Raw genomic sequence first — 55969 nt, 5'->3', positions numbered from 1 at the left:
CGCGGCAGTGCGCTCATTGTTCCTCCAGGTACCGGTGTACCAGCGTCACGGCCATCGCGCCCTCGCCCACCGCGGACGCCACCCGCTTGACCGACTGCGACCGCACGTCACCGGCCACGAACACGCCCGGGATCGACGACTCGAGGTAGTGCGGATCACGGTCGAGCGGCCAGCCCGCCGGCCGCTGCCCGGCGCTCAGCAGGTCCGGGCCGGTGCACACGAAGCCGTGCTCGTCGCGGTGGATGGCGTCGCCGAGCCAGTCGGTGCGCGGGGCGGCGCCGATGAAGATGAACAGGTGCCCGCTCTCGACCGTCTCGGTGACGCCGTTCTCGCACAGCGTGATCCGCTCGAGGTGGTCGCTGCCGTGCACCTGCTTGACCGTGGTCCGCGTGCGGACGTGGATGTTCTCGATGCCGGCGATCTGCTCGATCAGGTAGTGCGACATCGACGCCTCCAGCGACTCGCCGCGCACCAGGATCGTGACGTCGCTGGCGTGCCGGGAGAAGAACACCGCGGCCTGCCCGGCGGAGTTGGCGCCGCCGACGATGTAGACGTGCTCGCCCTTGCACTCGGGCGCCTCGGTCGCGGCCGAGCCGTAGTAGACACCGCGGCCGGTGAGCTCTTCGACGCCGCCGGCCTCGAGGGCGCGGTAGGTGACGCCGCTGGCGAGGATCACCGAGTGCGCGGCGATCTCACTGCCGTCACCGAAGGTGATCACCCGCTGCGAGCCGCGGGCCTCCAGGCCGACGACGTCACGCGCGGTCAGCACCTCGGCGCCGAACTTCTGCGCCTGGCGCCGGGCCCGGTCGGTCAGCTGCGCGCCGGAGACGCCGTCGGGGAAGCCGAGGTAGTTCTCGATGCGCGAGCTCGTGCCCGCCTGGCCGCCGGTGGCCTTCTTCTCGACGAGCACCGTGCGCAGGCCTTCGGAAGCGCCGTACACCGCCGCGCCGAGGCCGGCCGGGCCGCCGCCGATCACGACGAGGTCGTAGAACTCCTGCGCCGGCCGGGTCGACAAACCGACCGCGTCGGCGATCTCGCCGCCGGTCGGGTTCTTGAGGACGGTGCCGTCCGGGGTGACGACCACGGGGATGTCCTTGTCGGTCGCCTCCGCGGCCTGCAGGATCCGGCAGCCTTCGTCGTCCTCGACCGAGTACCAGCGGTACGGGACGGCGTTGCGCGCGAGGAAGTCCCGCAGGTGGAACGACGGCGAGTTGTAGCGGTGGCCGATGAGCTTGACCTCTTCGACCGGCTTGTCGCCGACGGCTTTCCAGGTCTCGACCAGGGCGTCGATGACCGGGTAGAGCTTCTCCTCCGGCGGGTCCCACGGCTTGAGCAGGTAGTGGTCGACGTCGACGACGTTGATCGCCTGGATCGCGGCGTCGGTGTCGGCGTAGGCGGTCAGCAGGGCGCGGCGGGCGTGCGGGAACAGGTCCATCGCCTTCTCGAGGAAGGCGATCCCGTCCATCTGCGGCATCCGGTAGTCGGCGAGGATCGCCGCGACGGCGTCGCCGCGCAGCTTGATCTCGCGCAGCGCGTCGAGGGCGTCCGGGCCGGAGTCGGCGCGGATGACGCGGTAGTCCTTCCCGTAGCGCCGGCGCAGGTCACGGGCGACCGAGCGGGACACGGCGGGATCGTCGTCGACGGTCATCAGGATCGGCTGGCTCACGAGATGCAGCCTACGGCGCTTCTTACGCCGTTGGGAAAGTACGCCGTTTCGGCACCTGGACCCGCTCCAGGTCCGAGGCCACGACGATCTCGCCGTCGAACTCGGCCCGCGCCTCCGCCGCGAAGCGCTCCGGATCGGCGTAGCGCTGCGAGAAGTGGGTCAGGACGAGCTGCCGGACGCCGCACTCGGCGGCGACGCGCGCGGCCTGCCGCGCGGTCAGGTGGCCGAAGTCCTCCGCCAGGGAGGTGTCCTCGGCGAGGAACGTCGCTTCGATCACGAGCGTGTCGGCGTTTTCGCTGAGGGCGTAGACCGCGTCGCAGAGGCGGGTGTCCATCACGAACGCGAACCGCTGGCCGGGCCGCGGTGTGCTGACGTCTTCGAGTTTCGTGGTCCCCAGCCGCCCCTCCCGCTGCAGCCGGCCGACGTCCGGGCCGGTGATCCCGCGTTCCCGCAGTTTTTCCGGGAGCATGGTGCGGCCGTCGGGCTCGGTCAGCCGGTAGCCGAACGCCTCGACGGGGTGGCTCAGCCGCCTCGCCTCGAGGGCGATCTTCCCGGTCGCGATCGGGCCGTCCTCGGCGATCGGGTGTTCCCGCAGGTCGGCCTGCTCGTAGAAGGCCGTGGCGTGCCGCATGCGCGCGAAGTAGTGCGCGCCGGACGCCGGGAAGTGGGCGTGGACCGGGTGGGCGACCTTGTCCAGCGACAGCCGCTGGATCACCCCGGGCAGGCCGAGGCTGTGGTCGCCGTGGAAGTGGGTGACGCAGATCCGCGTGATGTCCGTGGCGGCCACGCCCGCGCGCAGCATCTGGCGCTGGGTGCCTTCGCCGGGGTCGAAGAGGATGCCCTCGCCGTCCCAGCGCAGGAGGTAGCCGTTCTGGTTGCGGTGGCGCGTGGGCACCTGGCTCGCGGTGCCCAGCACCACCAGTTCGCGGGTCGACACCCCCGCACGCTACTCAGGCGGCGAGCTTGCGGAGGCGGAACGCCAGAACGAGCAGCACGATCCCGTACAGCAGCGCGTAGATCCCGACGAGCAACGCGATGCCGTACGCGCCCGCGATCGGGTTGATCACGATGAGGACGCCCGCGAGCACGGAGATCGCGCCGGCCGCGACGAGGAACGCCTCGCCGCGGATCTGCTTGCGCAGCCGGATCGCCGCGGCGATCTCGGCGATGCCGGTGATGATCGCCCAGAAGCCGACCAGCAGGGCCAGCAGCAGGACCGTGATGCCCGGCCAGACGAGGACGAGGATCCCGGCGACGATGCCGAGCGCGCCGAGGACGCCGTAGGCCACCCGGTGGGCGGTGTCACCTGGACGGAACGCCTGCATCAGGCCGCCGATGCCGTCGATGATCGCGTACACGCCGTACAGGATCGCCAGGACGAGCACGGTGGCGCCGGGCCAGATCAGGGCGAAGAGCCCGAAGAGCACGGCGAACACGCCGCGGACGGCGGCGATCGGCCAGGCCCGGCGGGGGTCGACGACGGTGAACGCTGCGAAGGAGGTCATCTGCCGCTCCCGGATCGATGGGGACCCCAGCTTTTGGAGACCCCAGTATCGCGACGACTACCCCCGTCCGGCTCCCGGAACACCCCGTTCGGGTGTATCTACAAAGGACCGGCGTGCGCCGCGGCCGCCACCACGGCGCACGCCGGTGCTCAGGGGTAACTCACCAGGTTGACGGCCTTGGTCCCGGTCGGCGTCGCCGGACCGGTGTTGTTGATCACATGCGTGATGGTGCCCTGGTAGTTGAGCGACACGGTCACCATGTCGTGGAACCGGACACCCGGCGTGTTCGGCGCCTCGTACGCGTGCGCGCTGGCGACCGACGGGTTGGTGCTGAAGAAGCAGTAGCTGCCCAGGCCCCACGCCTCGTGGCTGGTGACGTTCGGGCCGACCTTGTAGGCGGAGAAGCCCGGCGTCGAGCCGTTCATCCAGCTCGCCTGGTCCGGCACGTCGTAGGGCATCTCGTTCTGGAAGAAGTAGGTGCGGCCGCCGTTGCCGTTCCAGACCACCTGCGTCTTCTGGTAGTGCTCGACGAAGAGGCCGTACATGGTGACGTCGTTGCCGTTGACGACCAGCCCGGTGTCGGCGGTGTTGGTGGTCCAGCCGACGTACTCGTTGCGCTCGGCGTGGTCGGCGCGCCAGATCCACATGTGGTCGCCGATCACGTTGCCGCTGTTGACGACCAGGCTGGTCGTCGCCTTGCCGACGGCGGCGCCGCCGATCCGGAAGAAGACGTCGTGCAGCGACGTCGGGTTCGCCGCGTGGTTCGCGGCCGAGCCGGCCGGGCCGACCTGCATGAGCGTGTTCGAGTTGGTCGTGCCGGCGTCGATCAGCAGGCCGGCGACCTTGACGCCGTCGACGTCGTCGACGGTCATCGCGGTGATCCCGTTGTCCGGGACGAGCGTGGCGATGCCGAGGCCGAGCACGACGGTGTCCGGACGGGTGACGCGCAGCGTCTGGTTCAGGTGGTAGACACCCGGCGTGACCAACAGGTTTTTGCCGGCGGCGAGCGCGGCGTTCAGGTCGGCGGCGGTGGCGCCGGGCTTGGCGATGTAAAACTGGTCGATCGAGATCGAGGTGCCCGGCGCGGCGCCGTTCGCCCAGCTCGTGCCGGACGCGTTGGTCTTGAGGCCGGGGACGAAGACCTGGTACTTGCCGGCGCCGTCGACGTAGAGGAACGGCTTCTCGCGCACGACCGGCGTCTGGGCGACCGTGGTGTAGGGCGGCGTCGGGAAGGAGTTGGCGGGCGCGCCCTGGACGCCGGCGAAGACCATGTTCCAGTTCGAGCCGTTCCAGCTGCCGAACTGCGAGTTGCGGGAGATCCACTGCTGCTGCGAGCCGGAGCGGACCTGGCCGTCGATCTTCGTGTCGGAGATCCAGCCGCCGCTGGCCCAGCCACCGTCGTCGAGCTGCAGGTCACCGCGGACGTGCATGCGCCGGTAGGGCGCGGCCTGGCTGACGGCCCAGCGGTCGGCCCCTCCGTTCGGGGTCACGGACAGGTTCTCGGCGCCGCGCCAGAAGTTCTGGGTGGCGTTTTGCGGCGGGAACCAGTCGGCCTCGACGTGCACGGCGCCGTTGATGTTCACGGCGTCGGGGCTCAGGCCGAGGCCCAGCACCTGCGTGTAGAAGCCGACGTTGACGTCGTTGGCGTAAGTGCCGGGCTTGAACATCACGGCGTAGCGCTGGCTGCCGAACTGGTTGCGTTCCTGCTGGGAGAAGATGCTGTTGAGCCGGCTCTGGATGGTCGAGCTCGGCATGGACGGGTCGAAGATCACGACGTTCGGCCCGAAGTCGGGCTGGCTCGTGTTCGCGGGGGTCAGCATGAAGGACTGGGCGGCGGTGCCGTTGCAGGTGTACTGCTGCAGCTGGACATCGCTGGTGGAAGCACCGGGGACGTCGAGGCACTTCCCGCTGTTGCGGCTGACGAAGTGGTACCGGCCGTTCCCCTCGTCGACGGCCTGCCACTGCTGGTTGGCCCCGCCTCCGTAGGTCCAGAGCTGCAGCAGGCCCCCATCGGCGGCGGAGACATCCTTGACGTCCCAGGCGGCGGCCGGGTTGGACCGGGCGTTGACCCGGAAGTAGCCGTCCTCGGTGGACTGGAACTGCCACTGCTGCGAGGCGGTCTGGTTGCAGGCGTACTGCTGGACAACGGTCCCATCGGCGGTCCCGGCCGCCCGGGCGTCAACGCACTTCCCGCTGTTCACGGCCGCGACGGTGTACCACCCGTCCGGGGTAACGGCGGCGTCCGCCGCCGTCGCTGTCATGCTTCCGACCAGGACCGACGCTGCCGCGAGCAGCGTCATCACCCGCCGTCTCGTCATCGAAGCCTCCTCTGCCGCACAAGCGGCGTCATCGAGAGGTGTGCCCGGTCTTGAAGACGCGGCGTAACGGGCGGGGACCTCGGCGTCACAACCGCGCAAAATGTAACGGCGGCCACAGCGGGGCGTCAATACAGGACTAAAAATAAGGTGTGAATGTGCTGGTCAGCGGCTTGTAGGGCGCTCCGACGTCTTGTGGGTACCCCCGTGCGGACGGGGTCTGAGGCGGGTGTACTGTATGGGCATACGAGATGCGGAGTTCACCTTCGCCTCGGGGCTATGGCGCAGCTGGTAGCGCACCTCACTGGCAGTGAGGGGGTCAGGGGTTCGAGTCCCCTTAGCTCCACTCTCTTACAGAACCCCTTCGATCAGGTCTTTGCGGCTGGTCGAAGGGGTTTTTTCGCCCCCGGGGCCGAGCTTGGGTGATCCACTGCGGCCGGCGCACCGGTGACCCTGCTGGGGCATTTCTGGAGCACCATGCTCCTGCCCGCCGGGCCTCTGGCGCCCTGTCGGCGCCGCTCTCGGCCGGTATCGCTGACGCTGTCCCTCCCGCCAGCGGCGAGAGGGACACTCGCACCTACTCGACCTCGTTTGACTGGCGTGCCCGTCCGCGGCCGGCTTTCCGCTGCTGGCGTCCGCCGCGGCCCCATCGGATACAGACGACGCGTCGCCTTCTGCCAGCGACGCTGCAGATCAGCCAGCAACCGCGTCTCCACCTCCGGCGCCACGTGCGAATACACCTCCACCACCCGGTTCGGCAGGTGATGACCCAGTCGGCGGGCCTGCGCGATCTCCGGCGCTCCACCAGCGCCACCCACGCATCGACATCCAACGCCGTGATCTTCTCCAACGGCGTCGCACCGAACCGCGCAAGGACATGACACCGCAGGTAACTCTCGTGGTTGTCGAGCGTCCGCGGATCCAGATCCTGCACCGGGAACCACCGGTCAACCCATGACCGCAACAAGAGCTGGCCACCGGACGGGTCTATCCACACTTGCCGACGCTGATCAGGCTCCATATCACCGGCATACGCATCCGCGCTCCGGCGACTCGAGAACCCCGGCACCGACCCCACAGCTTCGATCCCGCCGTCCGCGCGCGCTACCCGGACTGGTCGTCGACATCATCCAAGGTCGGTGAGCTGGAACTGACCAGGCACGCGCTCGCCGTCTCCGGCTCGGACGAGCGAACAATGCTGCTCTAACGCACCTTCCCGGCAGCCCGGCCGCGAAGCGACTCGCCAAGCTGTGACGACGGGAACCGCATGGTCGGGAAAGATCGTGGTCGTGATAGGCCTGCGGGATTCAGTCCGTCTCCACTGAACCCGCCTCTGCTGCTCCCGGATTCGGGGGCTCCGAGCTGATCAGTGCTTCAATGATCGCCATGTCGCTCGACGAGTTGCGTGCCTTGCTGGCCCGGCATGCCCGGCCCGATCTGAGCACGGACATCGATGCCGTGCGCATCTTCCGCGCCGATCGACCCAGCCCGCCGACGCCGACCACCTACGGCCAGGTGCTGGCACTCGTCGCCCAAGGCACCAAACGGTTCGCGCTGGGCGACCGCCTGTACGAGTACCACGCTGGCCAGTACGTCGTCGCCTCGGTTGATCTGCCGGTGACCGCGCAGTTCATCCGAGCCGACCCGAGGGAACCCGCGCTCGGCTTCGGTCTGGACCTGCCGCCGGCCGCCGTCGCCGAAGTGCTGCTGGCTGCGGATCCCGGGGACCTGCCGGAACTCGACCCCGGCGCGCCGGCCGGCCTGGCCGTCAGCGCCGCCTCCGCCGAACTGCTCGATGCCGTTGTTCGCCTCCTGCGGCTGCTCGACTCGCCCCGCGACATCCCGATGCTCGCGCCCCTGATCAAGCGGGAAATCATCTGGCGGTTGCTGACCGGTGAGCAGAGCAGCATCCTGCGCCAATTCGGCCTGCCCGACAGCAGTCTCAGCCACATCGCCAGGGCCGTCCAGTGGATCCGTGACCACTACGCGCTGCCCTTCCGCGTCGAGGAGGTGGCGCAGCGGGCAGGCATGAGCGTTTCCGCGTTCCACCGCAATTTCCAGGCCGTCACCTCGATGAGCCCCATCCAATACCAGAAGCAAATCCGCCTGCAGCACGCCAGACTGCTGCTCGCCGCGCATCCCGGCGACATCGCCGGGATCAGCCGTCAGGTCGGCTACGAGAGCCCCGCCCAGTTCAGCCGCGACTACCGCAGGCAGTTCGGTCACCCGCCACGCCGGGACGCGGTCCGCCTGGGCGCGAACGTCCGAACCGGCGCCTCTCGCGACGGTTGATCAGAACTCGCGACTTCTTGCCCCATCCTGCCCACTTGCGTTGCGGACGAGTTTTCGCCGCGGCGACTCGCATAGCCTCCCCGGACAGAGACACCTGAAACCGTTCACGGTCGGCTCGTGACCGACAAGCAACGACGGTCGAGCGGGTCCTGACCCCGGAACGAGGACGCTGATGACCCAGCACACCCGCAGCGAGATATCGCTGCGAGTCAACGAAACGACCCACCGGCTATCCGTGGACAACCGCCGGACGCTGCTCGACGCGTTACGGGAGGACCTCGGCCTCACCGGACCCAAGAAAGGGTGCGACCAGGGGCAGTGCGGCGCCTGCACGGTGCTGTGCGACGGCCGCCGGGTGGTCTCCTGCCTCACCCTCGCGGTCGCCGCCGACAACACTTCGGTCACGACCGTCGAAGGACTGGCCACCGAGGGCGAGCTGCGGCCGATCCAGGAGGCGTTCGTGCGCTTGGACGGCTTCCAGTGCGGCTTCTGCACGCCCGGGCAGCTCTGCTCGGCGGTCGGGATGCTCGCCGAACACGCCGCGGGCTGGCCCAGCGCCGTCACCGCCGGCGACGCACCGGACCCCGCGCCGGAACTGGACGAGGCCGAGGTGCGCGAGCGGATGAGCGGCAACCTGTGCCGCTGCGGGGCGTACCCGCCGATCGTGCGCGCGGTGCTCGAGACCGCGGCACGCGAGGGCGGTGCGCTGTGAGGGAGTTCGCTTACCAACGTGCGGCACAGGTCCGCGACGCGCTCACCGCCGTCGCCGGCGATGCCGGCGCCCGGTACCTGGGTGGGGGCACGAACCTCGTCGACCTGATGAAGTGCGGAGTCGAGGAGCCCACCCGGCTGGTGGACGTCCGGCGGCTGCCGCTCGACGGTGTCCGCGACGCACCGGACGGCGGCTTGGTCATCGGTGCGACCACGACGAACAGTGACACGGCCGCGCATCCCGAGGTGCGCCGCCGGTTCCCGGCGCTGACCCAGGCCGTCCTGGCGGGCGCGTCCGGCCAGCTGCGGAACATGGCCACGGTGGGCGGCAACCTGGTGCAGCGGACCCGGTGTGGTTACTTCGCCGATCTCACCCAGCCGTGCAACAAACGGATGCCCGGCAGCGGCTGCGCCGCGATCGAGGGAGTGCACCACAACCACGCAGTGCTCGGCCACTCCGAGCACTGCGTGGCGACCCACCCCTCGGACATGGCGGTGGCGCTCGCCGCGTTGGACGCGGTCGTGTGCTACGAGACGCTCGACGGCCCCGGTGAGATCCCCCTGTCACGGTTCTACCGGCCGGTCGGTGACCGGCCGGACCGCGAAACCGCCATGCCGCCCGGCGCGCTGATCACCGCCGTCGTCCTGCCGGGGTCCGCGGCGGGGCTGCGGTCGCGGTACCGGAAGGTCCGTGAGCGCGCGTCCTACGCCTTCGCCACCGTCTCCGTCGCCGCTGCGGTCGACATCCGCGACGGCGTGGTGCGCGACGTGCGTATCGCGCTGGGCGGTGTGGCGTCGCGCCCCTGGCGGGCCGGCTCCGCCGAGGCCCTGCTCCGCGGCACCCAGCCCACCGCCAATCGGCTTCGGACCTGCGCCGAGGAGGCGCTGAGCGACGCAAATCCCTTGCGCGACAACGGGTACAAGGTGACCTTGGCACGGAACCTGATCGAGGCCGTGCTCGGTGAACTCGCTGAAACGGAGATGGATCGATGAACGCGGATGCCGTCGGCACCCCACGCCCCCGGATCGAGGGCCGGTTCAAGGTCACCGGCGCCGCCCACTACGCCGCGGACATCCCGGTGCCGGACTTGGCCCACGGCTGGATGATGACTGCTCCCCTCTCGCGAGGCCGGATCCGCGACATCGACGCCTCGACCGCGCTCGCCATGCCGGGTGTGCTCGGAGTACTCGACCACCGCAACGCACCCCGGCTCAACCCCAAGGCCGGCAACTACTTCGGCCCGGACGGCAGCCTCCGGCTCTTGCAGGACGACGTGATTCCCTACGCGGGCTGGCCGCTCGCGCTGGTCGTGGCCGAAACACCCGAGCAGGCCAGAGCGGCCGCATCGGCGATGCGGGTCACCTGTGACGGCGAGCCGCACGACCTCGACTTCACCCTTGAGCACCCGGCCGCGCGGCCGGCGTCGACCGCCTTCGGCCCGGAGGCGGACATCGGCGACCTGAAGGCCGAACTGGCGGCGTCCGCGGTCGTGCTCGAGGAGCGCTACCGCACTCCGGAGGAGAGCCACTGCGCGATGGAGCCGCACGCCGCGACCGTGTGGTGGGACTCCGACCACCTGTACGCCGTGGACTCCAACCAAGGAGCGTTCAGCGTGTCCGAGGTCCTCGCCGCGTTGTGGTCCATCGACCGGGAGCAGGTGCACGTTCGTTCCGAGCATGTGGGCGGGGGTTTCGGCGGCAAAGGCGCCTGCGGCCCGCAGGTGGTGCTCGCCTCGATGGCCAGCCGGCGGTTCGGACGCCCGGTGCGGATCACCATGACCCGGGCGCAGGTCTTCGAGACGACCTCGTCACGGCCTCGAACGGACCAGGTGATGACCGTCGGCGCGGACGCCGACGGCCGCCTGCGGGCCATTCACCACCGGGCGGCCTACGCCCTCTCGCCGCTTTCGGAGTACATCGAGGCCTGCACCGAGCAGGCCAAGATCCTGTACTCGGCGCCGGCGATCCGCACCCGGCTCACCGCCGTGCCGCTCGACGTCCTGCCGCCCGCCTCGATGCGCGGCCCCGGCGCGACGCCCGGCTCGTTCGCCCTGGAGTCGGCGATCGACGAGGTCGCCGAGCGGCTGGACGTGGACCCCCTGGATCTGCGCCTGCGCAACCAACCCACGGTCACGCCCGCCTCGGGAAAGCCCTTCAGCACCCGCCGCCTGGTCTCCTGCATGCGGGAGGGCGCACGACGGTTCGGCTGGGCGGCGCGCGACCGGCGCCCCCGCTCCCGGTGGGACGGCCCGCTGCTGATCGGCAGCGGCATGGCCACCACGTCGTTCAGCGCCGGGGTGTTCCCGTCGAAGGCCTCGATCACCGCGGAGCCGGACGGGAGTTTCACGGTGTCGATCGGGGCGAGTGACATCGGTACCGGCGCCCGGACCGCGCTGACCGCGGTCGCCGCCGACGCGCTGGGGGCCGGCACCGAGCGGATCCGCATCCGGATCGGCGACAGCGACCTTGGCATGGCGTGGGGCGCGGGCGGTTCCCGCGGCACGACGTCCTGGTCCTTCGCCATCACCGAGGCCGCCAAGAAACTCCGTGAGAACCTGCACGATCCGGTTCGGCCGATGACCGCGACAGTGGACACCACCACGATGATCGACTTCCAGCCGGACCGGGAACGGCAGACCTACAGCGCCGTCTTCGCGGAGGTCACCGTCGACCCGGCCACCGGCGAGGTACGGGTCCGCCGGCTGCTCGGCATGTTCGCCGTCGGCCGCGTGATCAACCCGCTGCTGGCCCGCAGCCAGGTCGTCGGCGGGATGATCATGGGGCTGTCCATGGCCCTGCACGAAGAGAGCGTGCGAGACCCCCGCACCGGCCGGCTGGCGAACGGCGACTGGGCGGGCTACCACATCGCCGCGCACGCCGACGTCCCCGACATCGAGGCCGGCTTCGTGCCGGACTACGAGCCCCAGGACCCATCGGGGTTCAACGGCCTCGGCGAGATCGGCACAGCAGGCACCGCGGCGGCGATCGCCAACGCCGTGTGGCACGCCACCGGCACTCGCCAGCGGATCCTCCCGATCCGCCTCGACCGCGTGCTGGAGCAGACCACCGCCGTCGCAGGCGAACCTCGTGGTGCGCGGAGCTACCACTGACCCCCGTCGGGCCGGACGGGATCAGTGCGGCTGCCGGCAGCGATGCGGCGATCTCCCGGGCGGTGGCGGCCAATCCGTCCGCGTCGACGTCACCGGCCCACGCGACCCGGGCGCCGAAGAGGCCGTCGAGGACGAGGTTGCCGGAGGTGGATTCCTCGGGGCCGCCCGGGAAGACCAGGACTGCGGACAGTCCGGTCTTCGCCGCGGCGGCCGCGGTGAGGCGGGCGTGGTTGCTCTGGGGCGCACCAGTGGTCACCAGGTGTCCGCCCCGGCGGCGACCGCGTCACCGACGGTCCATTCGAGCTTGCGGACCTTGTTGCCGCCGCCGCCCAGGCCGAGCAGGTCGTCGCGCTTGACCCAGAGATCGTCCGGTCCCAGCCCGAGTGCCTTGGCGAGGCCGGGGTGCGGGTTCGATCGGCGTCGGCTTGGTCGACAGCGGCAAGCGGATCACGCGTCGACCTTCTCGCTGACCGCGGCCCAGGTGTCGAGGTCGGCCAGCCGGGCGGTGAGGGCCTCACGCATCGCGTTGGCGCTGACGACCCCGAGCGCTAGGCGCCGTGGCGGGTTGGGGTCGGCGACGGCCGCGCGGATGCCTTCGGCCACCTTGGCCGCGCTGGACGCGGGGGTGTCGGCCTGCGGCGCGCGGACGGTGGCGTCGTAGTCGGTGTGTGCGCCCTGCGCCGGGTCGACGTTGGCGCCGAAGGCGGTGGCGGTCGGGCCGGGCTGAACCAGGGTCACCTTGATGCCCAGCGGCGCGACTTCGAGGGCGAGCGCGTCGGAGAGGCCTTCGACGGCGTACTTGCTCGCAGCGAGCATGCCGAAGCCGGGTGCGGCGGTCTGCCCGAAGATCGAGGAGCCCTGCAGGATGTGCCCGGACCGCTGGGCGCGCAGCACCGGCAGCGCCGCGCGCAGCACGTTGAGCACACCGAAGACGTTCGTGTCGAACAGAGCGCGGGCCTGGATGTCGGCGGCTTCCTCGACGGCGCCGAAGACGCCGTAGCCGGCGTTGTTGGCGAGGACGTCGATCCGGCCGAACCGCGCGACCGCTTGCTCGACCGCCTGCCGCACCGCGCTTTCGTCGCGGACGTCGGCGCTGATGGTCAGCAGCCGTTCGGCGGGGCCGAGGTCGGCGAGCTTGGCGGCGTCGCGGGCGACGGCGACGACCGACTCACCGGCGGCGAGTGCCTGGCCGGCCAGTTCGCGGCCGATGCCGGAGGAGGCGCCGGTGATCAACCAGACGCGGGTTGAGGGGGTCGCGGTGGTGTTCGTTGCGTTCGTCATGGTTATGACCTTAAGATTTTAGCTCACAACTATTCAAGAGCGAGCAGGATAACAGTTGCCATTGTAAAGAGATAGTTGAAACGTCAGGCAGCGACGAAGTGCTGCCGCAGGGAGCCGATGCGCTCGATGCGCGTGATGAGGGTGTCGCCGGGTGAGAGGTAGCGGGACGGTGTGCGGCCCATGCCGACACCCGAGGGAGTCCCGGTCAGGATGACGTCGCCGGGGTACAGCGTCGCCACGCGGGAGATCCCGGCGATCAGGGCCGGGACCGGAACCAGGAGGTCCCGCGTGGAGCAGTCCTGGACCGGTTCGCCGTTGACCAGGGTGCTCAGCCGCAGATTCGCCGGATCGGGGATCTCGTCCGGGGTGACCAGCCACGGGCCGAGCGGGGTGAACCCGGGATGGGACTTGGCCAGGCCGAACTGGGGCGCCGGGCCGGCCATCTGCAGGATCCGCTCGGACAGGTCCTGGGCGACGGTGTAGCCGGCGATGACCCCGGCCGCATCGGACTCACCGATCCGATCCGCGGGGGCACCGATGACGACGGCGAGCTCGACCTCCCAGTCGACGTCGCCCTCGGGCAAGTGCACCGTCGTGTACGGACCGGACAGCGACGACCGGAACTTCAGGAACACCGGCGGCAGCCCCTCGGGAGCCGGCACGCCGGTTTCCGAGGCGTGCTCGCGGTAGTTGAGGCCGATCGCGACGAGCTGCGACGGCTCCGGGGTCGGCGGCCCGAGCTCGGCCGGATCGAACGCCCTTCCCCGCGGCAGCGCCGCTTCCCGCTCCCACGCCACGAATTCCCGCCACCGGCCGTAGATGCGGGCCGGGTCCGGGTCGAACCGGCCGGCGCTGGCGTCGGCGACGTCGACGGCTCCGGTCCCGGTGATCAGGTGCAGCCGGCCGGCGAGGTTGGCCACTTTCATCAGGTTTCCTTCCTTCGGGCGATGACGTCGGCCGGCTCGAGGGCTTCGGCCGTGGTCGACAGGTGGCGGTACAGGCAGGTCGCGGCCCGCTCGGCGTCGCGGGCCAGCGCCGCTTCCTCCAGTTCGCGGTGTTCGGCGACGTGGTCGCGGCCGGGGGTGGCCCGCCCGGACCACCGCCGCGCCAGCTCGGTCGCGGTCCACATCCGGTCGAAGGTGTCCAGCAGCGGCGCGTTGCCGCAGCCGTCCAGCAAGGTGCGGTGGAACTGCCGGTGCGCCTCGGACCAGGCGCTGCTCATGTAGTCGCCTTCTGCGGGATCCAGCACCGGAGTCCGTTCGAGCCGGTGGTGCGCGGCGCGGACCCGGGCTTCCCAGTCCAGGTCGCCGTTCGCCACGGCCAGGCGCAGCATCGCCGGCTCGACCACGCAGCGGGCCTGGGCGAGCTCCTGCCACCGGCGGTCGGAGAACTCCGGCACGGCGAACCCCCGGTTGGGCAGCCGGTCCGCGAGCCCCTCCCCGACCAGGCGCACCAGCGCCTCGCGGACGACGACCAGGCTGACGCCGTGCGCCTTCGCCAGCTCCTGCGGCTTGAGCGGCGCGCCCGGCGCGTGTTCCCCGCGCATGATCGCGTCGCGCAGCCGCGTGTGGACCTGCTCCGACAGCATCCGCTTCCCCTCGCTCCCCGGCACCACTTGACTTCCTGCCATGTCGGCACCATAGACTATCCATACGATAATCGATTATCAATACGATAGTCGATTGAACTCTCAGAAGAGGACCAGCATGACGCTCAACGACCCGTTCGCGCGCCTCCCCGAGGCGGCGTCGTTCGCCGTGACCAGCACGACCGTCACCGACGGCAAGCCGCTGCCCGTCGCGCAGCTGTCCGGCATCGCCGGGATCCCGGGCGGCGAAGACCGCTCGCCCCAGCTGTCCTGGCACGGGGCCCCGGCCGGGACCCGCAGCTACGCGATCACCGTGTACGACCCGGACGCCCCCACCGGCTGCGGCTTCACCCACTGGGCCGTCGCCGACATCCCGGCCGGGGTCACCAGCATCGACGAAGGCGCCGGCGACGACACCGGATCGGGTCTCCCCGAAGGCGCGTTCCAGCTGCCCAACGACGCCCGGGCGCCCCGCTTCCTCGGCGCGGCCCCGCCCGCCGGACACGGCGAACACCGCTACTTCATCGTCGTGCACGCCCTCGACGTCGAGCACATCGAAGTCGACCCCCAGGGCACGCCGGCCTACCTCGGCTTCCAGATGGCGAGCCACATCCTCGGCCGCGCCGTCCTGGTCGCCACGGCCGAGACGGCGGCCTGAGACGCAGCGACCCCGGGGCACCAGGCCGCCCCGGGGCCGCCCGGTCAACCGGCCCGCGACCGGCTCCGCTACACGCCGGGAGACACCGCGAGCTGCCGGCGGAACGTCCGCCGCGCGGTCTTGGACGAACCGAACTCGACGCGACGCGCCACCGTCTCCTGGCTGGCGTCGGTGGTCGGCAACAGCCTTTTCGCCGCTTCGAGCCGGGTCAGTTCCACGAACGTGGCGGGCGTGATCCCTCGTTCTTCGCGGAACATCCGCACCAGGTGCCGCTCGCTCGCGGCCGCCCGCACCGCCAAGGCGGCGTTCGAATGGTGCCCCGACGGATCGAGCGTCACCGCGTCCACCACGGCGTGGACGCCGCCGGAGGGCTCGTCGCGCAGGCCGAACACGGCCTCCTCGCGCGCCTAAGCCATCTCGGCGTCCTTGCGGCGCTTGCGCATGGCGCGCATGGAGACCTGGGAACTGCACCCGGGGCTGCAGAAGCGGCCGGACCGGTTGCGCGTGCGGTCGAAGAACCCGAAGTGGCACGGCGGATTGCAGCAGGCCTTGAGCCGTCCCCAAACGTCACCCTGGGCCGCCTCGGCGACCGCGCCGAGCACCCCGGCCAGCACGCCCGGCACCCCGCCGGCCGCCGGCCGCAGTCGCGCCCCCTCACGGCCGATCACCGCGACCAGCGGGTAACGCGCGCCCGCCTGCTCCAGATACTTTTCCGCGTCCGGCAGCCCCGGCGCCGGGGCTGCCGCGTGCGCGAGCAGCACGGTGACCAGCGCGTCCCGCAGCTCGCGCGCCGCGACGGCGTCGGACTCGGTGACCACGACATCCGGCGGCAGCAGCTCGTGACCGGCGGCCCAGTCCGCGAAGCCCCTCGCGGTCCCGAACAGCTCCGGACGCCCTCCGCCGTCGGCGTGCGTGTTCACGAACCGCAGCACCGCCTCGCCGGCTTCACTCTCGACCATGAGGACAGCATAGCTCGAAATCCGGACCGTTCTCGTAACGAGCCCAACTCATGCGTCCCTAAGCGCCCCCTCGATATCACCTAGGGACTTGAAGTCACAACCCGTCCGCGAAACACCGGCCGATGTCTCCAATGACCTTCAGGAAGAACGTCCTCATCACCGGCGCCGGTTCCGGTCCGGAAGAAGCGATGGCGCGCAAGCACGCCGCACTCGGCAGCAACCTCGCGCTGTGCGCCCGCCGGACCGAGCGGCTCCTGCCCCTGCAGGACGCGCTCTCCCCCGCCCACCCGGCGATCAAAGTCGCGGTCCATCACCTCCACGTCCGTCATCGCCAACGCGGGCGTCTGCCACGGGAAGCCAATCGGTACCGGCGGGTTCAGGGCCAACGCGCGGATCCTGCGGACGAACCTCGTCGGCTGCTGCCTCGTCCAGGCCGAAGTGGCGGTCGAGTTCTTCCGCGAGCAAGGTGCCGGTCACCTGGTGGCGATCTCCTCCGTCAGCGCGGTGCGCGCACTGCCCCGCCTCACCGCGTACGGCGCCAGCAAAGCCGGCGTCGCCGTGCTCGCCGAGGGCATCCGCGCATCCCTGCTCGACATCCCGATCAAGGTGACCACGCTGTTCCCGGGCTACATCGAATCGGAGCTGACCACCACCGGCGACGAGCCGACGCCGATGATCGTCTCCACGGAAAAAGGCGTGACCGCCATGATGAAGCCATCGAAGTCGAGCAGCCGGAAGCCACGGTCCCGGCATGGCCCTGGGTCCTGATGAGCCTCCTCATGCGCCACGCACCCCTGCGCGTCGTGGCCAAGTCATGACCGGCGAAGCATTCAACGACCCCAGGCAACACCCGAACGCCATTGGCGAGTCCTGACGCCCTGGACGCCACGCCGCCAGCAGAACCGTGCCGTAGCGAACGCACTCTCATGCCGCGAGGCGAGCACCTGACGCGCGCTAATGCCGATGACAGCGCCTACCGCGTTCGCACGCCCTTCTCAAGTCGCGTGGAGAGTGTCTCCCGTCCGAGCCGTACAGGCGGTTGTGCAGATGGTCGGCAGCCAATGATCTTACCGCGCGGCGCCCAGGCGTATGCGGGCCTTATAAATGATCCTGGCCGCGTCGACGTTCGTGGCGAGGACGAGCGCTTCCCGCCAGAGCCGGACCGCCCGCGGGTGATCGCCGGCGGCTTCGGCGACATCGCCCAAGCCCAGCGTCGCGTCGGCGACGCCGCTGAAATCGCTGAGTTCCTCACTCCGGGCCCGGGCCCGCTCGAAGTCGGCCGCTGCGTCGGTCAGGCGCCCGGCCAAACGCTTGGCGTCGGCCAGTCCGAGCACTGCGTTGGCCAGGCCGAGAGGTTCCTCGCGTTGCTCCTGCACGCGCAGGACTCGCTCGAACAAGGCAATGGCGTCGACCGGATCGCCGATTTCCTTCTCAACCTGGCCCAGCTGCCACCACGCCGCGGCTTGGGCGTCAGCGGACAACCCCTGTTCCCGCAGGAGCAGGTCGAGGTTGTGTCGCGCGCTGTCGAAGTCCCCAAGGCACTGCTGTACTTCGGCGAACCGGATCGCAAGCGACTGCCGGCCCCGCTCGTCACCGGCGCGGACGAGGCTCAGCCGGGCCCGTTCCAACAGCTCAAGTGCGGACAGGTGGTTGCCCCGGGCGTGCTCGACCTCGCCGAGTGCGGCCAGTGTCTTCCCGTGGTCCCGCACCGCGATGGGGTGTCCTTCACGCGTTCGTGGGTGGTCGGCGAGCAGCGAGGCCGCTCGGTGCAGGTGTTCTTCGGCCGCGTCGAGGTCGTCAACGAGGAACTCGAGGCTCCCGAGACCACGCAACGCCAGTGCGATCCCCATGGTGTCGCCTGCCCGGCGGCTGATCTTCCTGGCCCGCTGGTACTCCCTGCGCGCGGCGGCGGCGTCGCCCCTCCTTGCGGCGGTCTCCGCACATCCGCGAACCGCGAGCGCGCGTCCCTCTTCGGATCCGATCGCCGCCGAGGAACGCTCAGCGGATCGGTAGCAGCGCTCGGCGTCGGCGAGCATCCCGAGGTCCCGCAGCTGCGCGGCCAGCATTACCGCTCCGAAGAACGGCCGGTCCCCGAGAGCATCGATGAACGCCATCAGGTTTTCGCGCTCCCGGAGCACCCAGGCGTCGCCGGCGTCCACGTCGGGGATCGGGACGAGCGGCGTGTCTCCTTCGGGTGCTGTCAGGGTTCCGCTGAGCGGCCGGCCGCCGTACCGCCACAGTTCGACCTGCTGGACGGTGGCCCAGTACGCCCGGTGGAGGTGCTTGAGCACGTGCTCGCGGTCGTACCCCGTGCCGTCGTCGGCCAGCAGCCGGCCCGACGCGCGGACCAGGTCGTGGAGGCCGAATCGGTGGGTGTTCGAGTGCGGTCGCAGCAGGTTGCGGTCGGCAAGGGCGAGCAGGCGTCGGCGGGCGTCGGCGATCGTGCGCTCGGAGACCCGGACCGGGTGGTCGTGGTCCGTCGGCTCGATGAGCATCGCGGCCAGCGCGGGCTCGGTGACCTCGGGACCGGGGTGCCAGGCGCACAGCCGGAACGCCGTCATGAGGCTCTTCGGCAGGCCCCGGTACGAAAGGCGTAGCGAGGCGTGCACCGCGATGTGCAGCGAGCCGTCGTTCTCGGCCAGGTCGTCCAGGAAGGCGCGTTCGCGCCGCAGGTCCTCGGCCAGCTCGCCGGGGCTGTATCCGGGCCGGTGGACGAGCATGGACCCGGCGATGACGATCGCCAGCGGCAGCCTGCCGCATTGGCGGACCACCTCGGCGACTTCGGTTTCGTGCCGGCCGGTCGGCAGATCCGCGATCGACCGCAACAGCCCTTCCGCCTCCTGGGCCGGAAGCTCCTCCAGCTTCCAAGGAGTGCCGGCCCACAGCCCGATCAACGCGGTCCGGCTGGTGACCAGCACGAGGCAGTCCTGGGCGTCGGGCAGCAGCGATGCCACCTGGTCCTGGTCCCGGGCATTGTCGAGGATGACCAGCATTCGCCGGCCGGCGCACGCATCGCGCCACAGGGTGCGCAGGAAGGGCTCAGCCTGCTGTGTCTCCTCGGGCACGACGCCGCATTGCGCCAGCAGGAGGCGCAGCGCCTGCGCCGGCGGGATCGGCTCCATGTCCGGCCGGTACCCGGCCAGGTCCAGGAACAGCACGCCGTCCGGGAAACCGTCCGCGATCCGATGGCCGATCTGCACGACCAGCTCGGTCTTGCCGACCCCGGCCATGCCGTCGAACACGTGGACACCCAAGGGGACGCCAGCCGCTCTCCGCCGCTCCAGCAGGTTCACGACTGCGTCGGCGACGTCGTCACGGCCGGTGAAGTGACTGGAGGGAAGGGGCAACGCGGACCGGCGAGCCGAGTTCTCGCCCGCCGGCTGTTTCTCCGCGACCGCGTCGAGGATCCGCGCGGCGAACTGCTTGACCTGCCCGTACACCAGCGAATCGCGATCGGCCGGCTTGCAGATCTCGAGGTGGTCGGCATCGACGGGGATGGGCTGGACGTGCGGGAGACCGGGATTGGCCGAAGCCGACTCCATCGCCGGCACGCCCGAACCATCAGGACCGCCGATGCTGCGTAGGTCGTCCTTGACCGGCACCGGCTGGGCGGCCCCGGGGTACGCAGGGGACGTTGTGTTGGCCGGGCTGGCTCGATGCCACAACTGTTCGGCCTCGTGCAGCTTCGTCAACCGGCCTGCAATGTCGCCGGCACCGTATGCCAGATCCACCACGTTCCGCACGAAGTCCCAGTCCGGTCGCTTCAGCGCGTTGACCCGGTTCGACAGGGTCTGAGCGGACACGTTCAGGCGCCGGCCGAGTTCCCCAAGCGGTTCGGGGCTGCGATCCAGGAGTTCCCGCAGGAACTGCGCCAAGGCGCGGGTCTCAGCGGTGCCGCCGGTGAAGCGAGACCATCGCCTCGGCTGCCCGGGGAGACGCTTGGCCACCGGGCCTCCGTCCTGGATGTCGCTTGATGTACCGACTTGCATCCGCATGACCTGCGTGGATGTCCTCACGACCAGGCCGGATGACGAGCAGCGATCGTACCGTCTCGGGGTCTGGATCACACGGGTCGGACACGGGTCACGGCCTGAGGCCGGGAACGGGAGTCGTGATGTGGGGGTTCCTCACGGGATCGTCGCCGTATGTCGCGGTGGCCGTGCTGATCGTCATGATGGGAACGGTGCTGATCATCACGCGGATGGTGAAGACCTCCGCGCGCCCCATGTGGGTCCGACTGCGGTTCCTCGGATTCGAGGTCTCCCGGGAAGCAGACAAGGTCGATGACGACCCGCTCGACTCCGCCAAGAATGACTAACGCACTCATCTGCCGCAGGTGGCGCGCACTCCTCTTGGCCTTGCGCATGGAGCTTCCTCTCCCAGCATCGGAGGTCATGAAGCCCTCAGACCTCGACGAAACGGTGTTACGACTGGCGGCTACGGCGTACCTCGGACGCTATACCGGCGTCTCGCGAACGCATTCAGCGTCGGACTTGCGGATCTTCTTCACCTGGTGCGGCGAACGCGACCTCGCTCCGCTGGCAGCGCGCCGGGCGCAGATTGAGCTCTACGTGCGCTGAATGCAGGGAGGTGCGACGGTTCAAGCCCTCCACGGTTTCGCGCAGGATGTCCGTGGTCGCCGGCTTCTACCGCACCTGCGTCATCGACACCGTGCTCGAGCACTCGCCAGCGGAGTACGTCCGACGTCCGATGGTGCCCAACGAGTCACCGACCCTCGGCCTGTCACACCTGCAATTCGAGGCCCTACCGACCGCGGCGCGGGAATCGGTGAACCCGTTCGACTTCGCGCTGGTGGCGATGCTCGGCCTACTCGGCCTCCGCGTATTCGAGGCCTGCAGCGCAGACATCACCGACATCGGCGAGGAACACGGACACCGAGTACTGCGTGTGGTCGGCAAGGGCGGCAAAGTCGTGCTGGTGCCCTTGCCGCCAGCACTGCGCCACCGTCGGTTACGTCGGCTGGCCGAGGCCTCGGTCATGCGACTGCCTCGGTTGCACCCGCACATGCTTCGCCACACATTCGTCACCACAATGCTCGACGCGGGCGTCGACCTGCGCGACGTCCAGATCGCCGCTCGACACGCCGACCCACGCACGACCATGCGCTACGACCGCGCCCGCATAAACCTCGACCGACACCCCAACTACATCCTGGCCGCGTACATGGCGTCCGCGACCCGACATCCAACGCACGGTCTTGCCGAATTGAGATCCTCGAGCGGTAGCGAGCAGACTTCCGACAAGTCGATGGCAAGCTCTCCTCCTCGGTCGCCCTGGGCCTGAATCAAAGCTCGACCCCTGCGCACCAGACCCGGCTGATCGCACGCGTGGTGCGGATGTCGGCGACCGGGTTGCCGTCGAGCAGAACCAGGTCTGCGCGCAGCCCCGGCCGGATCGCGCCGCGGTCGGTCAGCCCGAAGTGCTTCGCCGGCAACACGGTCGCGGCGCGCAATGCCTCCACTGTGGACAGGCCGGCGGCGACGAGCAGCTCGAGCTCGTCGTGCAGGCTCGCGCCGTGCGCGACAGGGGACGGGGATCCCGGCGCGGCGTTCGCGTCGGTACCGGCCAGGACGGCCGCGCCCGCGCGGTGGAGCCGGGTCACCGACGTCGCCGCACCCGCGTAGAGCTGCGGCCGACCGGCCGCCGCCGAAATGCCCTTCATCATCGTCAGCGTCGGCACGACGACCTTCGCCCGCGCGAGGTCCTCGTCCGCGATCGGTGGCCCGAGCGGTGCGTGCGTGACGACGTCCACGCCCGCGTCCAGCGCCATCGTGTACGCCCCGGTGTTTGAGGCGTGCGCGACGACCAGCAGCCCGGCCGCGTGCGCGGCCTCGGTGAGTGCGCGGACAACCGGCAGTTCGGGGCCGCCGCCCCCGGGGGCTTCGAGCACGATCTTGAGGTAGTCCGACCCGGCCGCCGTGCGGGCCGCGACGAAGCCCGCCGCCCGCGCCGGATCGGTGACGACCGCTTCGGCGGGCATGCCGGGCATGCGGGCGTGCATCCCGCCCGGCCCGATCGCGGGCACGCCCGCGCTGCGGATGTCGGTGAGCCCCGGCTGGTCCCGCAGGCCGGCCAGCAGCGCGGCCGACGTCGTCGCCATGTCCAAGGCCGTGGTGACGCCGAACCGGGTGAACTGTTCGAGATTCTCCCGACCGTGCAGGTGGACATGGGCGTCGATGAGGCCGGGAAGCAGGATTTGCCCGGCTCCGTCAAGCACCGGGCCGCCGGTGGCTTCGTCGGACAGGCGGCCGCCGTCGACGAAGACGGTCCGCGGTTCCGTGAGCCCGGCGCCGTCGAAGACCCGGACGTTCGTGATGGCCGTCATCGCCCACCCTCTCATAAGGAACGGTATCGTTCACTAACGAACGTACACGAGAGGAGCATCCGATGGGGGAGACCCGGCGCCGGGGCGACGCGCTGATCCGCGCGATCCTCGAAGCTGCGCTGGTCGAACTGGCCGAAACCTCGTTCGAGGAGCTGAGCTTCGAAAAGGTCGCGGCCCGCGCGCGGACCGGCAAGGCGGCGCTCTACCGGCGGTGGGCGACGCCCGAGGATCTGGTACTGGCCGCGCTCACCGACCCGGACGCGGGCTTCGGGGAGACCCGGCCACCGGAAACCGGAACCCTCCGCGGCGATCTGCTGGCCCTGCTCGGCGAGCTGGCCCGGGTGCTCGACGAACCGCACGGCCGGGCCCTGCGCCCGTTGATCACCCAGCGAGCGCGCAACCCGGAGCTGTTCGCCCGGGTCCGCACCCTCGTGCTGCGCCCCCGCCAGGAGCTGATCCTCGGCCTGCTGACCGACGCCGCCGAGCACGGGGAGGCACGCCCCGCCGCGGCCACCGCCCGGATCGCCGCGGTGGGACCACGCCTGGTTCTCGTCGAACACATGGAGGCAGGGACGGTGACCGCGGCCGAGGTGACAGCGATCGTCGACGAGGTCCTGCTGCCCCTGGTGCAACCCCCGGCCCCCGGCCGATGAGCCCACCCAGGGCGACGCCGGACCCGCGTTTCGCGGTCGCCGCCAGGATCGGCATCGCGCTGTTCACGGTGACCGTGGTCGGCCCGCGCGGCGCCCCCGCGAACATACTCACATGCCGCAGAGCGTGCGTCGCAGCAAGCCGCTCTCAGCAGCACCTCAACTCGGGCGCGGCCTTCAAAAGCAACGCCGCTCATGACAGTGACCCACGACACGACACGGCCCCGTCTGATCCTGCCCGGTCGGATCCGTGCGTGGGTTGCCTGCCTGCTGCGTCAGATGTTCGAAACGAGCGCGCCGCAGTCCTCTCATTAATTTCGCTGGGGCACGGCTGGGGCATATCCCCTGTCACAACCGCACTCAACAACACACGGTTGCAGGCAACGGCACCGAAGCGCATCATTTCACTGGGGGATTCTCTATCGCGGCAGGTCAGCGCCATGATCGACCCACACTGGCAGTGAGGGGGTCAGGGGTTCGAGTCCCCTTAGCTCCACATCGTGAGGAACCCCTTCGTTTCAGCCTTCCGGGCTGATCGGAGGGGTTTTCTGCGTGTGGGTTCGATCTTCGGTGATCGGCTTGAGGCGTGATCTTGTGCTCTTGGCGGGGCAGAACTGGAGCACCAACCCACCTTCGATATGGCGTCGGCGCGGTGTTCCTGCTGTTCGCGGGCCCGGCCGACCGGTGGCCCCACCGTGGCGAAGAGGGGAACGACCGGCGCCGTCCGCCCGCCGTCGGCCACACCCGGCGATGGTGTCGGTGGTGGAGGCGCCGCGGTGTGCCAGCGACGCTCGAGCTCCTCCAGTAGCCACTGCTCGACCTCCGGGCGACGTGGGAGAGTAGGTCTCGATGACCGGTTATTCAGGTGATGCCCGAGCCGACGGGCCTACGCGCTCTCCGGCGCACCGCCGGCGATCAGCCACGTCTTGCGACTGTGCGCAGCCCGCGGACGGTCAACCCGGTCGAACCTGCGCATAGCCCGCCTTCGTCCCGGATGCCTTGGTGCCGTCGACGCGGGGTGGAAGACCCGCCGCAGGAACGTCGAGCGCCACAGCCACGTCCCGCTCGGCGTGGTGAACACGAACTCGTACTGGTGCCGCGCGAGGTGCTCGCGCAGCAACGCGACCAAGAACGACGGCAGCGCCTGCTTAGGCGCTCATCGGCCGCATCACCCCCCTCGCTCCGCATCACGCCGCGAGCCGAACCCGGACACTGAACCAACACCGAAACCTTGCCGCCGATATCTCATTCGCCAAGACCTGCTGCCGCACTGCTCCACCCACGCCACAACGACCTCCACACCTGGACGAGACCAACGAAGCGTTGGTCCCAACGGCGGAGTTCACTGTCGCAGACATTGAGTGCGACCGGTTAACGGCAGCTATGCGTCAGGGTTCAACTATTCGACGTTCAATAACAGATGATTCAGGGGCCGCGGCAAAAGAATCGCAGCAGGTCCCGCGCCTCGCAGGTAGCTGTTCACACAGTGATTGCTCTGCGACAATTGGGTGACCGCAATGGACCGCTTGATGCGCCGTCGGCTAGCGTGCTCCACGGACTGCCTTCAGACAGCGCGGCAGTTCGACGTGCACTTTGCTCTACGAGGGGGAGCTGTAGCATGACGGAGTCTGGGCGCTCGCCGTCCGATTCATTTGTCGCACCGCAGGCGACGTGGGAACAGATGGCAGCCGAAGCCGGCAAGATGCTGTTGAACGACTGGGGTGAGCACGCGGCCTGCATTGTCTTGGGGTCGGGCTGGAGCGCGGCCGCACAACGCTGGGAAGCCGGGGGATCGGATCTTCGTTCGGTGACCACCCTGCCAGGATTTGTCGGTACCACGGTGGCAGGTCACGCAGGAACCGTTCAATCCGTACCCTTCGGCGACAAGCGCGCCTTGGTCTTTCGCGGTCGCACCCACTATTACGAGTCACGCGATCCCTTCGCCGTCGCCCACGCCGTCCGCGTCGCGCTGGCAGTCGGCTGCCGCTTGGTCGTGCTGACCAACGCCGCCGGAGCAATCAACCCCGATTATGGACTGGGTCAAGTCGTCCTCATTCGGGACCACATCAACCTGACCTGGGTCAGCCCGTTCAACTTTCGGCCGAACCTGGATCCATCGGCCATTTACTCATCTCGGCTCCTCGCGGAGATGAAGTCGCTGCTTCCCGATACTCCGACAGGTGTCTACGCACAGTTCATCGGACCGCAGTTCGAATCACCGGCGGAGATCAAGATGGCGGCACAGGCCGGCGCCGATCTGGCTGGGATGTCGACGGCGATCGAGGCGCTCGCCGCCGCCGCGGGTGGCGCAGAAGTGCTCGGCATGTCATTGGTGACCAATGCCGCTGCGGGCATGCCGGGTGCCGTCCTCGACCACAAGGACGTCCTGGCTGTGGGCCGGAAATCGGCAGGCGCGGTGATCGACATCATCAACGACGCCGTCGTGCGGCTGCTCCAAGACTGATTGTTCGCGATCAGAATCTGAAACTTCACGGAAGTTTCGGAGTGTTCGCGCACGCCCGTAAGCACGGACCTCGCCGACCAACCGCGATTGGCTGACGCCCTGTGACGCCCAAGACGACACTGGACTTCGAACAAGAACGCGCAATCCAGCCCGACGACGCCGAGCGAGTACTGCAGTTCCGGCTCTTTGAGCGACTTTCCGGAAAGACGCAACTGGTGCCGGCGCCATTCGCCCGCGGCCTGCGCAACCGTCAAGTACATTCTTTCGAGGTGCACAGAATGGCTCTTGCCATTGCACGGCGACTGAACCGGACCGACGGTTTCGACCTGGACATCCCCGCGATCGAGGCAGCGGCGCTGGCGCACGACATCGGCCACCCGCCGTTCGGGCACGTCGCCGAACGACAACTCGACACGCTGACTTCTTCCGACGGTGGGTTTGAATCGAACGCCCAAGCAGTGCACGTGCTGCTGGGTGACCACATCACCCTGCGCAAAGCCACCATCGCCGCACTGGTCAAGTACGCGACGCCGATCCCCCGCTACGACCCTTTCCGCACCACCGTGGTGAAGGGCATCTACCAGGCAGATTTTCCCAGACTTTCGGCCACTCTTCCACGCGCTGCCGACCGTGGTCCGGAGTGGCAGGTAGTCGACATCGCCGATGACTTCAGCAACGCCATCTTCGACATCCACGACCTCGTCCACTTCCACGGTTCGTCCTCCACCGCCGACGTCATGCACACCCTCCTTCCTCCGGCGGAGGTGTCGGACCACCCGCTGACTCGCGACGCTCGTGAGGCCGTCGAGGAAACACTCTCAGACCTGTATTCGACACTCATTCCCGGAATGCTCTCCCCCGCAGGAAGCCTCGAGCGTGTGCGCCTGCGGGACTACGTCGACTCCTGGATCAGCCAGGTCCGCATCGTGACCGACGAAAACTCGTCGACGAGGACGGTATCCGTTCCTTCACCGATCAAGAAGAAGATCACTGTTCTGCAGGCAGTCGTCGCGATCGCATTTCTCGAAACCGAGATTAATCGCAAGTTCGACCACTACATCGAGCACAGCATCTGCGACGCGTTCAATATCCTGCGACGCTCTCCGGCATCTCGCATCGACGACTTGGCGACCTGGTGCGCGATTCCTGCCCCCGGCCCGCTGGGAGAACCGCGGGCGGTGCTCAACTTTCTCCACCAGATGACAGATGTCCAACTGCTTGCGGTAGCCGAATCGACCACAGCCGGTCAAATCAACTATTTCACATGAGGGGGATTTCATGACCACCCAGCTCGAGCAGGCCGTTGCCCAGTTCAGCGTCTACGACCCCGACTACGCCGAGCGGCAGTACGAGATCTACAGTGAACTGCGAGCGAAGGAGCCGGTGTTCTGGCACCAGGAGACGCAGTCATGGTTCATTACCCGCTACGAAGACGTGGCCAAGTTGCTGGTGGGCGACAGGTTCATCACCACTCCGCTGATCACGAACAAGATGAAGAACGTTCCGGACGGCGAAGAAGAACACTTCGCGGACATCGTGGACATCATCTCCACCTGGATGATCTACAATGACCGTCCCGTGCACACCCGGCTGCGCAAGCACATGAACCGCGCGTTCTGGACTTCCGAAGTCGAACTGATCCGTCCCGAGATCAAGAAGATCGTGTCCGACAATCTGGACCGGATCCTGCTCGAACAGGGCCGGTCATTCGACTTCGTCAAGGAAATCGCGCACCCCATCCCCGCACTCATCCTCTGCAAGATGCTGGGCATCCCCGGCGAAGAGGTCAAGCGCTTCATCAAGTGGTCCGATGACATTGCGGCTTTCATGCAGGACTTCGTGGTCTCGCCCGCACCGGACCGCGAGATCAGCGGCCACACCCGGAACAGCATGAACGAGATGCACGAGTTCCTGTTCGATGCTATCCGCGAGCGTCGAGCCAAGCCGCGGAACGACCTCCTCTCCCGCCTCATCTCGGAAGGGGCCGATGATGACCAGGCGCTGGCGGACATCGAAGTCGTCCGCCAGACGATCCACCTGATCTTCGGCGGTCACAAGATTCCGCAGTTCCTGCTGAGCAACTGCTTGCACCAGTTCTTCACACACCCCGAAGCCTACGAGCAGATCGTGACCGACCCGTCCCGGATGCCCGAGGCGGTAGAGGAGTGCATCCGCGTCGAAGGACCCATTCAATACATCACCCGCCACGCGGCCAAGGACATCGAAATCGGCGGAAAGCTCATCCGAGGCAACGACTCGGTATACTTCTTCCTCGGCGCTGCCGGACGAGACGAAGCCGTCTTTGCCGACGCCGGCTCCTTCAAGCTCGGCAGGCAGGGAGTCAAGAAGGCACTGGCCTTCGGCGGCGGCTACCACGCGTGCATCGCCGCAGCCTTCGCCAGGATGGAAGTCGAGGAAGTCATGAGCGAAATCGTGCGTCGCATCCCCACCATGAAGCCGCTGTATGACCTCGACCGGCCGCAGTGGACGCGGAACCCGACTTTCCACGGCATCGTGACGATGCCCGTCGAGCTGATCGACTGACACCGCCGACCGTGTCCGCCGGATTCCCGGTTCCCGGGCATCTCGTGGGCGACCACCACCGTGACGCCGCGGTCGTGGTCGCCCACGAGATCTTGGGCCTCACCCCGCACATCACCCGGATGAAGACCGCTCTCGAGCAGTTCGGGGTCGACGTCTACACGCCGCAGCTGACGCAAGGCCCTGCGCGCGTCTTCGCGCCCTCGGATCAGGAGGCCGCTTACGCGCACTTCACCCGGGCCGGTGGAGTCGTCGCGATGGCCGCGCGGCTGAACGCGTTCGGCACGAGCTTGCGCTCGCGCTACCGCAAAGTCGGGGCAATGGGGTTCAGCGTCGGTGCGACCAGCGGGTGGATCGTCGCGAGCGAGGGCGTGTTCGATGCGGTGGTGTGTTTCTACGGATCCCGGATACGCGACTATCCGGAGCTCGCGCCCACTTGCCCGTGCTTGCTGCTGTTCGCCGAACGCGAGCCCGGCTTCGATCCCCTCGACCTCGCCGAGCGCCTGGAGGAGCAGGAAAGCGTGACCACCCGGCTTTACCCGTGCGGCCACGGCTTCGCCGACATGGACAACCCGAACCACGACACGGTGGCCGCCGACGACGCCCTCGCCACCGCCAAAGGATTCCTGCGTGCAGTTCTCCTGGAAGGCAAGGTGGATGATGACGTCGAGCCGTAGCCCGGAATTGGCCGACCAGCCCGGCTTGTTCCATTTCGGTGTCGCGGCATGGGGCCGGTTGATCGCCCTGTGCAGCGCTTTGCTGTTCGAGGGCATGAGCCTGTCCGGTATCAACGTGCAGACGGCGGACATCGGGAACGCGCTGCACCTCGCACCGGACACCCTTCAGCTCGTGGCCAGCGCGTTTCTCACCTCGTACGCGGGATTCCTCTTGCTGGGCGGCCGGTGGACCGATGCGTTCGGCGCCCGCCGGATCTTCCTCTGGGGTGTCACCGTCTTCGGGCTCGGTTCCCTCGGCGCGGCCCTCGCGCAGAACGCCGTCGAGATCATCTCCGCACGCTGCGTTCAGGGCATCGGTTCGGCCTTGACCGCACCGGCGGCCGTGGCCCTCATCGTGCACGCCTTTCCGGAAGGGCGGCCACGCAGTCGCGCACTCGGCGTCTTCGGCGCGATGGGAGCCGTCGGATTCTCCTTGGGGCTGGTCATGAGCGGCCTGCTCACCGAGGTGTTCAACTGGCGCTGGGTGTTCGCGACCTACGTCCCCCTCACCGCTGTGGTCGTGCTGGCCGTCGCGCTCCTCATCGGCCCCGCACCACGGTCGGCGATCCGGGCCGGCTGGCCGCCGGCAGTGCTGGGCACCGCCGGGCTTCTGCTGACGGTGTACGAGGTGGGCCGTATCGGCACCGCACCGGCGATCGAACTTGTGGTGGTCATCGCCGCCGGCATCGTCTTGCTCGCGGCGTTCCTGCGGCTCCAGGCCCGGTCGGCCCATCCGCTTCTGCCCCTGCGGATCCTGCTCGACCGGCGCATGCTTCTGGCTTCGGTGGGGCTCGGGGGAATGTTCGCCGCCATCGGCGGTGCGATGTTCGTGGTCGGCACCGAACTGCAGCAAGCGGGCGGGCACACGGCCTTCGATGTGGGCCTTTCGTTCCTGCCCCAGGGCATCACCGTCAGCATCATCTCGTTGTTCTCCGGACGTCTTATGAACAAGCTGACGCCCAGCGTGACGGTGGTGGCGAGCCTCACGGCGCTCGCGGCGGGCATGGTCCTCTACACGCAGGTGCTGACCGGCGCCTACCTCGCGGTGTTCCTGCCCGCATGCGTCCTCGTCGGCACGTCGATCGCCGCCATGTACCCCGCCGCGCTGACCCTTGCCGGCAACTCGGCAACCGCACAGGAACAAGGCACCGCTTCCGGCCTCCTCATCACGGCCCAGCAAGCCGGAGGCGCGCTCGGCGTGGCAGCAGCCACCGGCGCCCAAACGCTGGCCGGCTCCGTGTCGGCCGCCATGTGGACCACCACGGCGATAGCCGCGCTCGCCTTGATCGGGTGTGCGGCCTTGGCAGTACGCCACCCAGGCCGGTCCGTGGCCCCACCTCCCCCGTGATCCACGGCTACTTCGGGCCGACACGCCCCGGCCCAGCCCTCTCACTGATTTCGCTGTGGCACAGCGGGGGCAAAACTCCCTGTCACAACTGCACTAAACAGCACACAGTTGCCAATAACGGCAGCTGCCGACTCAACGGACTTGACGGCGCAGCCATGCCGCTCGAGCGGCGATGGCGTCCTGCGAGAGCACGGCCTGAGGAGCCACGACGTCGAATCCGTGGAACCCGCCGGGCCAGACGTGGAGCTCGACGTCACAGCCCGCCTGCCACATGCGGCTTGCGTAGGCGACATCCTCGTCCCGGAACGTCTCGGCCGACCCGACATCGATAAACGTGGACGGCAGGCCAGAGAGGTCCTCGGCGCGGGAAGGCGCCGCGTACGGAGATACGTCCGGTCCTCCGCGAACGCCGTCGCCGAGGAGGGCGTTCCATCCCGTCTCGTTCGAGGAGCTGTCCCAGATGCCGAGGCCGCGCATCTGCCGAGCAGAGGGCGAGTCGTTGCGGTCGTCCAGCATCGGCGACAGGAGCAGCTGGGCCAGGATGGCCGGGCCGGTGCGGTCGCGTGCCAGCAAGGTGACGCCGGCCGCGAGGCCGGCGCCGGCGCTCGTACCGCCGATGATGATGCGCTCGGGGTCGATGTCGAGTTCGTCGGCGTGATCCGACAGCCACACCAGGCCCGCGTAGCAGTCCTCGACGGGCCCTGGGTGGGGTGTCTCGGGTGCGAGCCGGTACTCGACCGAGACCACGGCCATGCCCATCGGTTCGGCCAGGTTCACCATCTCGGCCAGGCCGAAGCGGTTGTCTCCGACGATCATGCCGCCTCCGTGGATGTGGTAGATCGCCGCGGTCGGGGTCGTCGCGTGCTTCGGGAGGCAGATCAGCAGCGAGATGTCCTGTTGCCCGGTCGGCCCTGGCACCGTCCGCGTCTGGACGCTGTAGGCGCCGCCGCGCGAGAGGATCTCGTCGGTCGGGGCCTCCACCCCGGGGACGGGCTCGCGCATCTCGACGATGTTGTCCGGACGGTACGCGTCGGGTGGGCGCAGGCTGGTCAGCATCTCGACGACGGGAGCGAGCTCCGGGTCGAAGGGTGGTGGCGGTCCGACCGGCCGGGGAACGGCTTGCGTAGTCATACGTTCTCCTGGTTCAGACAGTCGGAACGGTGCCACCGTCGATGACGTACTCGGCGCCCACGATCGCCGAGGCGCGGTCCGAGACCAGAAACCCGACGAGGTCCGCGATTTCCGCTGTGTTCGCGAACCGTCCCAGCGGGACCCCGCCCAGGGAGTCGTAGATGGTCTGCTTGGCTTCTTCACGGGTGAGTCCGTTGCCCTCGGCGATCCGGTCCACGAACCTCTCGTAGGCTTCGGTCTCGATCCCGCCGAGGCTGATCGCGTTGACCCGTACGCCGCGCGGCGCGAGCTCGTTGGCCAGCCCCTTGCTGTACGTGCGCAGAGCGGCCTTCGCCGCCGCGTACGCCAGGGACGCGTCGTACTGGGGTAGTTCACGCTGGATCGAGGTGAAGTGCAGCACCACGCCCGCGCCGGACTCGATCATCGCCGGGAGAAGAGCTCGATCGAGCCGTACCGCGCCCAGGAAGTTGAGGTTCAGCTCAGTGAGCCACTGATCATCGGTGATGACCGCGAACCCACCGGCCGGCGTCGACGCCCCGCCGACGACGTGCACCAGGATGTCGAGCGCGCCGCCGGCCTCGGCGATGCGAGCGGCCACCGCGTCGGTGCCTTCGATCGTCGTCACGTCCGCTTCGATGAACCGGTCGGGGTGCTCGTACCCGTCGGGCATCGTCCGCGCCGTCACGTACACGTCGGCACCCATCTCTCGCAGCCTCTCCGCGACGGCCTTGCCCGAGCCCTTCGAACCGCCCGTGACCAGCGCCCGGCGACCGTCGAGACGATCACGATCCGAACCAGACATTTCTCTCTCCAAAAACAATCGACGTTCGGTCAGGCTGCGTGGTTGGCGATGACGAGTTCGGCGATGAGGTCGTCCCGCACCGCGAACCGGTAGTCGAGCTCGGCGACGCCACCCGGGAAAGTGCCCTCGAGCCGCACGGTCACCACCCAGTGGGCGTCGTCGACGCGGCGAGCGCCGATCTGCTCGGTCGTGTACTCGAATTCGGACCCGGCGTCCCGCAGGAACGCGTGGACCTCCTCCCGGCCGCGGAAGGTCTCGTCCTGGTCGACGACCACCGCGTCCTCGGTGAGGAACGACGAGGCGGTGTCGGCGTCGCGGACGACGTGGGCGGCGAAGAACTCGCGCACGGTAGCCGGGAGCAGATCGGACGGGAGATCGGTGTGCTGTGTCATGAGCCCATCGTGTGAGCTCACGGCGTGGGAGGGTCAAGCCGTGGACTCTCCCCCGGGGAGAGAGTCCAGAATGGAGAGGTGCTGAGCATCGGGGAGTTTTCGCGGCTGACCCACTTGAGCGTGCGGACCCTGCGCCGGTACCACGAGGCGGCCCTGCTGGAGCCCGCGGTGGTGGACGAGACCACCGGTTACCGCTACTACGGCGTCGACCAGATCCCGACCGCGCAGGTCATCCACCGGCTCCGCGAACTCGACGTCCCCCTGAGCGATGTGCGGCGGATCCTGCGGACCCCCGACCCCGGTGTCCGGGCGGCCCTGGTCGCGGACCACCTGCAACGCCTCGAGGACGTGCTCGACCGCACCCGGGCGGCGGTCGTGTCGCTGCGGCGCCTGCTCCGGCCCGACCCCGCACCGATCGATGTCGAACTGCGTGCGGAGCCCGCCCGGACGGTCGCGGCGGTAGAAGCCGTAGTCGGGCACGGCGACGTCGAGGCCTGGTTCGCCGGCGCGATGGCCGAGCTGGAGGCGGCCGTCGGCGCCGCCGCGACCGGGCCGCCGGGCGGCTGCTACGACAACGCCCTTTTCGAAGAGGAGCGCGGTCACGCGCTCGTCTACCTGCCGACCGCGGCGCCGCCTCGCACCGGACGCGTGCACCCGGTGGTTCTTCCGGCCGCGGAACTGGCCGTCACCACCCACGTCGGCGAGCACGACGGCGTCGAAGTCACCTACGGCGCACTCGGGACCTGGGTGGTGGAGAACGCGATGTCGGTCGCCGGGCCGGTGCGGGAGGTCTACGCTGTCGGACCTCGTGACGCCAGCGATCCCGCTGCGTGGCGCACCGAGATCGGCTGGCCGGTCTTTCGCGTCACCTGAAGCGCCGGTCCTGGCCGTCATCCCGCCCGACCGGCTACAGCCAGTCGTGCTCGCGGGCGTATCGGGCCGCTTCGTGGCGGGTGCGGGTCTGGGTCTTCTGCATGGCGTTGGACAGGTAGTTGCGGACCGTGCCCTCCGCGAGGTGCAGTTGCCCGGCGATGTCGGCCACCGAAAAACCCTCACGGGTGGCGCGCAGGACGTCCAGCTCGCGGTCGGTCAGCGGGCAGTCGTCGACGACGGCGAGGGCCGAGACGTCCGGGTCGATCCAGCGCTTGCCCGCGTGCAGGGTCTTGATCACCGAGGTGATGTGGGCCGGTTCCGCCGCCTTGCTGACGAAACCCTGGACGCCGAGCTTCAGCGCCTTGCGGAGCACGCCGGGACGGGCGTGGCGGGTCAGCATCAGGATCACCTGCTCCGGCCGGGCCCGGCGGATCTCCTCGACCGCGCCGAGCCCGTCCATGCGGGGCATTTCGAGGTCGATGACCAGCACGTCCGGCCGGTGTTCGAGGGTGGCCGCGATCGCCGTTTCGCCGTCGCCGGCCTCGGCCAGCACCGTGATCTCGCCTTCCAGCGGCAGCAGCGCGGCCAGTGCCTTGCGGAGCAGGGCTTCGTCGTCGGCGAGCACCACCGTCGTCATCGTCGTCGGACCTCCTTCGGCACGGGGAAGGCCGCCGCGGTGCGGAAGCGGCCGCCGGAGTGCGAGACTTCCAGCTCGGCGCCGTGCTCGGCCAAGCGCTGCCGGAGCACCGCGAGGCCGCCGAGCTCGAGCGGGCCGGTGTCCGGGGCGCCGTCGTTGACGATCGCGATCCCGTGCCGGGTGAGCGTGATCCCGACCTGGCGGGCTTCGGCGTGCCGCAGGATGTTGGTCGTCGTCTCGCGCAGGACCTGGCCGAGCAGTTCGCCCGCGGCAGCGTCCACTTCGGACTCGCGTGTGACCCGGACGTGGATTCCCGCGGCCTCGAAGAGGTTCTTGGCGTTCTCCAGCTCGGCGGACAGGTTCAGCCGCCGTTGGGCGTAGGCGAGTTCCTTGGTCCGGACGATGGTTTCACCGACCAGGTCGTGCACCTCCCGCAGTTCCTCGCGCGCCCGGCCGGGTTCGCGGTCCAGCAGCTTCTCGGCCAGCGCCACTTTCAGCTTCACCACGTGCAGGGTGTGGCCCTGGATGTCGTGCAGGTCGGAGGCGAAGCGCACGCGCTCCCGGGTGACGGCCAGCTCCGCTTCGCGCTCGCGGGACTGCTCGAGTTCCGCGATCAGGTCGAAGAAGCGCTGGCTGGCGAACATGAACGCGGTCGAGACCAGCATGGCGGCCGCGGGGACGGCGGCGAACTGGAACAGCCGCCAGCCGATCCGGTCGTCGTGCACGAGGACGTTCGCCGCGCCCAGCCCAGCGATCAGGACCGTCAGCCCGGCCAGCGCGGTGAGCCGGCGGCGGGGCAGCGGCGGGATGAGGTACGACCCCACGACCGACAGCCCGAAGAACGCGGCCGTGTCGTCGGTCAGCGACCCGGCCAGCCACACCACCGCGGTGACGGCCAGGCTCGGCCGTGCCACGCGGAGGTAGTCACCCGCGGTCCAGCGTTCGGCCGTCGCCAGCGCCGCGAGCAGCCCCGCGACCTGGATGACGACGTGCCACCAGGACCGGGCGGTCGTCAGCAGCAGGAAGACGCCGACAAGCGCCAGCGGAGGGACGGTCGTGATCAGGTTCAGCCGGCGCAGCCGTTCCTGGACCTTCCCGCCGGTCCAGGACGTCCTGCGCGCGATCGTCGGCACCTCCACCAGCCGAGCGTATCCGGCTGAGCGGGCACCACCAGTGACACCACGTCATGGATCCGGGTGACGCCGCCGCACTGCCGGGCCGCGCCGATCCACGCTGGAATTCGGGCATGTCCACGACACCGGTCATCGACGTCGATGCCCTCACTCTCACCTACGGCGGCTTCCCCGCCGTGAAAGACCTTTCGTTCCAGGTGGATCGCGGGGAGCTCTACGCCCTGCTCGGTACGAACGGCGCCGGGAAGACCTCGGCCCTGGAAACGGTCGAAGGGCACCGCGCACCGACCTCGGGGGCCGTCCGGGTGTTCGGGAAGGACCCCCGCGACCGCGCCGCCGTCCGTCCGCGGATGGGGATCATGCTGCAGGAGAGCGGGTTTTCCGCCGACCTGACCGTGCGCGAAACCGTCGGGCTGGTCGGGCGGCTCACCGGACGCGACGACGACGTCGGGCGCCTGCTCGACGTGGCCGGCCTCACCCGCAAGGCCGGCACCAAGGTCGGACAGCTATCGGGCGGGGAGAAGCGGCGGCTCGACTTCGCCACCGCCGTCTACGGCACGCCCGAGCTGGTCTTCCTCGACGAACCCACCACCGGCCTCGACATCCAGTCGCGGGACGCGCTCTGGGACGCCGTCGACCGGCTGCGCGAGGACGGCGCCACCGTCGTGCTCACCACGCACTACCTCGAGGAAGCGCAGCAGCGCGCCGACCGCATCGGGCTCATGCACCAGGGCGTCCTCCACCGCGAGGGCACCGTCGCCGAGCTGACGCGGACGCTGCCCTCGACCATCCACTTCGGGCTCCCGGTCCCCGCGCCGTCGCCGCCGCTGCTCGCCACGCGGGGCGTGGACGGCAAGTACCTCGTCGAGACCTTCGGCCTGCAGAAGGACCTGCACACGCTGCTCACCTGGGCGCAGGACCACGCCGTGGAGCTGCTCGACCTGCAGGCCGGGCCGACGCGGCTCGACGACGTCTTCCGCGCCATCGAAAACTCCTGAGAGGAGGAACCATGTCGACGATCGCTCGCGGCGAGCTGATCCAGCTCTTCCGGAACCGGCTCGTGCTGGTCACCGCCCTGGTGCTGCCGGCAGCGCTCAGCGCGTTCTTCATCGCCCGGCACGACGTCTTCACCGAGGTGGGGAGCCTCGGCTACATCGCGACGCTGACCTTGTTCTTCGTGCTGGGCATCGGCCTCTACACCACGACGGTGACGACGCTGGCCGCCCGCCGCCAGAACCTGTTCCTCAAGCGGCTGCGCTCGACCGCGGCCGGTGACGCCGGGATCCTCGGCGGGCTGCTGCTGCCGGTCACCGCGATCGCGGTGGTCCAGATCGCCGTGCTGTTCGCGGTGCTGGCCGTGGTCACCGGAGAGCCGGCGAACCCGCTGCTGCTGGCCGCCGCCGTCGTGGCCGGCGTGGTGATGATGCTCGCGCTGGGCCTGGCCACGGCCGGGCTGACGAACTCGCCGGAACACGCGCAGGTGACCACCCTGCCGATCAGCGTCGGCGTGATCGCGGTGGCCGGCTGGGTCGGCCTCACCGGCACCGGCGAGCTCACGCTGCTCAAGCGCCTGCTGCCCGGCGGTTCGGCGGCCGAGCTGGTGCTCGACGCGTGGAACGGCGGCCGCCCGGTCGCCGATTCGCTGGTCCTCTTCGCCCCCACTCTCGCCTGGGTCTTCGTCGCGGTCGTGCTGGCGGCGCGGCTCTTCCGCTGGGAACCGCGCCGCTGAAAGCGGGGCGAACGAAAGGAAATTCCGATGCGTAAAGCCTTGCTGGCCGTCGCGATCGCCGTGCTCGGCGCGACGACCGTCGTCCCCGCGGCCTCCGCCGCACCGGGCACCTTGGTCTGGGGGCCGTGCCCGGCGGGGGCGTTCCCGACGCCGGATCTGCAGTGCACGACCCTGAAGGTCCCGCTGGACTACCGGGCGCCGGGCGGGCGGACGATCGACGTCGCCGTGTCGCGCCTGCCGAGCAAAAACCCGGAGAAACGGCGGGGCGTGCTGCTGACCAACCCGGGCGGCCCCGGCGGCGGTGGCCTGGACTACCCGCAGCTGCTGAAGCTCGTGCGGCTGCCCCAAGAAGTGCTCGACTCCTACGACATCATCGGGTTCGACCCGCGCGGGGTCGCGCACAGCACCCCGGTGACGTGCGACCTGACGCCGGAACAGATCGCGGTCGGCAACCTGCCGTACGCGAACGGCCCGGCCGACGTCGTGAAGCAAGCCGCGATCGCGAAGCGGGAAGCCGAGCAGTGCGCCGGGTCGAAGACCGGATCGATGCTGCCGTACGTCACCACCGCGAACACCGCGCGGGACATGGACCGCATCCGGACGGCGCTCGGCGAGCCGAAGGTGTCGTTCCTGGGCGCGTCCTACGGGACTTACCTGGGCGCGGTGTACACGACGCTGTTCCCCGAGCGCAGCGACCGGATTGTCCTCGACAGCAACCTCGGGCCGGGCGGCTACGACGTCGACGCGATGCGCGGCTTCGGGCGGGGCATGGAGGACCGGTTCCCCGACTTCGCGGCCTTCGCGGCGAAGCACCCGGAGTACGGGCTCGGCACCACCCCTTCGCAGGTGACGGCCAAGTTCCACGAACTGGCCGCGCGGCTGGACCGCGCGCCCGTCGAGGGCGTCACCGGCTCGGTCTTCCGTGGCCTGACATTCGAGGGCTTGTACGTGACGGACCTGGCGCAACTGGCCGAGGACTGGCAAGGGCTCGACCAGGGCCGGGCTCCGAAGCCGCCGGAGGCGCCGGTGACCGGGGTGGAAAACCTGCTGGCGTCCCGGTTCGCCGTGATCTGCGGCGACTCGGCGTGGCCGCGCTCGATCGCGAGCTACCAGCTGGACGTCGCCGTCGACCGGATCCGCTACCCGCTGCTCGGCGCGGCGAGCGCGAACATCGCGGCGTGCGCCTACTGGGCCCCGCCGGCCGAGCCGCGGGTGCGGATCACCGGCCACGGCCCGGCGAACGTGCTGATGGTGCAGAACCAGCGTGACCCGGGCACGCCGCTGTCCGGGGCCCGCAAGCTGCGCGCGGCGTTCGGCGAGCGCGCCCGGATGATCACGATCGACCAGGGCGGGCACGGGGCCTACCTGTTCACGCCCGGCAAGTGCGGGAACTCGCTCGTGACCGAGTACCTGGTGAGCGGGAAGCGGCCGGACGACACCTTCTGCCCCGCGGAAAGCTGACCGTGGGCGACGGCGCCACCCCGCTTCCTGGGGTGGCACCGTCGCTTCGGATCAGCCGGAGACGAACCGGAAACGCGAAGCCGCAAGCCGGTGCAGTCTCGCCGCGGCGCGGTTGAGGGCCACGACATCCGGGAGGAACGCCTCGTCCGGCTCCCAGGTGCCCACGATCGCCAGGATCGCCTCGCGCCGCACCCTTGACGCGGCGTGGTCGGCGGTCGCCAGTGCCTTGTGGAGCTGTTCGACGGTCAACTCCGTGCAGTAGGCCGGCGTTGCCATCTGGATGCGCCAGCTGTCCTCGGCGCCGCCCGCGTCGACCGGATCGAATCCGGTGTCGTCGACCAGTCCCATCACCAGCTGCTTGTCGGCGGCACGGCTGCCGGTGACGGGTACCGCGAGCCGATCCGCGGCACCCTTCGGGCGGCTCCGGCCGGCCAGAGTCGTCTCGACGAGGGAGTTCCAGGCGCGGACGACCGGGCGGCCGAGCTTCCGCTCGATCCAGGCACCCTCGGATTCGCCGTCGTCGATTCCGCGGATACGGCCGTCGGCCGGAGGTCCGGCACGCGGCTGAACGGAATGGCCGTGATGAGCGCGTCGACGTCGCGGGTGACCTCGTCGAGGGTGACCGCGACGGCACCCGACTCGGCCGCCGGCTCGCTCATACTCGCCGGTCCGCGCGTGTTCGCCACCCGCACAACGTGGCCGGCCGCGCTCAGCTTGCGGGTGAGAGTGGCTCCGATCTTGCCGGCGCCGATGATGCCGATCCTCAACGTCCTGCCCTTTCCGGTTCTGGTCCCCCTCCCCACCAGGCTGGCGACCGCGGGGTGGCTCGCGCGATGACGAAGAAGTCCAGCTCGAGCGGCGGCTCGGCACCTCGCTCTTCGAGCGGACCAGCCGCCAGGTGAAAGTGACCGAGGCCGGACGGGTGTTCGCGACGGAGGCGCGGATCACCCTGCGCTCCCTCGACCGAGCCATCCGCCGGACCCGACAGGCCGGCCGCGGCGTGCTGCGCGTCGCGACCGCACCGGGCACGGGTTCGGGTGTGCTGCGCGAGATGGTCCGCGCCTACCTCGCGCGCTTCGGTCGCGACACCGTCGAACTGGTCTTCACCCGGGACCAGACCGTCGGCGCGACCGGGCCTACAGCGCCGCGCTTCCCGCCGTGGGGCTGGACTCCCTGATCGACCTGGTGGCCACCGGGCAGCTGGTCGCGGTCGTCGGCGACAGTGTCGTGGACCGGCTCGGAGGGCACGTCACCGCTGTGCCGGTGACCGGAATCGCTCCCCATGACGTCCTGCTGGCCTGGCCCTCCGACTCGCACGACCCCCGCATCGCGAATTTCGTGAGCCTGGCCGGCTAACCAGCCACTGAAGTTGTCCTGACCGTGCACCAATCCCCACGGGGCGCCGGCCCGAACCAGCAACCGGGTAGGTCTCGAGGGAAGGCTGGTTCAGTCATGGATTTCGACCAGGAGCTCGCCGCGGCGGCCGAAACGACGGTCGCGTTGGGGGGACGCCCGGATCTTCGCCGGGTGCGGTCACAGGTCGCCGAGGCGCTGGCTTCCGGTTCGTGCCCCGGCGGCGTCCTGCTGGTGATCGACGAACTGGTCGGCAACGCCTACGAGCACGCCACCGCGGTCCGCGAACTGCACGTCACCCGCACCGCCGGGCACCTGCTGATCGAAGTCGGCGATCGCGATCCGGACCTCACATCGGTGCGAGCGTGCCTGCCGGGATCCGGCCGCTACGGGCTCCGGCTGGTGGACCAGCTGACCCTGGACTGGGGTGTGCGCGCCGACCACGACGGCAAGGTGGTGTGGGCGCTCGTGCCACTCACGGACTTTCCGGTCGGCCCTTGAGCGCGTGGCCGGTCGTCGCCACCACCCTGGAGTGATCCGGCGGTGGCGACGACCGGCAGGACACCGCCGCTTCGGTGCCCCCCGGCGGCGGAACTCCGGCAACCCGCCGCCAGAACGAGATCGCCGGCCGGACCCCGATCCGGGGCCGGCCGGCGAAGAGGGCGGCCGCCTGACTCCGGGAGGCAGTGGAGCCGAGACGGCCGCGCGGTGCCGGGTCACCCGTCGGCGACCGGGCGTCGGTGTTACTTGTTGGTGCCCGGGGTCAGCACCTTGTCGATCACGAAGACGGTGGCGTTCTTCGTGGGAATGTTGCCGCACAGGATCTTCGCGCCGTTGACGGTCATGTTCTCGCCCGAGCCCTCGATCTTCAGCGGCCCGCCCGCGGTGTTCAGGGACTCCAGCGAACCGGCCGAGGCGAGGCCCTTGGCGTCGTAGCGCTTGCCGACCACGTGGTACTGCAGAATCGGCGACAACTCGGCGGGCTTGCCGGCCAGCTCGTTGAACTTGGCGTCACCGAGGGCGGCGAACGCCGGGTCCGCCGGCGCGAAGACCGTGATGGCCTCCTGGCTGTTGAGCGTGTCGACCAGGTTGGTGGCCTTGACCGCCGCCACCAGCTTGGTCAGCAGCGGGTTGGTCGACGCGGCCGAAGCGACCGGCTGCGGACCCATCGAGTCCAGCGAACCGGGCGCGGAACCCTGCGGCAGCTGCGAACACGCCGGCCCGAACACGTCGGCGTTGGTGGTCACGCCGGAACCGCCGGCGGCCATGCTCGACGACGGCGCGGCCATCGACGACGACGGCGCGGGGGCGCTGCTGGAGCTCCCGGAGGAAGCGGTGTCGTTGCCGCCGCAGGCGGTCAGGGTCAGCGCGGCAGCCGCGGTCAGGCCAATACCGGCGATACGAAGGTTACGCACGAAAATCACTCCAATTGATTACGCGGCTGAGGCCACCGAATCGGTGAGAACCTCTTGTTGCCAGTAATTCGGCACCCGGCGGGAACCGGATTGGTCGATCGGGAAGAAAATCTCAGGCAGCGGTGAAGGTGACGTTGTGCCAGCCGGTTGCCCCGTCCGGGACGGTTCCGGCGCGCATGTCGGTCTGGGTGTAGCCGGACTTGTCGGTGGCCCGGCAGAACACCTGGTGCACCCCCGCGGACAGGTCGACCTCGGTCCACCACATCCGCCACGTGTTCGAGTTGACCTCCTGCGACAGCGTGGCCGGCTGCCACGGCCCCTGATCCACCCGGACTTCGACCTTCTCGATTCCGGTGTGCTGCGCCCACGCCACTCCCGCGACGCGCACTTTCCCCTTCCGGACGTTCGCGAACCCGCGGTGGGAATCGATCCGGGATTCGGTCTTGATCGGCGCCTCCCGGGCCCAGCTGCGTTTGAGCCAGTAGGCCTGACGGGCGTCCCAGGTGGTGACCTCGATGTCGGTGACCCATTTCGTCGCCGACACGTACCCGTACAGACCGGGGGTGACCAATCGGGCCGGGAAACCGTGTTCCAGCGGCAGCGGCTCGCCGTTCATCCCGATCGCGAGCATCGCCCCGCGGCCGCGGTCCTGCGCCGCCGCGACCGGCGTGCCGGAGGTCCAGCCGTCCACGCTGGTGCAGAACAGCTGCTCGGCACCGGGTTTCACGCCGGCTTCGGCGAGCAGGTCGGCCAGGTCGACGCCGATGAAGTTCGACGTCGACACGTAGTCGCCGCCGACCTCGTTGGACACGCAGGTCATCGTCACCGTCCGCTCGACCAGCGGCCGGTTGCGGATGTCGTTGTAGCTGTAGCGGATTTCGCGGTCGACCATGCCGTGCAGGCGCAGGCTCCAGTCCTCGGTCCGCACCTGCGGCACCGACAGGGCGGTGTCGACGCGGTAGAACTTGCCGTTCGGGGTCAGGAACGGCGGAGTGCCGAGTTTCGCGAAGTCCGCGTCGGCCGGGATCATCGGCGCGGTGCGTGCCGGGACCAGCTTGCCCACCGCTTCCCGGGACGCCGTCGCGTCGCGCGACGAGCTGATCAGCCGGCCGCCGAGGCCGGCCGCGCCGGCGCCGGCGACGACTCCGGCGCCGCTGAGCAGGAACGCCCGCCGGGAAGTGCCGGTCTTCCCGCCGGAATCCGCGTCCCGCCGGACGCGCGGGGCGATCCGGTGCAGGAGCAGGAAAACGGCGATGCCGACGACCAGGCTGGCGAGCGGCGCGAGCAGTGCCACCGCGGTCAGGTCCGGTCGCTCGAAGACGGCGAAGGCGCCGACCAGGCCGAACAGGGCGATGAGGACGGCGCCGGGCACCGGTGACCGTCGCGAAAGGACACCCGCGAGCGCGGCGACACCCACCATGACCAGGGCCATGCTGCCCAGCAGCACCAGCTTGTCGTAGGTGCCGAAGGTGCGGACGGCGAAGTCCTTCAGCTCGACCGGGGTGAGGTCGATGGCGCCGTTGCCCACGGCGAGGTAGGGAGAGGCGTTGATGCTGATGAACCCGGCGACCAGATGCCCCGCGGCGAGCGCGGCGGCGAGGGCGAGGATCCCGGTGAACGCGGCCGCGAAGAACCGCAGCCGCGGCCGCGATGGCGAGGCGGGCTGGTCGGGTTGCTTCTCGATCGTCGCGGTCATGACCGGTATTCGGGGTGGCTTCCCGCACGGACAGGTCGCGTGACCTTACCGAGACCTGCGTCACCCGTTCGGCAACCTACGCGGGGTCAGTTCTCCGGCGTGCGTGGCCGGAGGAGGTTTTCCAGGTTCGCTCGCGCGACGTGCTTGAGGAACTCTCCGCGGTAGGTGGGGTCACCGGAGTCGTGCATCGTGTCGGTCATCGAGACCGCGGCTGCCTGGCGTTCCCAGGTGTGGGTCAAGCAGGTGTCCGAGTAGCTCTCCAGCAGGTTCCCCTCGCCTTCCTCGACCTGGTGGATGATCGCTTGGGCGAGTTTCTCCGCGTCGTGCAGGGCGAGGCTCATCCCCTCCGCACTCATCGGGGAAATCAAGTGCGCCGCGTCGCCGAGGAGGTGGAGCCGGCCATAGCTCATCGGGCTGAACACCACGCCGCGCAGCGGCACGACCTGCCTGCTGACGATCGGGCCACTCGGCACGGATCCGCCGAACCGCGTTGCGAGCTCGCTCCAGACGCGTTCGTCCGGCCAGTCCTCGACGGTGTCGGTGACCGGGCACTGCAGGTACACGCGGCTCGCGTTCGGGCCGCGGGTGATTCGTGCGGCGAAGCCGCGGGAATGCACCGCCATCACGGCCGGCGGATCGGCGGGCACCTCCGTCATGACGGTCAGCCAGGCGTAGCCGAACTCGTGGGTGTGGCAGGTGAGGAAGCCATCGGGGATGGCTGTCCTGGTGACGCCCTGGTGACCGTCGCTACCGGCGACGAAGTCGCAGCCGATCACCGTGGTCGAGCCGGCGGCGTCCCGGTAGCGCACCCGGGGATGCCCGGTGTCGAGACCGTCCAGGGAGATGTCCTCGGCATCGAAACGAAGGTCGCCACCGTCACGCAGGAAGATCCTGATCAGGTTCCGGACCAGGATCTGCTGGGGGAGGAAGGCACCTTCGGCGTCCTCGTAGTCGTCCATCTGCCATTCCCGCTCTTCGCCGTCGACGATCAGCGGCATCGACTCGTCGGAAGAATCGTGACTGGGCCCTTCGACTGCCTCTCCTGCTCCCCATTCGCGCAGCACGCGCACGCCGCGGCCGTCGAGCGCCCCGGCCCGTTGCCGGTTCTCGACGTACTCGCGGCTGTGCTTTTCCAAGATGACGCACCGGATTCCGCTGCGCAGTAGGAAGGTACCGAGCGCGAGCCCGGCGACTCCGCCGCCCACGACGACCACGGTGGTGTTTTCTTCTGTTCGAGTCATGATCACCACTGTGGCCGGGCCGGCGATGGCCGTCCACCGATAACCCGACGGGCGATAACGGAAACCCGCCAATTCTTCTATGCGCCGCGGTCGCGCAGGCCGGCCTGGTAGCGCCCGGGGGTTTGCCCGACGACGGCGGTGAACGCTTCGATGAAGGTCGACGGGTTCGACCACCCGCAGGTGATCGCGGTGTCGGTGACGGAGTCGCCGTCGGTGAGCCGGATGAGGGCGTGGTGGATGCGCAGGATGGTGCGCCAGCGGTGGAAGCTCATGCCGAGGTCGGTGTGGAACAGGCGGCTGAGGGTGCGTTCGCTCGTCCCGGCGGCCCGCCCCAGTTCGGCCAGGGTCGTGTTCCGGCCGGGATCGGCGTGCAGGAGGCCGGTCGCGGCGCGCAGCCGATCGTCGCGCGGCTCGGGCAGGTGGAAGGACTGCTCGGGAAGCTCGCCGAGTTCGTCGAGCACCACCGCGCGCAGCCGCCGGTCGGCGTCGGCGGATTTCGCCCGGTCGCCGGTCAGCGCCAGAATGCCCTCGCGCAACAGCGGCGACACCGCGAACACGCAGGGGTGCTCGGCCAGGTCGCCGCACTCGTCGGCGGGGACGGCGAGGATGCGGGCGTCGGTCCGGCCGTAGAAGCGGTGCGAGTGCTCGAAACCCGGCGGTGTCCAGGTGATCCGGTCGGCGGGGGCGATCCAGGTCCCGTACTCGGTCGTGGTGGTGAAGGCCCCGGCGGCCGCGTACACCAGCTGCCCGTCGCGGTGGGAATGGCTTTCGAGGTGATAACCGTGCGGGAGCCAGCCCGCGCCTTGCGGCGTCCGCTCGTCCGGCAGCGCGGAAGGTTGGCGGGTTTTCGGCATCGGACGCCAGCTTACTGCGGCACGGGAGAGTTTCTCTCGAGAGGTTGTCATGACTTGGATTGAGCAGTGCGGTCACAGAAGCAGCGCCTCAGAACGCGGTGTGAGTGTCGCTTCGTGGGTCTCCGTGCACGACGCGGTGTTCGTAGAGACCTGCTCTGGCTGTGCGGCGCCAGGGCCGGGCGAGCCGGAGGGCCAAGTCGATGTCGGCGTCCGGCGTGTCGCGATCGAGGTCCGCGACAGTTAGGCCGGGTCGCCCGTTGTCGTTGCCGCGTCCGATCCACCGGCCGCCGGGCGCGACGATGCCGGCCGGGGCCGTCGCGCTGAACTGGGCCGGGACGGAGTAGCCCACCCAGTAGCTGTAGAGCGTGCCGTACGCCTGGGCCACCACCGATCTCGGCGCGTCGTCGACCATCACCGAGACCAGGACGCAGTCGACGTCCAGCGCTTCGTACTCGGCGAACAGTTCGGGGAAGTTGACCTCGATGCAGAGCGCGCACCCGAACCGGAAACCGTCGACCTCGAACACCAGCGGCGCCACTCCCGGCGTGTACAGGTAGCTGATCTCCGTGTGCGACAGGTACCGCTTGTCGTAGCGGCCGGCCAGCTCACCTCGGTCGGAAACCACGTACAGGCTGTTGTGCGGGCGGTTCGCCCCGGACAACCGGTGGATCGAGCCGAACACCGTCCAGATGCCGAGTTCGCCCGCGAGATCCGCGACGGCCTCGGCCTCTTCCCGCATGACGTCCCAAGCGGCACGTGACCAGTCCGCCTCGGCCGGCTCCCCCGCGCCGCCGCTGGACACCGCGTACTTGCCGGGGTAGGTGATCGCGCCTTCCGGGAACTGCACGAGCCGGGCACCCGCGGCGGCGGCCTCCCTCACCAGACCGCGGATCTCCGCTCCGCTGGCCCGAAGAGCGTCCCGATCCGCCGGGTCCTCGGGCACCGTGCTCTGCGCGACCGCCAACCGCAGTGTCTGGTTCATTCGGCCAGCTTGGCAGACCGGGCGGCTGGAAACCCTCGACCAAGGCGACCGCCTGCTCGTAGTCCCCGTCGCGGAATGCCCGCGACGGCAGGACGAAATGCACGTAGCCGAGGTCGTGGTGGCCGATGGTGATGACGTGGTGGTACGGCTCCTTCAGCTGGGGGAAGCTGTTCTCCAGGTGCGGCCAACTGCTCGACGCACAGCTCTCGCACCCTCGCGCAGGCTTCCGCGAAGCTCACCCGGCTCATCACGACATCATGCCGACAGCCGGGCCGTCACCACGCCGAAGCAGACGCCGTCGGCTCGGCCCGCCGGACGGGACGGTCATGAGCCGCGGCGATGCCGTGCAGCGCCACCAGGACGGCGCCGGCGCTCACGTCGTCGCGGATGGCGCTCGCGCGTCGGGAAATGGCGGTACAGCGTGCCCGTGCCGACTCCGGCCATGCGGGCGAAGTCGGCGAAGCGCAGCGCGTAGCCGCGCGCGGCGGGTCCGGTGTGACAATGCCGCTGTGCTCGCACCCTTTGCAGAACTGCCGGACGTGGCCCGGGTCGTCCTGGTCGTCAGCGCCGGTGCCTTCGTGACGGGCGAACTGGTGCAGGCGTTCCGCACGCGTCGGGGCGCGAAACTCGTCGATGTCCGCGCGGAGCTCGTCTTCAGGGTGATGTTCTTCGGCGCGATCCTGCTGTGGCCGATCGGCCGCGCGGTGTACCCGGCGGCCGGGATCGGCGGGGCGTGGCCATTCCCGCTCGGGATCGTGATCGGGTGGCTCGGCCTGCTCCTGCGCTGGTGGTCCTTCGCCAGCCTGGGGCGGTACTTCACCGTGACGGTCCGGACGAGTGAAGATCAGGTCGTCGTGGACCGTGGTCCCTACCGGGTTCTGCGCCATCCGAGCTACACCGGCCTGCTGCTCGTCTTTTCCGGCGGCGGCCTGATCGCGGACAACTGGGTCAGTGCCGCGGGCGCCGGTGCGGTGGTCCTGGCCGCCCTGATCCACCGCCTTCGCATCGAGGAACGCGCCCTCGAAGCGGCCCTGGGCGAGCGCTACCGGCAGTTCGCCGAGCACCGGGCTCGGCTCGTGCCCTTCGTGTGGTGAGCCGGAATTCCGAGCCCGCCGTCGTGACCACAGCCGGTCAGCCGTTCCCAGTTGCCGGATCCGATGGCGGCCTTCTCCTCCTCGGTGAAGGGCGCGTTCTCGAGGAACGACCTGGCGACGCCGCCGCTGGTGTCCAGGTACGGGAAGCCGCCGGGGCGGGTGCCGAAGGTGTACGGGTAGTCGGTCGAGTAGAGCATGCGGTCGGTGCCGACGACCTCGGCGGTCCAGCGCAGGTAGCGCTCGCTGACCGTCCCGCTGCCGGCCACCCAGAAGTTCTGGCGGAAGTAGTCGGCCAAGGGCCGCTCCAACCCGGCCATGTCCCGCAGGAAGCCGACGTGGTCGAGGTAGAACAGGACGACCTCGCCCCAGTGCCCGGCGATCACCTGCAGTTCCGGGTGGCGGTCGAACACCCCGGAGAAGATCATCCGCAGGTACTGCACGCCCAGGTCGTAGTACCAGCCCAGACCGGCGGTCGCCAAGGCCGCCCCCACCCCGTTGGGCAGTCCCGAGTAATACGCCTCCTGGACCGCCCGCACCGGCGCCTGGGGGTGGAAGTGCAGGGGGACGCGAAGCCGTTCGGCGGCTGCGTAGAGGTCGTCGAACTCCGGCGCGTCGGCCAGTTTGCCGCCGGTGCGCCCGTACAGCATCGCGCCGCGGAAGCCGAGTCCGGTGACCGCGCGCTCCAGCTCGTCGGCGGCGGCTTCGGGCGAGGACGTCGGGATGGCGGCCAACGCCTGGAACCGCGAGGGATGGGCGTCGACGACCGCGGCGAGCGCGTCATTGGCCTCGCGCGCGACGCGCACGGCATCGGACGGCGGGAGGTTCTGGACCCCGGGCGTGGCCAGTGACAGCACCGCGACGTCGATGCCCTGCTCGTCCATGTCGGCCAAGCGTCCGTCGCCGACGTCGCGCAGCCGCCGGGTGACCGGGTGGTCGTCGGGGTAGCCGTGCGGCCGGACTCCCGCCGCCGTCCACGCGTCGAGCAGGACGGGCAGGACCACGTGTTCCTCGAGACCGACGATCCGCAGCTTGTCGGGCATGTCAGCAGCTCCTCCACGGCGTTTCCAACGATACTGAGCAAACCTTATCACTGGAAACATCAGTGGAAGCAACTTTTCGATATCACTGATACGAGGTCGACGGGTCGGCGGCGAGGAACGGCGTCAGGACGCCGAGCAGTTCCCGGGGCCGGTCCAGCGGGATGATGTGGCCGCAGTCCTCGATGAGGTGGCCGGTGAGGTCGTCGGCGATCGGACGCAGCTGCCGCTCCAGTGCGCGGCCGACCGGGTGGGCGCCGATGGCCATCGTGGGCGTGGTGAGGCGCCCACCGGCCACGGCCTCGCCGATCTGCCGCGCGCTGACCGGCAGGGCGCGGTAGTGGGAAAAGGCGCAGCGCAGGGCGTCGCGTCCGGTGTAGGCGCCGGCGAAGGCGTCGCGGACTTCCGGCGGTACGCCCCGGCCGTGGGTGCCCGCGGCGAGGAACCAGTCCAGGTACTGCCCTTCGTGTCCGATCAGGACCGTTTCCGCCAGGCCGGGAACGGAGTGGAACCCGAACCACCACGGCGGCCCGCCGTCGAGGAAGTCCTCGGCGCCCGGCAGTGACCCCAGCAGCGACTCCATCACGACGAGCCGCCGGACCAGGTCCGGCCGCCGCATGGCGAGCAGGAAGGCGACCGGAGTGCCGGCGTCGATGGCGACCACGGCGGCACCGGGTTCGCCGAGGGCGTCGAGGAGGCCTTCGGCGTCCGCGGCCAGCGTGCCCGCGTCGTAGCCCTGCGCCGCGCGGGCGCTGGCGCCGAGCCCGCGCAGATCCGGGGCGATGACCCGGTGGTGGCCGGCCAGGGGGCCGATGATCTCGATCCAGAGCCGCCAGGTGTGCGGAAAACCGTGCAGCAGCAGGACGGCCGGGCCGGTGCCCGCCACCGCCACGTTGACTCGGATGCCGTTGGTGCTGATCTGCCGCAGCACGATCTCGGCGCTGGATCCTGCGGGTGAGGTGCCGGGCACGTCGCCTCCGAAGTCGGTTACCATTGGTTACCAGGAAACGGTAGGTAACTTCGGTCGTGCCGCCAAGACGGCACCTTCTCCTCAGGTGGTGAGCTCCAGGTGACCTCCCAGCCGGCGAGCCGCGGGCGCGGTGACCTGTTCGACCCCGAGTGCCCGACGCGCCGGCTGCTGGACCGCATCGGCACGAAGTGGACGTCGATGGCGGTCAAGGTCCTCGCGGAGGCCGCCCCGCACGAGGTGCGTTTCGCCGAGTTGCGGCGCCGGATGCCCGGTGTCTCCCAGAAGATGCTCTCGGTGACCCTGCACAGCCTGACCCGCGACGGCCTGGCCACCCGCCGGGTGGAGCCGACCGTGCCGCCACGCGTGCACTACCGGCTCACCGACCTGGGCTCGTCGCTCGAGGTCCCGCTGGCCGCCCTCCGGGACTGGGCCGAGGAGCACATGGCGCAGATCGATCACGCCAACGCGATCAGCGACGCCGAGGCCGAGGCCGACAAGCCGGCGTGAGCCGTGATTCCCTGTCTACAGTGGACAGCTCCCGTGATGTGTGGGCCCGGTTCGCTTCAGCAGCCGGGTGGCGAGGACTTCCGCCGCGAGGTCGCGGCCGATGGCGAGACCCGCCTGGTTGCTGAACTCGAAGTGCTGTCCGCCGTATACCCGCGACCGGCCGGCTTCGGCGGCGGCTGCGGAGAAACTCGGGTAGGTGCGCGCCTGGCCACCCGGTGCGGTGTCCGTGGTGTGCGTGAAGCTCCTGTGGTCCGTGCAGAAGAACCCGGCCAGCACGGCCGCCGCCGCGCCGCTGTAGGAGCTGTGGCCTGACGGGTACTCCGGGGTTCCGCCCGCGCTGCCGGCCCGTGGCGCCCAGTCCGGGTCCGGCCGCGTCGACGGGTTCCCGTCCGTCTCCGCCTCGTGGATCGCCGTGGCAGGACGCCAATGGCGGTAGGTGAACTTGGTGCCCACCGTGGGAATCGTGGTGTCGGCCAGCGTCATCGTCAGCAAGGCCATGAGCCGCGCCGAGGTGGGCAGCGGCAGGCCGTGGGACACGGTCAGGGCGATCTTCACCCACTCGCCGGGAGGCTGGCCGGTGCCGGACGGCAGGGACCAGAACCGGAACGTGGCGAGCTTGTCGGGGGCGGGTATCGCGGCGTCGCCGAGCAGTGCGGCTTCGGCGAACGCGGCGGCGTAGTCCAGGCCGGCCAAGGCCGGTGGCGGACCGGGGATGTACCGGGCGGGGTCGGTGACGGCGAACGGGCGAACGGCGCGGTACTGCGTACCGGACCACTCGGCCCGGAACACGCCGGGGCCCGAGCCGGCGGGCTGGCTCTGCACCGGGGCCGAGCCGTCGTCGGCGCGGGAGGTCACCACGCGCTGGGCGACCTCGCGTCCCCAGCGCACCCCGGCGTCGCGCCGGTGGCCGGGCCGCAGGGCGGCCAGGTCGGCCTGGAGCTGCGTGTCGTAGCCGGCGGTCCGGTCGGGGTCCAGCCGGACCAGGACGGTGTGCGCGGCGGCCACCGCCGCGGCCTGGGGATCGGCGCCGCGCGGGCCGGGGCCGGGGACCAGGGCGGGGGCGCGGGCCGGGCCGGCGAGTCCGTTGACCGCGTCGTAGACGGCCACGTTGAGCATCGCGTACGTGCGGGCGGCGTCGGCATCGGTGGCGCGGGTGGCGCGGACCGCGGCCACCGCGAGCTCGTTCCACACCCGCACGCTGTCCAGCCGTGGCCCGGCGGCCGCGGCGGGTGCGCTCAACCCGGCTCCGGCCAGACCGAGCACCAGGGCCAAGACGATCTTCCGCACGGCCTCGCCTCCCGAATCGCCCCAGAATTCCGCAGTTCGACTGCCTCATCGTGTCGCGATTCCCGCGGCCCTGCGACGGCCACTCGAGGGTGACCCGGCTGGTCCGAACGGCTCCGCGGTGTCCGTTCAGTTCCGCAGCTCGGGTGGCACGTACTCGAAGGCCGGGCCCGCTGTCGTCGTCCCGTCGCCCGTGGGCATCTTCATCAGCGCCAGCGCCTGGCCGCGCAGCGCGAACATCGTGCCGACCGCGTCCCGCAGCCGGCCCTGTTCACCGTTGAAGGCCAGTTCCAGCTGGGAAAGCACCAGGCTGTACGTCTGGTTGAACTGCTCCTGGGCGACGCGGACGGAGCTGCCTTCCGGGTAGTCGGCGGTCCGCGGGTTCGGCCGCATCGGCAGCACGCCGCCGAGGTCGACCGCGATCTCCTCGCCCGTCGGGCCGGACCGCGGGGTGTCGCCCGTCCGGTAGCGGCGGCCCAGGCGGAGCTCCTGGAACCGGTAGTAGTGCGCGACCTCTTCCCGCTCGGGGTGGAAGACGTCGCGGTCGCCGTCCCACACGTCGGTGCGGGCGGCGCCCTCGCCCTGCTCGACGATTTCCGCCAGTGCGGCCTTCGCGGACTTCAGGTCGTGGACCGGCAGCACCTCGCCACCGCCGCCGCGGAGGTGGAACTCGCCGATCTGGCGGGCCGGGTCGCCGCTGAACACCTGCTCTTCGCCCAGCTTGTCGCACAGGGTGTGCAAACCGGCCTCGATGGCCGCGTAGAACTGCCCGATCGTGCCGTAGCCGTCGTCCTGCGGAGGCGCGTCCGCCGTCGCGGGCTGCTCGATGCGCAGGAACAGCTCGAGCGCTTCCGGGCCGAACGGGGCCAGGTGGACGTGCACGGACCGGTCGCCGTGCGGCAGCGGGTGCGGGTACGGCGGCAGCAGCTCCGGTGTGTCGAGCTTCGGCGTGCCGCCGACGGCGTTGAGCAGGTTCGCGGCCAGCGCCAGGTGGATCATCTCCTCGGCGAGGACCGTGCCGACGACCTGGGCGGCTTCGGGGTTCCGGGCGGGGTCCAGGGAGTACAGCGCGCACAGGTAAGGGGGAATCGTCGCGTGCTCGAGTTCGATCGCCCACTGCAGGTGGCGGCGGAGATCGTCGATCGTGTCCATGCGGTACCTCGGTTCATCCGGTCGGTGTCGCCAGCCAAGACCGGACACCACCGCGGTTTGTGACAGAGTCACGGGGTTGGCGACGCTCGCGAGACGACGAGAGGCGTGGGGTGGCGGATTCCGGGGTGGGTGCCGAACTCGGCGGCGTGGACGGTCTCGAGGCGGCCACGGCCGTCTTCACGCGGCTGCGGCCGCGGCTGTTCGGGATCGCGTACCGCATGCTCAGCAGCGTCACCGAGGCCGAGGATCTGGTGCAGGAGGTCTGGCTGCGCTGGCAGACCTACGACCGTTCGGCCGTGGCCAACCCGGAGGCCTTCCTGGCGACGACGACCACCCGGCTGGCCATCAACGTCCTGCAGTCGGCGCGGAACCGGCGGGAAACCTACATCGGGCCGTGGCTGCCCGAACCGGTCGACACCGGCGCGGACCCGTACCTGGGCGCCGAGCGTGGTGAAGCGCTGGAGTTCGCCACGCTGCTGCTGATGGAGAAGCTCACCCCGAACGAACGCGCGGCCTACGTGCTGCGGGAAGCCTTCGACTACTCCTACGCCCGGATCGCCGACATCCTGTCCTCGACCGAGCCCGCGGTGCGGCAGCTGGCCAGCCGGGCCCGCAAGCACATCGCCGGCGGGCGGGGCGCCCCGGTGGCCGCCGCCGCGCAGCGGGAGCTGCTGACCGCGTTCCTCGCCGCCGCCCGCTCCGGGAACGTGGCCGCGCTGGAACGGCTCTTCACGCCGGACGTCACCAGCCTGTCCGACGGCAACGGCCGGAAGGGCGTCGCCCGCACGCCGGTCGTCGGTGCGGCGCGGGTGGCGAAGTTCCTGCAGGCCATCTCGACCTGGTTCTGGGACGACGTCGACGTGCGGTGGGCGGTCACGAACGGGCAGGCTTCCGCGGTCCTGCTGCAGGACGGCGGCGTGTACGGCCTGCTCACCGTCGGCGCCACCACCGAAGGCGTCGATCACGTGCTGTGGCTGGTCAACCCGGAGAAGAACAACGCGGTGTCCGTGGCGGGCTGACCGGCCGGACCGGGCCCGCACGGCGGCCGCCGTGCGGGCCCGGCTTCCTCAGCGCGCCAGCCACTCCCGGTAGGTGGTCTTCGCGATGACGGCCCCGTCCTTGGCGAGGAGGGCGTCGCCGGACGCGGCCGCGAACAGGCCGGCCTGGTCGTCGGTGACGACCTGACGCGGGTCGCCCTGGGCGGCGAGGGTGATCCGGCCCAGCTCGTCGAGGGTGAACACCTCCGGCCCGGCGACGTCGCGGGTGCCCCGCAGCGGGGAGCCCGCGCTGACGTCGGCGACCGCCTGGGCGACGTCGTCCGCGGCGATGGGCTGGATGCGCGTCGCGGGCAGGCGGACGGTGTTCCCGTCGGTGGTCCAGGACATCGTCGCGTCCATGAACTCGAAGAACTGCGTGGCGCGGACGATCGAGTACGGCACCGGGCCGGCCGCGAGGATCTCCTCCTGCAGCACCTTGGCGCGGTAGTAGACCAGATCCGGCACGAGGTCGGCGCCCACGATCGACAGGATGACCGCGTGCCCGACGCCGGCCCCGGCGGCGGCCGCCAGCAGGTTGTCCATGGTCGTCCGGAAGAACGCGGGCGAGGCCTCGTCGAACGTCGGCGAGTTCGTCAGGTTGACCACGACCTCGGCGCCGGCCAGCGCCTCGGCCAGGCCCTGCCCGCTGAGCAGGTCCAGCCCGGTCGACGGCGAGTGCGGGACGGCCTGGTGCCCGCGGCCGGTCAGGATCTTGACCACGCGGGAGCCGATGAGCCCGGTCCCGCCGATGACGGCGATCTTCATTTCCGCGACCATCCTTTCGCCCGCAGTTCGTCCCCGGTCACGAGGTCGACCATCGGTTTGCCCGGTTCGCACAGCATGGTGACGGTGAACCGCACCGGGATGTCGGCGCGGTTGTTGCCGTCCTGGTAGTGGATGACGTCGCCGCCCGGCTCCCAGAACGCCTCGCCGGCCCGGACGACCCGGGGCGGCTCGCCTTCGAGCTCGAACACCATCTCGCCCTCCAGCACGTAGCCGAAGGCCGGTCCGGGGTGGCGGTGCGGCGGGGTGCCGGGGTCGCCCGGCGGGTACTCGATGACGATGGTCATGGCGTGCGCTCCCTCCGGGATGGCGGGCGGTGCCGCCTCCTGGAGCACGGTCAATGACATGGGAAGACCTCCTCGGCTGACAGGTGCACCCGCTAGGACCGGACAGCCGCGCGGTTTGTGACACGGGCCCTGCCGGACGCCCCGGACCGCTAAGCGGCCGCCAAGGCGTCCTTGATCGCCGCCGCCACGGTGTCCGGGGCCTCCAGCGGTGCCGCGTGGCCCACGCCCGGCAGGAGGCGGATCTCCGCGTTCGGCAGCAGGTCCGCCATCACGCCCGTGTCGGCGACGCTCGTCATCGGGTCCAGGCCGCCGACCAGGAAGAGCACCCGGGCCGGGATCTCCGCGGCCGTGCGCTCGAATTCGCGCCAGTAGTGGCGGTTCTGCCACAGCCCCGCGATCGTCCGCGCGTTGCCCGCCTCCTCCATCAGGGCGTCGCGGGCCTCGCGGGAGGCCAGTGCCGGGCGCGAGACGAGCCTGCCGCCCACCAGCAGCCTGCTCGACCACTCGCGGCCCGCGATCGCCCGCTTCACCGACGGCGGTACCGGCGTGCCGACCAGGACGAACAGCCGCAGGTACGACAGGCGTGACGTCGTGGCGCCCGGGACGCGGCGCAGGGGGCGGTCGATGAACCGGGCCACGCTCGACAGGCCGCCGTTGGCCAGGACCGCCGAGCGCACCACCGAGGGCAGCTCGTGGGCGACGACCAGCGCCACGAACGCGCCGACCGAGTGGGACACCACCGTCACGCGGTCGCGGCCCGCCGCCGTCAGCTCCGCGGCGAGCGCTTCGCCCAGCTGGGGGACCGTCGGGCGGGTGTTGCCGAACGCCGGGTGCGCCAGCACCGGGGCGCCGTACGCGAGGTCGGCCTCGACGCCGTCCAGCCGGCGGATCACGAAGTCCCATTGCCGTTTGTTGCCGCTCATTCCCGGCAGAAACAGGACCAGCGGGCGGCCGGGCCGGAATGCGGTGATCGGTTCCAGCAAACTGGGAGTTCCGGCCACGGCACGCCTCCTCGCCAGAGTTTGCCGGATCCTAACGCTTCAGCAGCCACGAAACAAGCGCGAGCACGATCGGGGCGAGCAGGTAGACGAATACCGCGGTGAGCGTCGCCCGCGTGCGGAACGGCAGGTCCGGGTTCTGCCAGATCTTTTCCGCCTCTTCGGCCGCCTCTTTCTTTTCCTCCTCCGTTCGCGCGGAACCGATCCGGTCGTCGACGTAATGCTGTTTCGCCTGCAGCACGGATTTGTGCGCGATCATCGTCGGGTAGATGACGAGCGTGCTGTTCACGATCATCACGGCGGTGACGATGAAGAACGTCCACTGCGTGAACGGCAGCCACACGATGCACACACCGAGCGTCGTCACGAAGTGCGCGAGCGTCGATCCGTACGTCCACTGCATGAACCGGCGCAGCGTCCGCAGGCCCCAATAGCCGTCGATGTTCGCCCGCAGGTGGGGCGTGACGCCGAAGCCGACCGTGGTCGCCGTCTGCGCGAAGACGGCGAAGATCAGGCCCATGAGCAGCTGCTTGAACACGAAGTAGAACATGTACGCGCCCAGCAGCCAGAGCAGGACGGCCATCACCGGGTGGGCGCCGCCGTTGGCCCACCAGCCGGCGTAGACGGCCGCGCGCCACGGCTCGGTCCGGCCCGGGACCGGGTTCCAGCCCGCCAGCAGCCCGCCCGTCTGCAGGTAGCGCAGCAGGAAGTACGCGCCGATCCCGCTGACCACGAACAGCGAGAGCGAGACCTTCTTCGCGCCGATCCGCCGGAACCGCCGGTTCGCCCGCATGATCAGCACCTGGACCTCGCGCGGGTCGAAGTGCGGGACGCCGTCGCCGATGTTGCGCACGGTCATCGGGATGAAGTCGCGGATGGACTCGACCTGCTCGAGGCAGAACAGCGGGGTGGCCAACGCCGTGAAGAGCACGACGAGCGCCACCGGGTCCTGCAGCAGCGGCATCCCGATG

Annotated in this window: 57 protein-coding genes, 1 tRNA gene and 1 pseudogene (2 of these 59 cut by a window edge); 26 read left to right on the top strand and 33 right to left on the bottom strand. The window is 69.9% G+C overall.

Annotation, left to right across the window (positions count from 1 at the left end; all coding sequences use genetic code 11):
- From DV20_RS01395 to DV20_RS01375, 5 genes are all read right to left on the bottom strand, one after another.
- A protein-coding gene (locus DV20_RS01395; RefSeq protein WP_043775555.1) for an ATP-binding protein crosses the window boundary here: on the bottom strand, positions 1-17 show its 5' portion. It extends 1405 nt beyond the left edge of the window; 17 of the gene's 1422 nt are visible here — the first part of the coding sequence; its start codon is at positions 15-17; its stop codon lies beyond the left edge, outside the window.
- Positions 14-1666 carry a response regulator gene (locus DV20_RS01390; RefSeq protein WP_043775552.1) on the bottom strand — a complete coding sequence of 551 codons (1653 nt, stop codon included), beginning with the start codon at positions 1664-1666 and terminating at the stop codon, positions 14-16. Before DV20_RS01390 ends, DV20_RS01395 begins: the two co-directional genes overlap by 4 nt.
- A gap of 22 nt (positions 1667-1688) precedes the next feature.
- Positions 1689-2603 (bottom strand): ribonuclease Z, encoded by a 915-nt coding sequence (locus DV20_RS01385; protein ID WP_043775550.1) that lies wholly within the window; start codon positions 2601-2603, stop codon positions 1689-1691.
- Positions 2604-2616: 13 nt separating this feature from the next.
- The gene (locus tag DV20_RS01380; RefSeq protein WP_043775547.1) at positions 2617-3171 is read right to left on the bottom strand and encodes an HdeD family acid-resistance protein; all 555 of its coding nucleotides are present in this window, start codon (positions 3169-3171) and stop codon (positions 2617-2619) included.
- A gap of 149 nt (positions 3172-3320) precedes the next feature.
- The gene (locus tag DV20_RS01375) at positions 3321-5489 is read right to left on the bottom strand and encodes an RICIN domain-containing protein (protein ID WP_200876329.1); all 2169 of its coding nucleotides are present in this window, start codon (positions 5487-5489) and stop codon (positions 3321-3323) included.
- A gap of 270 nt (positions 5490-5759) precedes the next feature.
- On the opposite strand from DV20_RS01375, the gene DV20_RS01370 reads away from it, so the two are divergent.
- Positions 5760-5832: transfer RNA gene (locus DV20_RS01370), tRNA-Ala, on the top strand.
- Between the two features lie 231 nt (positions 5833-6063).
- Here the strand turns inward: DV20_RS01370 and DV20_RS47245 are convergent.
- On the bottom strand, positions 6064-6507 hold the full coding sequence (locus DV20_RS47245) for a tyrosine-type recombinase/integrase (RefSeq protein ID WP_084093263.1): 444 nt from the start codon (positions 6505-6507) through the stop codon (positions 6064-6066).
- 365 nt (positions 6508-6872) lie between these two features.
- Here DV20_RS47245 and DV20_RS01365 point away from each other — a divergent pair, with 365 nt between their 5' ends.
- From DV20_RS01365 to DV20_RS01350, 4 genes are all read left to right on the top strand, one after another.
- Positions 6873-7778, top strand: coding sequence for an AraC family transcriptional regulator (locus tag DV20_RS01365; protein ID WP_043775694.1), 906 nt, complete (start codon positions 6873-6875; stop codon positions 7776-7778).
- Between the two features lie 172 nt (positions 7779-7950).
- The gene (locus tag DV20_RS01360) at positions 7951-8490 is read left to right on the top strand and encodes a (2Fe-2S)-binding protein (protein WP_043775542.1); all 540 of its coding nucleotides are present in this window, start codon (positions 7951-7953) and stop codon (positions 8488-8490) included.
- On the top strand, positions 8487-9482 hold the full coding sequence (locus DV20_RS01355) for an FAD binding domain-containing protein (protein WP_043775541.1): 996 nt from the start codon (positions 8487-8489) through the stop codon (positions 9480-9482). The genes DV20_RS01360 and DV20_RS01355 overlap by 4 nt, the downstream gene beginning before the upstream one ends.
- Positions 9479-11599, top strand: coding sequence for a xanthine dehydrogenase family protein molybdopterin-binding subunit (locus DV20_RS01350; protein ID WP_043775540.1), 2121 nt, complete (start codon positions 9479-9481; stop codon positions 11597-11599). The genes DV20_RS01355 and DV20_RS01350 overlap by 4 nt, the downstream gene beginning before the upstream one ends.
- Before the next feature lie 447 nt (positions 11600-12046).
- Here the strand turns inward: DV20_RS01350 and DV20_RS01340 are convergent, their stop codons facing one another.
- The 3 genes from DV20_RS01340 to DV20_RS01330 form a co-directional block, all read right to left on the bottom strand.
- Positions 12047-12880: an SDR family NAD(P)-dependent oxidoreductase gene (locus DV20_RS01340; protein WP_051735748.1), complete on the bottom strand. Its 834-nt coding sequence runs from the start codon at positions 12878-12880 to the stop codon at positions 12047-12049.
- An 83-nt stretch (positions 12881-12963) separates the two neighbouring features.
- Positions 12964-13806, bottom strand: a complete 843-nt coding sequence (locus tag DV20_RS01335) for a fumarylacetoacetate hydrolase family protein (RefSeq protein WP_043775537.1) — start codon at positions 13804-13806, stop codon at positions 12964-12966.
- A complete protein-coding gene (locus DV20_RS01330; RefSeq protein ID WP_084093267.1) occupies positions 13806-14468 on the bottom strand; it encodes a GntR family transcriptional regulator in 663 nt (220 codons plus the stop codon). Before DV20_RS01330 ends, DV20_RS01335 begins: the two co-directional genes overlap by 1 nt.
- 118 nt (positions 14469-14586) lie before the next feature.
- On the opposite strand from DV20_RS01330, the gene DV20_RS01325 reads away from it, so the two are divergent.
- Positions 14587-15126 (top strand): YbhB/YbcL family Raf kinase inhibitor-like protein, encoded by a 540-nt coding sequence (locus tag DV20_RS01325; RefSeq protein WP_043775532.1) that lies wholly within the window; start codon positions 14587-14589, stop codon positions 15124-15126.
- A 68-nt stretch (positions 15127-15194) separates the two neighbouring features.
- Here the strand turns inward: DV20_RS01325 and DV20_RS01320 are convergent, their stop codons facing one another.
- Together DV20_RS01320 and DV20_RS01315 are read right to left on the bottom strand one after the other, a co-directional pair.
- Complete coding sequence (locus DV20_RS01320; protein ID WP_051735747.1) at positions 15195-15518, bottom strand: helix-turn-helix domain-containing protein; 324 nt, start codon at positions 15516-15518, stop codon at positions 15195-15197.
- A 15-nt stretch (positions 15519-15533) separates the two neighbouring features.
- Positions 15534-16085, bottom strand: a complete 552-nt coding sequence (locus DV20_RS01315) for a CGNR zinc finger domain-containing protein (protein WP_235190677.1) — start codon at positions 16083-16085, stop codon at positions 15534-15536.
- A 309-nt stretch (positions 16086-16394) separates the two neighbouring features.
- Here DV20_RS01315 and DV20_RS01310 point away from each other — a divergent pair, with 309 nt between their 5' ends.
- On the top strand, positions 16395-16853 hold the full coding sequence (locus tag DV20_RS01310; protein WP_326938448.1) for an SDR family NAD(P)-dependent oxidoreductase: 459 nt from the start codon (positions 16395-16397) through the stop codon (positions 16851-16853).
- Between the two features lie 299 nt (positions 16854-17152).
- On the opposite strand, the gene DV20_RS01305 is transcribed toward DV20_RS01310, so the two are convergent.
- Entirely contained in the window at positions 17153-20152 is a 3000-nt protein-coding gene (locus tag DV20_RS01305) for a tetratricopeptide repeat protein (protein WP_152603605.1), read from the bottom strand.
- Between the two features lie 47 nt (positions 20153-20199).
- On the opposite strand from DV20_RS01305, the gene DV20_RS01300 reads away from it, so the two are divergent.
- The 3 genes from DV20_RS01300 (at position 20200) to DV20_RS45730 (ending at position 21389) form a co-directional block, all read left to right on the top strand.
- The gene (locus tag DV20_RS01300) at positions 20200-20403 is read left to right on the top strand and encodes a hypothetical protein (protein WP_152603604.1); all 204 of its coding nucleotides are present in this window, start codon (positions 20200-20202) and stop codon (positions 20401-20403) included.
- Positions 20404-20479: 76 nt separating this feature from the next.
- The gene (locus tag DV20_RS45735) at positions 20480-20665 is read left to right on the top strand and encodes a hypothetical protein (protein WP_063607769.1); all 186 of its coding nucleotides are present in this window, start codon (positions 20480-20482) and stop codon (positions 20663-20665) included.
- 46 nt (positions 20666-20711) lie between these two features.
- Complete coding sequence (locus DV20_RS45730) at positions 20712-21389, top strand: tyrosine-type recombinase/integrase (RefSeq protein WP_063607768.1); 678 nt, start codon at positions 20712-20714, stop codon at positions 21387-21389.
- A gap of 1 nt (position 21390) precedes the next feature.
- Here DV20_RS45730 and DV20_RS01290 read toward each other — a convergent pair whose 3' ends face one another.
- A complete protein-coding gene (locus DV20_RS01290; RefSeq protein ID WP_043775526.1) occupies positions 21391-22431 on the bottom strand; it encodes an amidohydrolase family protein in 1041 nt (346 codons plus the stop codon).
- 62 nt (positions 22432-22493) lie between these two features.
- On the opposite strand from DV20_RS01290, the gene DV20_RS01285 reads away from it, so the two are divergent.
- From DV20_RS01285 to DV20_RS01260, 6 genes are all read left to right on the top strand, one after another.
- Entirely contained in the window at positions 22494-23084 is a 591-nt protein-coding gene (locus DV20_RS01285) for a TetR/AcrR family transcriptional regulator (protein ID WP_043775524.1), read from the top strand.
- Between the two features lie 1615 nt (positions 23085-24699).
- Positions 24700-25545 (top strand): purine-nucleoside phosphorylase, encoded by an 846-nt coding sequence (locus DV20_RS01280; RefSeq protein ID WP_051735746.1) that lies wholly within the window; start codon positions 24700-24702, stop codon positions 25543-25545.
- A 101-nt stretch (positions 25546-25646) separates the two neighbouring features.
- The gene (locus tag DV20_RS42920) at positions 25647-26813 is read left to right on the top strand and encodes an HD domain-containing protein (protein WP_152603603.1); all 1167 of its coding nucleotides are present in this window, start codon (positions 25647-25649) and stop codon (positions 26811-26813) included.
- 10 nt (positions 26814-26823) lie between these two features.
- A complete protein-coding gene (locus DV20_RS01270) occupies positions 26824-28089 on the top strand; it encodes a cytochrome P450 (protein WP_063607767.1) in 1266 nt (421 codons plus the stop codon).
- Between the two features lie 11 nt (positions 28090-28100).
- The gene (locus DV20_RS01265; protein ID WP_051735744.1) at positions 28101-28763 is read left to right on the top strand and encodes a dienelactone hydrolase family protein; all 663 of its coding nucleotides are present in this window, start codon (positions 28101-28103) and stop codon (positions 28761-28763) included.
- Entirely contained in the window at positions 28717-30150 is a 1434-nt protein-coding gene (locus tag DV20_RS01260) for an MFS transporter (protein ID WP_152603602.1), read from the top strand. The genes DV20_RS01265 and DV20_RS01260 overlap by 47 nt, the downstream gene beginning before the upstream one ends.
- Positions 30151-30282: 132 nt before the next feature.
- On the opposite strand, the gene DV20_RS01255 is transcribed toward DV20_RS01260, so the two are convergent.
- The 3 genes from DV20_RS01255 to DV20_RS01245 form a co-directional block, all read right to left on the bottom strand.
- The gene (locus DV20_RS01255; RefSeq protein ID WP_235190676.1) at positions 30283-31206 is read right to left on the bottom strand and encodes an alpha/beta hydrolase; all 924 of its coding nucleotides are present in this window, start codon (positions 31204-31206) and stop codon (positions 30283-30285) included.
- Positions 31207-31294: 88 nt separating this feature from the next.
- Positions 31295-32083, bottom strand: a complete 789-nt coding sequence (locus DV20_RS01250; RefSeq protein WP_084093261.1) for an SDR family oxidoreductase — start codon at positions 32081-32083, stop codon at positions 31295-31297.
- Positions 32084-32112: 29 nt separating this feature from the next.
- Positions 32113-32475 (bottom strand): nuclear transport factor 2 family protein, encoded by a 363-nt coding sequence (locus tag DV20_RS01245; protein WP_043775513.1) that lies wholly within the window; start codon positions 32473-32475, stop codon positions 32113-32115.
- A 78-nt stretch (positions 32476-32553) separates the two neighbouring features.
- Here DV20_RS01245 and DV20_RS01240 point away from each other — a divergent pair, with 78 nt between their 5' ends.
- Positions 32554-33348, top strand: a complete 795-nt coding sequence (locus DV20_RS01240; protein WP_043775511.1) for a MerR family transcriptional regulator — start codon at positions 32554-32556, stop codon at positions 33346-33348.
- A gap of 34 nt (positions 33349-33382) precedes the next feature.
- On the opposite strand, the gene DV20_RS01235 is transcribed toward DV20_RS01240, so the two are convergent.
- Together DV20_RS01235 and DV20_RS01230 are read right to left on the bottom strand one after the other, a co-directional pair.
- Complete coding sequence (locus tag DV20_RS01235) at positions 33383-33985, bottom strand: response regulator transcription factor (protein ID WP_043775508.1); 603 nt, start codon at positions 33983-33985, stop codon at positions 33383-33385.
- Entirely contained in the window at positions 33982-35124 is a 1143-nt protein-coding gene (locus DV20_RS01230) for a sensor histidine kinase (RefSeq protein WP_043775505.1), read from the bottom strand. Before DV20_RS01230 ends, DV20_RS01235 begins: the two co-directional genes overlap by 4 nt.
- 107 nt (positions 35125-35231) lie before the next feature.
- Here DV20_RS01230 and DV20_RS01225 point away from each other — a divergent pair, with 107 nt between their 5' ends.
- The 3 genes from DV20_RS01225 to DV20_RS01215 are packed head-to-tail and all read left to right on the top strand — an operon-like array spanning position 35232 to position 38308.
- A complete protein-coding gene (locus DV20_RS01225) occupies positions 35232-36116 on the top strand; it encodes an ABC transporter ATP-binding protein (protein WP_043775504.1) in 885 nt (294 codons plus the stop codon).
- A gap of 11 nt (positions 36117-36127) precedes the next feature.
- Complete coding sequence (locus tag DV20_RS01220) at positions 36128-36847, top strand: hypothetical protein (RefSeq protein WP_043775502.1); 720 nt, start codon at positions 36128-36130, stop codon at positions 36845-36847.
- 27 nt (positions 36848-36874) lie between these two features.
- A complete protein-coding gene (locus DV20_RS01215; protein WP_043775500.1) occupies positions 36875-38308 on the top strand; it encodes an alpha/beta hydrolase in 1434 nt (477 codons plus the stop codon).
- A 51-nt stretch (positions 38309-38359) separates the two neighbouring features.
- Here the strand turns inward: DV20_RS01215 and DV20_RS46060 are convergent, their stop codons facing one another.
- Together DV20_RS46060 and DV20_RS47240 are read right to left on the bottom strand one after the other, a co-directional pair.
- The gene (locus DV20_RS46060) at positions 38360-38656 is read right to left on the bottom strand and encodes a hypothetical protein (protein WP_051735743.1); all 297 of its coding nucleotides are present in this window, start codon (positions 38654-38656) and stop codon (positions 38360-38362) included.
- The gene (locus DV20_RS47240; RefSeq protein WP_407638305.1) at positions 38656-39111 is read right to left on the bottom strand and encodes an NAD(P)-binding domain-containing protein; all 456 of its coding nucleotides are present in this window, start codon (positions 39109-39111) and stop codon (positions 38656-38658) included. The genes DV20_RS46060 and DV20_RS47240 overlap by 1 nt, the downstream gene beginning before the upstream one ends.
- Before the next feature lie 53 nt (positions 39112-39164).
- On the opposite strand from DV20_RS47240, the pseudogene DV20_RS01205 reads away from it, so the two are divergent.
- The 3 genes and pseudogenes from DV20_RS01205 to DV20_RS01195 all read left to right on the top strand — a co-directional run.
- Positions 39165-39485, top strand: a pseudogene (locus tag DV20_RS01205) (hypothetical protein); the annotation flags it as partial.
- Positions 39467-39664, top strand: coding sequence for a type 2 periplasmic-binding domain-containing protein (locus tag DV20_RS01200; RefSeq protein ID WP_043775496.1), 198 nt, complete (start codon positions 39467-39469; stop codon positions 39662-39664). The pseudogene DV20_RS01205 and the gene DV20_RS01200, both read left to right, overlap by 19 nt.
- Positions 39665-39760: 96 nt before the next feature.
- On the top strand, positions 39761-40162 hold the full coding sequence (locus tag DV20_RS01195) for an ATP-binding protein (protein ID WP_043775493.1): 402 nt from the start codon (positions 39761-39763) through the stop codon (positions 40160-40162).
- 242 nt (positions 40163-40404) lie between these two features.
- Here DV20_RS01195 and DV20_RS01190 read toward each other — a convergent pair whose 3' ends face one another.
- The 5 genes from DV20_RS01190 to DV20_RS01170 all read right to left on the bottom strand — a co-directional run bounded on the left by DV20_RS01190 (position 40405) and on the right by DV20_RS01170 (position 45849).
- The gene (locus tag DV20_RS01190) at positions 40405-41076 is read right to left on the bottom strand and encodes a fasciclin domain-containing protein (protein WP_043775678.1); all 672 of its coding nucleotides are present in this window, start codon (positions 41074-41076) and stop codon (positions 40405-40407) included.
- Between the two features lie 112 nt (positions 41077-41188).
- The gene (locus DV20_RS01185) at positions 41189-42772 is read right to left on the bottom strand and encodes a molybdopterin-dependent oxidoreductase (protein WP_235190675.1); all 1584 of its coding nucleotides are present in this window, start codon (positions 42770-42772) and stop codon (positions 41189-41191) included.
- An 86-nt stretch (positions 42773-42858) separates the two neighbouring features.
- Positions 42859-44187: a 4-hydroxybenzoate 3-monooxygenase gene (locus DV20_RS01180; protein ID WP_235190674.1), complete on the bottom strand. Its 1329-nt coding sequence runs from the start codon at positions 44185-44187 to the stop codon at positions 42859-42861.
- Complete coding sequence (locus tag DV20_RS01175) at positions 44091-44867, bottom strand: helix-turn-helix domain-containing protein (protein ID WP_043775492.1); 777 nt, start codon at positions 44865-44867, stop codon at positions 44091-44093. Before DV20_RS01175 ends, DV20_RS01180 begins: the two co-directional genes overlap by 97 nt.
- Before the next feature lie 88 nt (positions 44868-44955).
- On the bottom strand, positions 44956-45849 hold the full coding sequence (locus tag DV20_RS01170) for a carbon-nitrogen hydrolase family protein (RefSeq protein WP_051735741.1): 894 nt from the start codon (positions 45847-45849) through the stop codon (positions 44956-44958).
- 509 nt (positions 45850-46358) lie between these two features.
- Between DV20_RS01170 and DV20_RS01165 the strand changes: the two genes are divergently transcribed.
- Complete coding sequence (locus DV20_RS01165; protein WP_043775488.1) at positions 46359-46943, top strand: methyltransferase family protein; 585 nt, start codon at positions 46359-46361, stop codon at positions 46941-46943.
- Here DV20_RS01165 and DV20_RS01160 read toward each other — a convergent pair.
- Together DV20_RS01160 and DV20_RS01155 are read right to left on the bottom strand one after the other, a co-directional pair.
- Entirely contained in the window at positions 46892-47983 is a 1092-nt protein-coding gene (locus tag DV20_RS01160; protein WP_235190673.1) for an amidohydrolase family protein, read from the bottom strand. The genes DV20_RS01165 and DV20_RS01160 overlap by 52 nt on opposite strands.
- Positions 47984-48065: 82 nt before the next feature.
- Positions 48066-48950 carry an alpha/beta fold hydrolase gene (locus DV20_RS01155; protein WP_043775668.1) on the bottom strand — a complete coding sequence of 295 codons (885 nt, stop codon included), beginning with the start codon at positions 48948-48950 and terminating at the stop codon, positions 48066-48068.
- A gap of 99 nt (positions 48951-49049) precedes the next feature.
- Between DV20_RS01155 and DV20_RS01150 the strand changes: the two genes are divergently transcribed.
- Positions 49050-49457 (top strand): winged helix-turn-helix transcriptional regulator, encoded by a 408-nt coding sequence (locus DV20_RS01150; protein ID WP_043775483.1) that lies wholly within the window; start codon positions 49050-49052, stop codon positions 49455-49457.
- 15 nt (positions 49458-49472) lie between these two features.
- Here DV20_RS01150 and DV20_RS01145 read toward each other — a convergent pair whose 3' ends face one another.
- On the bottom strand, positions 49473-50744 hold the full coding sequence (locus DV20_RS01145; protein WP_043775480.1) for a vanadium-dependent haloperoxidase: 1272 nt from the start codon (positions 50742-50744) through the stop codon (positions 49473-49475).
- 126 nt (positions 50745-50870) lie between these two features.
- Positions 50871-51893 (bottom strand): ferritin-like domain-containing protein, encoded by a 1023-nt coding sequence (locus DV20_RS01140; protein WP_043775476.1) that lies wholly within the window; start codon positions 51891-51893, stop codon positions 50871-50873.
- 125 nt (positions 51894-52018) lie between these two features.
- Between DV20_RS01140 and DV20_RS01135 the strand changes: the two genes are divergently transcribed.
- Entirely contained in the window at positions 52019-52912 is an 894-nt protein-coding gene (locus DV20_RS01135) for a sigma-70 family RNA polymerase sigma factor (RefSeq protein ID WP_043775665.1), read from the top strand.
- A 48-nt stretch (positions 52913-52960) separates the two neighbouring features.
- Here DV20_RS01135 and DV20_RS01130 read toward each other — a convergent pair whose 3' ends face one another.
- The 4 genes from DV20_RS01130 to DV20_RS01115 all read right to left on the bottom strand — a co-directional run.
- On the bottom strand, positions 52961-53695 hold the full coding sequence (locus DV20_RS01130; RefSeq protein ID WP_043775662.1) for an SDR family oxidoreductase: 735 nt from the start codon (positions 53693-53695) through the stop codon (positions 52961-52963).
- The gene (locus tag DV20_RS01125; protein ID WP_043775473.1) at positions 53692-54060 is read right to left on the bottom strand and encodes a cupin domain-containing protein; all 369 of its coding nucleotides are present in this window, start codon (positions 54058-54060) and stop codon (positions 53692-53694) included. The genes DV20_RS01130 and DV20_RS01125 overlap by 4 nt, the downstream gene beginning before the upstream one ends.
- A gap of 89 nt (positions 54061-54149) precedes the next feature.
- Entirely contained in the window at positions 54150-55001 is an 852-nt protein-coding gene (locus tag DV20_RS01120) for an alpha/beta fold hydrolase (protein ID WP_268747377.1), read from the bottom strand.
- Between the two features lie 31 nt (positions 55002-55032).
- Positions 55033-55969, bottom strand: the 3' portion of a protein-coding gene (locus tag DV20_RS01115) for a hypothetical protein (protein ID WP_043775467.1). It continues 236 nt past the right edge of the window; 937 of the gene's 1173 nt are visible here — the last part of the coding sequence; its start codon lies beyond the right edge, outside the window; it ends in the stop codon at positions 55033-55035.

Origin of the sequence: Amycolatopsis rifamycinica (assembly GCF_000695625.1) — a bacterium.
In the GTDB taxonomy this organism is placed as follows: Bacteria; Actinomycetota; Actinomycetes; order Mycobacteriales; family Pseudonocardiaceae; genus Amycolatopsis; species Amycolatopsis rifamycinica.
The sequence above is the reverse complement of the archived record's forward strand: the minus strand, read 5'-3'. Positions and strand labels throughout refer to the sequence as shown.

Bases quoted from the DNA above. Each gene is read 5' to 3' on its own strand.
- DV20_RS01380 (WP_043775547.1), bottom strand. From the start codon at position 3,171: ATGACCTCCTTCGCAGCGTTCACCGTCGTCGACCCCCGCCGGGCCTGG.
- DV20_RS01375 (WP_200876329.1), bottom strand. From the start codon at position 5,489: ATGACGAGACGGCGGGTGATGACGCTGCTCGCGGCAGCGTCGGTCCTG.
- DV20_RS47245 (WP_084093263.1), bottom strand. From the start codon at position 6,507: ATGGAGCCTGATCAGCGTCGGCAAGTGTGGATAGACCCGTCCGGTGGC.
- DV20_RS01365 (WP_043775694.1), top strand. From the start codon at position 6,873: ATGTCGCTCGACGAGTTGCGTGCCTTGCTGGCCCGGCATGCCCGGCCC.
- DV20_RS01360 (WP_043775542.1), top strand. From the start codon at position 7,951: ATGACCCAGCACACCCGCAGCGAGATATCGCTGCGAGTCAACGAAACG.
- DV20_RS01350 (WP_043775540.1), top strand. From the start codon at position 9,479: ATGAACGCGGATGCCGTCGGCACCCCACGCCCCCGGATCGAGGGCCGG.
- DV20_RS01340 (WP_051735748.1), bottom strand. From the start codon at position 12,880: ATGACGAACGCAACGAACACCACCGCGACCCCCTCAACCCGCGTCTGG.
- DV20_RS01335 (WP_043775537.1), bottom strand. From the start codon at position 13,806: ATGAAAGTGGCCAACCTCGCCGGCCGGCTGCACCTGATCACCGGGACC.
- DV20_RS01330 (WP_084093267.1), bottom strand. From the start codon at position 14,468: ATGCTGTCGGAGCAGGTCCACACGCGGCTGCGCGACGCGATCATGCGC.
- DV20_RS01325 (WP_043775532.1), top strand. From the start codon at position 14,587: ATGACGCTCAACGACCCGTTCGCGCGCCTCCCCGAGGCGGCGTCGTTC.
- DV20_RS01315 (WP_235190677.1), bottom strand. From the start codon at position 16,085: ATGGTCGAGAGTGAAGCCGGCGAGGCGGTGCTGCGGTTCGTGAACACG.
- DV20_RS01300 (WP_152603604.1), top strand. From the start codon at position 20,200: ATGTGGGGGTTCCTCACGGGATCGTCGCCGTATGTCGCGGTGGCCGTG.
- DV20_RS45735 (WP_063607769.1), top strand. From the start codon at position 20,480: ATGAAGCCCTCAGACCTCGACGAAACGGTGTTACGACTGGCGGCTACG.
- DV20_RS45730 (WP_063607768.1), top strand. From the start codon at position 20,712: ATGTCCGTGGTCGCCGGCTTCTACCGCACCTGCGTCATCGACACCGTG.
- DV20_RS01290 (WP_043775526.1), bottom strand. From the start codon at position 22,431: ATGACGGCCATCACGAACGTCCGGGTCTTCGACGGCGCCGGGCTCACG.
- DV20_RS01285 (WP_043775524.1), top strand. From the start codon at position 22,494: ATGGGGGAGACCCGGCGCCGGGGCGACGCGCTGATCCGCGCGATCCTC.
- DV20_RS01280 (WP_051735746.1), top strand. From the start codon at position 24,700: ATGACGGAGTCTGGGCGCTCGCCGTCCGATTCATTTGTCGCACCGCAG.
- DV20_RS01270 (WP_063607767.1), top strand. From the start codon at position 26,824: ATGACCACCCAGCTCGAGCAGGCCGTTGCCCAGTTCAGCGTCTACGAC.
- DV20_RS01255 (WP_235190676.1), bottom strand. From the start codon at position 31,206: ATGCTGACCAGCCTGCGCCCACCCGACGCGTACCGTCCGGACAACATC.
- DV20_RS01250 (WP_084093261.1), bottom strand. From the start codon at position 32,083: ATGTCTGGTTCGGATCGTGATCGTCTCGACGGTCGCCGGGCGCTGGTC.
- DV20_RS01245 (WP_043775513.1), bottom strand. From the start codon at position 32,475: ATGACACAGCACACCGATCTCCCGTCCGATCTGCTCCCGGCTACCGTG.
- DV20_RS01235 (WP_043775508.1), bottom strand. From the start codon at position 33,985: ATGACGACGGTGGTGCTCGCCGACGACGAAGCCCTGCTCCGCAAGGCA.
- DV20_RS01225 (WP_043775504.1), top strand. From the start codon at position 35,232: ATGTCCACGACACCGGTCATCGACGTCGATGCCCTCACTCTCACCTAC.
- DV20_RS01220 (WP_043775502.1), top strand. From the start codon at position 36,128: ATGTCGACGATCGCTCGCGGCGAGCTGATCCAGCTCTTCCGGAACCGG.
- DV20_RS01215 (WP_043775500.1), top strand. From the start codon at position 36,875: ATGCGTAAAGCCTTGCTGGCCGTCGCGATCGCCGTGCTCGGCGCGACG.
- DV20_RS46060 (WP_051735743.1), bottom strand. From the start codon at position 38,656: ATGGGACTGGTCGACGACACCGGATTCGATCCGGTCGACGCGGGCGGC.
- DV20_RS01195 (WP_043775493.1), top strand. From the start codon at position 39,761: ATGGATTTCGACCAGGAGCTCGCCGCGGCGGCCGAAACGACGGTCGCG.
- DV20_RS01185 (WP_235190675.1), bottom strand. From the start codon at position 42,772: ATGACCGCGACGATCGAGAAGCAACCCGACCAGCCCGCCTCGCCATCG.
- DV20_RS01175 (WP_043775492.1), bottom strand. From the start codon at position 44,867: ATGCCGAAAACCCGCCAACCTTCCGCGCTGCCGGACGAGCGGACGCCG.
- DV20_RS01170 (WP_051735741.1), bottom strand. From the start codon at position 45,849: ATGAACCAGACACTGCGGTTGGCGGTCGCGCAGAGCACGGTGCCCGAG.
- DV20_RS01160 (WP_235190673.1), bottom strand. From the start codon at position 47,983: ATGCCCGACAAGCTGCGGATCGTCGGTCTCGAGGAACACGTGGTCCTG.
- DV20_RS01140 (WP_043775476.1), bottom strand. From the start codon at position 51,893: ATGGACACGATCGACGATCTCCGCCGCCACCTGCAGTGGGCGATCGAA.
- DV20_RS01130 (WP_043775662.1), bottom strand. From the start codon at position 53,695: ATGAAGATCGCCGTCATCGGCGGGACCGGGCTCATCGGCTCCCGCGTG.
- DV20_RS01125 (WP_043775473.1), bottom strand. From the start codon at position 54,060: ATGTCATTGACCGTGCTCCAGGAGGCGGCACCGCCCGCCATCCCGGAG.